This window comes from Bacillus sp. FSL R5-0654, assembly GCF_038008745.1.
Taxonomy (GTDB): Bacteria; Bacillota; Bacilli; order Bacillales; family Bacillaceae; genus Bacillus; species Bacillus safensis.
Genome location: NZ_JBBOZV010000001.1, coordinates 170198 through 227868, shown reverse-complemented (window position 1 = coordinate 227868; position 57671 = coordinate 170198). Strand labels below are relative to the sequence as shown.

The window sequence follows — 57671 nt, the reverse complement described above, 5'->3', positions numbered from 1 at the left end:
CGGCATAGACGCAAAGCGCGGATCTTCTTTTAACGCTTGCATGTACTTGTCCGTTTGCTCAATGGTTCCAGAAACCGTTCCGTTCAAGCCTTCTGCTGATACGAGGATACGGCCTAACAAACCAAGCTCCTTACAGAATGCTAAATGCTCTGCTGTAAACGTCTCTGGGTCCTCAATGGGGACATATTGATAGTAAAGTAAAACGCGATATTGTTTTTCCATCTATATAAACACCTCTTAAATTTAATCAAAACATACCATTCTTTATCATACAGGAAATACATACCTAAAGGCAATGTCGGCGGCTCAATTCCATAAAACGGAAGGGCCTTTCTTCTCATATTTATTTGACAGAACTTTCTGTTAAATGAGATGATTTATGAATGATATGATGTAGTAAAGGAGCAATGATCATGATCCAGCCAGAAGATATTGTCAGAAGCGGTCCTAACCAATTTATTTCTCAAAAGGGAATATATCATGAACTAGATTCCCTTGTATCTGCTTTTCAGTCACCTGCTGTGGTGACAGGATATGATTCATACCAAGCTTTTTCACAATACACAAAGCTGCCGCCCGAGTGGCCTGTCATTCAGCACAAAGGATACAGTTCACCCAATGCGGTCACATGGATCGCAGAAGAGCTTAACGGGTCAGATGTGATTATCGGTATCGGAGGCGGTACGATTTTAGATACCGCAAAATCAGTTGCAGATGCTCTTCAAATCGAAGTTATCATGGTACCAACGATTCCCGGCACATGTGCTGCCTCTACACCACTCAGCGTCATTTATGATGATAAGGGCAATTTCATGAGAGTCGATTATCATAAACGATCAAGCTACCTCACTGTAATTGATCATACTTTTTTGCTTTCCTCTCCTCTTCCCTACCTTCAAAGCGGAATTGGTGATACGCTGGCAAAATGGTATGAAGCGGAAGCGATTATTCGTAACACAAAAAATGCCTTGCCGCTCATGGTGCATGCTGCACTAAAGCAGGCGGTATATGTACGAGACATTCTTCTTTCTCATAGTGAAGAAGCGGTCAACAGCTTAAAAACAGGTCAGCTTTCACAAGCATTTGCAGATGTGACAGATACGATTATTATGTTAGCCGGAACAGTCGGAGGCTATGGGGGGCGTTATGGAAGAATGGCAGGAGCCCATGCCGTTCATAATGGATTGACATTTATTGAAGAAACGCATCATGTGTTACATGGACAAAAAGTGGCTTATGGCATCCTTGTCCAGCTTGCCGCAGAAAACCGAATGTCCGAGGTAGAGGAATTACTTGAACTCTACCAAACACTCGGATTACCTAAAAATATGCGCGATCTTGGTATTACAACTCAGCTGGACGAGGCGGCATTTACAGTGGCAAACCATGCTGCACGTAAAGATGAAACCTTTTGTTTGATTGGAGACTATGCTAAAGAAAAGATTATCGACGCCATTCAAATCATTGAGACCTTTCAATCTCAAAAAATGTCTACACATGAAGGCAAATAAAAAGCACAGGCATCGCACATGTGCTTTTCTTTCGATTAAAAATCAAAGTTATCTGGATCTGGACCTGTTCGCTCATCTTCATTGAGCTGATCAATGACACCCATCTCACGTGCGGACAGCTCGAAATCGAAGACTTGTGTGTTTTCGATGATTCGGCTCTTTGTCACAGATTTTGGAATGGTGATAATGCCATGCTGCAAGTCCCAGCGAAGGATCACTTGCGCTACTGACTTGTCATGTTTTTTCGCGATATCCTGAAGAACAGGATGGTTTAGAAGCTTCCCGCTTCCTAATGGCGACCACGCCTCAACATGAATACCTTTCGATTTGCAGTAGTCTCGTAAAGGCTCCTGCGTCAGCTTCGGATGCAGCTCGATTTGATTCACCATTGGCACAACTTCTGCCTCTTCCAATAAATCCTCTAAATGATGCTGATGGAAATTACACACTCCGATCGCTCGAACGCGTCCATCCTTATATAGTTTCTCTAGCGCTTTCCATGTTTCTTTATATTTGCCTTCAACTGGCCAATGAATTAAATAAAGGTCTAATACATCTAGCCCCAGCTTGTCCATACTTGTTTCAAAGGCTTCGAGTGTTGATTCATAGCCTTGATCATTATTCCAGACCTTTGTCGTAATGAATAGATCATCGCGAGAGATGCCTGATTGCTGAATGGCTTTGCCTACCCCTTCTTCATTTTGATAGGCGGCTGCTGTATCAATGCTGCGGTAGCCCGCTTCAAGAGCGTCTTTGACGGCATTTACAGCCTCATCCCCATCTTTTACCTGCCATACACCAAAGCCTAGCTTCGGCATTTTTACTCCGTTTGCTAATGTGACTGTATCTGTTAATCCACTCATCAAACAAACCTCCGCTTCCTTTTTACTTACCAAGCACTATACCCGAATTTTCGATTGATCATGCATGACATTCTGACTGAGTTATTTGATATATTTTCCCATATCAACTTGATTGGCGTCAACGATTTGATATTCGCTGATCCGATTTTTTGTTTTAGAACCATCATATGTTTCTAAATAAGCTTGATCGTAAAAGATGAATCCGTATGTCGCTTTGCCATCCTCTAACACCCTGATCCAATAAGACTCTTTTGTGTCTTTTTTAGAGTCATTCACCTTCTTTAATTTCATACCTGAAAATTCCTTCAGCAGCTTTTGAATATCCTCTTTCTTTTCAACCATAACACGCTCATTATCATGCTCAATTTGAATCGAAGTCACCTTGTTCTGATCAATTGAGGCCACATCATCAAAAGAGTATGTTTTTGCATTGATTATAAAATAAATACCAATTCCTAATAAAATAATGACGACTAAACCAATCATCCACTTTTTCAACCTAACTCCTCCTTCTATTCACACCACACCTATAAAAACAACGAAGTCCAATCATCATCCTCAGAGAAAACCTGAATTCCGTGCTGTTTAAGCAAGGCGGATGTCACACCATCCCCAGCTTTTGTCCCCCCGTTAAAATCTCCGCGATAAATCATCCGGCTGCCGCAGGAAGGGCTGTACTCTTTTAACACAACCGCCGTCGCTTTCAGAGACTGAACCTGTTCCAGCGCGGCCTTCGCGCCTTTTACATACATCTCCGTGACATCATTTCCATGTACATCAATCACGGAGGCGAGGCCCTGTAATACATCATGTCCGTCTCCGCCAATGATTTCTGCGGGAGGTCTTGGCGTGGAAAGACCGCCAAGCAGCTCAGGACAAACTGTGACCGCCTTTCCCTCCTGAACAAGCTCCTCAATTCGCTGATCTAATCGATGGCTGCCATTATAACGAACCTTCAACCCAGCAAGACAAGCACTGACGACAATCATGTATGTTCCTCACTTTTTTTGCTGACTTTAAAATAAATACATACAGGCAAGAAACATATCGTATTCACCAAAAAGGGCAGAGCACAATACAAAGCAGCAGCCCAAATTGATCCTTCAACTCCTGTGATGCCAAAAAAGTAAACAAATAATAGCACGCTGACAAACAATCCCACGAATGGCATGATGAATGCGTATTTTTTATAATTTTCTATCATTTCTTTCTCCAATGAGGCTCCCTCCCTTTCATCATGGTCATGAATAACGTCAATATATGTTAATTTTACCATAAAAAAAACCGAAATCATCTCCTTTTGTACGATGGTTTCGGTTTTTTATCTATATCTTTTCTTTCCAAGCTTTTAAGAAACGCTCAATCACTTGTAATTCATCTTCATGAAACTGCTGAAGAAATTCTAAATAGGACGTGACTGCATTTTCATGTAACTCATCATGCAGCGCCGCCAATTGCTTGCCTTCCTCTGTCAAAGAATAATAGACAGATTTCTTATCACCTTGCCGGTGGCAATAATCCACCATGCCTTTTTCAATTAGTTTTTTCACAGCCTTTGTAATAGCTGGCTTTGATAGTTTTAGTTGTTGAGATAGAAATGTATTATTTGATTCGTTTGGATTGGCTTGAATCATCGATAAAATGTGAAGCTGTGTGAGTGTCCATTCTTGTTTGAGTGTATCAGTCGTGGTAATCAGTGGATCTGTTGGATCATTCCGTCTCTTTTCCCTATGCATAATCAGATCTTGAATCGCTTTTAATACAATCTGCTCTTTTGTTTCCATCTGAACCTCCACTCTTAACTGGTTAATAAAATGGTACTAATAATGAAGAAAGGAGTCAAAAGAAATGTCGATGTGAGTAAAATAATAGGACATCAGACCTGAAAATTGCATATGCACTTTTATACTAGATTCCCCTCATCCTGTCACATGCTATAATCATGGGGATGTCATCCAATTTATCATAATGAAAAGGTGATCTAAATGAAACCTGAACAACAAATGGCCATTCACCAGTTAGAAGAAAAGATACATCTGTTTTCATCTGCTGTGAACGGAGCCTTCCTTGCATCGGACGATTTCGTTCTATCAAATACTCATATATCGACTGACACGTTCAATTTGCTCTTACCGACATCAGCTCAAATCCAAGATCCAAAAAAAGTGAAAATGGCCATTGAACACATGCGGTCACAGAAACTCATCTTCAGCACATGGATCGATCACCGCTTACTCCATCCTGATTGGACTGATTTATTAAAGGAATATCAGCTTCAAGAGGTCGAACGCAATACCATCATGATGCTTGAGCATACAGGTGACATTGATCCAGTCACATCCTCATCACTTACAATCAAGGAAGTTCTTGATGAGCAGACACTCTTTGATTACAAACATATCTTTATTGAACTATTCAAAGGATCGACTGAGGCCGCCGCCTTAGAAGACTATTTCCAGCGTTTTTCGATTGAAGCATTACACTCAAAAGCTCGCATGTTTGTGGGATACGAACACCGTAAGCCGGTCACAACAGGCTTATTATTCGAGACAAACGACAGCTACGGTATTTATGATGTCATAACAAAGGCAGAACACCGCGGAAAAGGACTTGGCAGTGACATGTTCCATTACCTTCTAACCCAGACAGAGAATAAACAAAAATGTGTCATCTTACAAGCATCAGCGGACGGCAAAAATATTTACCAACGTGCCGGCTTCCAACCAATCGGCGAAATGGTCGTTTTTGACTAGAAAGGTACTTTCCCTTTGAAATGAACATAAAAAAGCTGCCTAAAGATAGGCAGCTATTCAGCATGATGCTGACGATCCATATAAAGCGGCGGTCTCTTCAGCGAAATCACCGCACAGCTAAAGGCAATCAGTACAAACACAGCACCGAATTTAGCCAGATCAACAGATGAACCGGTCATCGTAAACATGACTCCGCCAACCGCTGATCCAATCGAAATGCCGATTTGCAAGGCCGATGTATTTAAGCTCTGCTGAATATCCGATGTGACAGGATCTGTTTGAATCAAATAACTCTGCAAAGCAGGCGTCAGTGCCCAGCTGAGCGCACCCCAAAGGACAACCATGACCATAAAGAGCACGAACACCCCCGCTGTATAAGGAATGGTAAACATAACAACCGCAAACGCGATTGTCACAAGCAAAATGGCTTTCCCTGAACCCAGTTTGTCACTCAGCCAGCCGCCAAATCCATTCCCGCCTATCGACGCAAGTCCGAAGATCAAATAACAAATACTAATCCAAAACGGGGTCATATGCAGAACTTCCATCAGAAATGGAGTGAAATAAGAATAAAGCATATAATGGCCTGCAAGCATAAACAAACTGATCAAGTGTGCACTAAAAATTTTCGGATGCCCTAAAGAACGAATCTGCTCTCTAAGAGGCGTCACTTTTTCAACAGGCATTTTTTCTAATAGAAAATAGATCAGCACCATCGATATGGCAGAAAGAATACTGATTCCTAAAAACATCACTCTCCAGCCAAAGCTTTCTGTAATAAAAATACCGATCGGTACACCGAGAACAAGTGAAGAACTAATTCCTATAAAAATCAGCCCTAAAGCCTTTGCACGATGCGCTGGTTCCACCAATTTGGCAGTGATCGTCAAAGATAATACCACCACAAGCGCTGTACTCATCGCAATCAACACCCTTGATATCATGACAAGGGCAAAGGTCGAACTAAAATAAGTGAACACATTCCCTAATGTAAACACCAATAACGCGATTAAATAAAGGCGCTTTCGTTCGATTTTGGCTGTAGCGGTCAGCAGCACGGGTGCTGAAATGGCATACACAATCGCAAATACCGTAATGAGCTGTCCGGCTGTTGCAAGAGACACATTCAAATCCTCTGCAAGACTTGGCAGAATGCCCCCGACCACAAGCTCAACTAATCCAACTGCAAAAGTAGAAACGGCTAATAAATATACTCTCCAGTTCATGTCTAACATCCCTTCTGTATATCATCGCTTTCACTTTTGATACAGGGTGCAGACAAACAAAAAAACCCTGATTACAAAAAAGGAAAGCGCGCTTTTGTAATCAGGATTTATCGGATCCTGGTAGAAACCCTCAAACCATATTATTGAGGTTATACAAGTCTATTTTTTTCTTCAAATATATTAGCATAGCCTTTCATAACTCGCAAGCTGTAAAAATAGAAAAATACTGCCATTCCGTTACCTAAACAAAAGGCGCCGTAAAAGGAATCAGAACAGCTTGCTTTCTCCTCCATTTACAGGTAAACTGATGAAAAATCAACGAACGAGGATCAACGTAGATCTGGAATAGTAGCTTGAATCGATCTTTAACAGAGAGGGAACGGTGCTGAGAAGTTCCTACTGACATCTTCAAGTGAACCTGCCGATTTAGTTCTGTTTCATACAGCGGTTCATACCGTTATCATGATTGAGTGTAAAGCTGTGCTTTAAATTAGGGTGGTACCACCAGGAATGGTCCCTAACTTAAAGTACAGCTTTTTTGTTTTAAAAAAGGAGGAACCTGCAATGTCAAAGAAACAATTTGTTGAGAAAATTACAAGCATGGAAGACGACTTTGCCCAGTGGTATACAGATGTTGTCACAAAGGCGCGGCTCGTCGATTATTCAAGCGTGAGAGGCAGTATGATCATTCAGCCGTACGGCTTTAAAATCTGGGAGAATATTCGCGACGAACTTGACCGCCAGATTAAAGAAACGGGTCATGAGAATGTCTATATGCCGCTCTTTATCCCAGAGAGCCTGCTTCAGCAGGAAAAAGATCATATCGAAGGATTTGCTCCTGAAGTGGCGTGGGTAACACATGGCGGTGAATCCGAATTACAAGAAAGGCTCTGCGTCAGACCGACCTCTGAAGTGCTGTTCGCTGAGCATTACAAAAACATTATTCATTCCTACCGCGATTTACCGAAGCTATATAACCAATGGGCCAATGTCGTCCGCTGGGAAAAGACAACACGTCCCTTCCTCAGAACCCTTGAATTCCTATGGCAGGAAGGGCACACGTGCCATGAGACTGAGCAAGAAGCGATTGAAGAAACAGAAAGAATGCTTCACATTTACGCTTCTCTTTGCGAAGATCTCCTTGCCATTCCTGTCATTAAAGGGAGAAAAACAGAGAAGGAAAAATTCGCCGGCGCTCGCTTCACCTATACGGTTGAAAGCTTGATGCATGATGGAAAAGCGCTGCAAACTGCCACTTCTCATTTCTTCGGGAACGGATTTGCCAAAGCATTTGGCATCGAATTCTTAAACCGTGAAGGAAAACTAGAGCATGTCCAGCAAACCTCTTGGGGTTTCACAACAAGAATCATTGGCGCGATGATCATGGTTCATGGCGATGACAGAGGGCTCGTCCTCCCGCCAAATATTGCGCCAACCCAAGTGCGTATCGTGCCAATTGCTTCTCATAAAGAAGGGGTGCTGGATCATGCCTACGAATTGAAGGATCGCCTCGCCCGCATCGCACGCGCTGACATCGATGCAAGCGATAAACAGCCAGGCTGGAAATTCAACGAGTGTGAAATGCAGGGTATTCCGCTACGTGTAGAAGTAGGACCAAAGGACATCGAAAAAGGACAGGTGATGCTTGCAAGACGAGACACTGGTGAAAAGCAAGCTGTCACATTAGATGCACTTGAACAAACGATCACAGCAACGCTTGAAGACATCCAGCGGACGATGTACGAAAAAGCGAAAGAACGATTACACGAAAAGACATCACACGCCCACACAATCGAAGACATCGAGCAAATTCTTGCGGAAGAAAACCGATTGATTAAAGCCATGTGGTGTGGTGATGAAGCCTGTGAAAACGACATTAAAGAAGGAACAGGCGCGACCTCACGCTGTATCCCATTTGAACAGGAAACCATTTCCGAAACATGTGTCTGCTGCGGCAAGCCTGCATCTGATATGGTGTTCTGGGCGAAAGCCTATTAAGAATATGAACGATAAAGAAGCATCTCTCACGATGCTTCTTTTTTTGTTAAAAAGACCCAAACACCCATTGACCTCACCTGCATGATCCCCTATAATTCATATTAATATAATCGGTTTTTAAGACTTTAACTGGAGTGGTGATACATGAAACGCTGGCCCTCATTCTTTGCCGAACGCTGTCCTAAATGTAAATCAGCATTAGAAGTCTCAAAGTCCAATGCCCTGCAAGGCAAAGTCGTGAAAACATGTCCCAACCTTCATTATCAAAAAGAGTACCACCCAGCACTAGAAACGTATATCGAGCACGATGACGTCCAATAAAAAGACCAACATGCTTGCTTTGTTGGTCTTTTCTTTATAAAATATCCAGCCAAATTTTGACCGCTGTCGCCGTAATCATCACAGCAAGTGCCCATTGCAAGTAGACGGCGTTGATTTTCTGACCGACCTTCGCACCAATCGGAGCTGCCATCAAACTTGCCGCCATCAGCACAACAGCAGGAAGAAGCATGACCTGACCCGTCAATACCTTTCCAGTCGATGCGCCTATCGCAGAAAGAAACGTAATCGCAAGTGACGACGCAATCGTCATCCGTACAGGAATTTTTAAAATAGACAGCATCACAGGCACTAAAATAAATGCGCCGCCTGCACCTAATACCCCGGAAACACTGCCAATCACAAAGGCAATACCTGATGCCAGCCCTTTATGAAAAGTGACTTCTCCCTCTGCGTCTGGACGCTGTCCTTTTTTCGGAATCAGCATGAGAATAACCGCCACAATGGCGAGTAATCCATAGACGAGATTCATCCCTTTCTCCGGCATAAAATGTGATACATAACTGCCTAATAAGCTGCCCGCCAATATACTGCTTCCCATATATAAAATCAGCGAGCGATGTAAAAATCCGCTTTTCCGATAAGCAAGTACACCACCCAGTGTCGAAAAAAGCACTTGAATGGCACCAATCCCTGATACCTCATGTGCTGATAGTGCCATCACACCGAAAAGAGGCGGGATATAAAGCAGCATGGGATAGTTGATCACCGATCCGCCGATCCCCACCATTCCTGATAAGAAGGAACCAATACATCCGATGATAAAAAGTGTAATCAAAAATGCAAAATCCACGCTGGTCTCCTCCTTTGCAAAAGGAAAAGGGGATCTTCAGCAGATACCCCTACATCCTTTAGGACCCTTTTCTCATCCAGAACTTCAACACGTGACCTTCTTCTGTCTGCGTGATCAATTCATGTCCGCTTGACTTCGCCCATGCGGCTAAGTCAGCTTTAGCCCCTTTATCTGTTGCATGTATTTCTAAAACTTGACCTTCCGCCAAGTCGTTCATTTTTTTCTTCGTTCGAATAATCGGCATTGGGCATGCGAGCCCTGTTACGTCTAAAATTTGATCTGATGTCATTTGATTGTTCCTCGTCTCTTATTTTATTGGACATTACCGAATCGCACAACGGTTTGGACCCATTTCCATTTCACGCTGCTCTTCCACATCTGGGTTCAGCTTCCCCATATTGGTTTTACGAATCTCTTGAAAGGCATGCGGCTGTGCAGGCAATCCCTCCGTCACCATCTGTCTAAACACATGTTGATCTTCAATATGAAGCCCATGATTTTCTTTTAAAAGTGAGCCGAGCTCCTTCCAAACACTGCCGTCTTCATTCATTTCTTCTATGGTCATGAAGTGCGCAGGCAGAACGATGTATTCCTTTGAAAACGCCATATACCGTTCATAAAGCGTCTCTCTCAAATCATCTACCCAGTCCTCCGCCATTCCAGCAAGATCAGGTCTTCCAATTGAATCAATAAACAAAATATCACCTGAAAGAAGATATTGATTGTCTACGATAAAAGATGTTGAGCCGATCGTATGTCCCGGGGAATAAATGGGTTGAATATCAATAGAAGCTGTTCCAATCGTTATCTGCTGTCCTTCTTCAAGACGTTCATATTCAAAGGTTACCTCTTCTGCATCTTTTGGCGGCAGCCAGTAGGTGGCACCCGTTTGTTCAGCCAGTTTTTTCCCACCAGAAATATGATCCGCATGAAGGTGAGTATCCAACACATGCGTCACAGAGACATCATGCTTTTTCGCAAAATCGATATAGACCTCCGTCATTCGAGCTGCATCCACAACCGCGGCTTCTCCATTGGACATGATCATATAGGACAGACACCCCTTGCCCATCCGTACAAATTGATACAGCTCTCCGCCGCCGCTTAAATCACCTATTTTCACTGGCTCTAGATGCTCACTCCATGCTTTCATCCCGCCCTGCAAATAATGAACAGGCACGCCAGCCTCTGACAGCATCTCCGCCACCAGGATAGAGGAACCTTCCTTGGCACAAACCACCAAAACTTCACGGTCACTAGGAATGTGCTGTACAAGGCCCTCTACTCCGTCAAGCAGATCAAAATAAGGCACATTCAAATCAACGATGGCTTCCCCTTCAATCTTCCAGTCCTGCACATCTGCTTGATTTCGCACATCTAGCAAAAAGAGCGGCTCTTTGCCCACGATCTTTTTTGTTAACTGCTCTGCAGTCATGGCTTTTACCGTCATGTTTTATTCAGCTCCTATTTTTCAATGGCACCTGTCCAGCTATTCATGCCTGGCACCACATTGATTAATTGTTGAAATCCTTTCTCTTTTAGCTTTTGCGCAGCTATTTCACTTCTTCTGCCTGAATGACAGATGAGATAAATGTCCGATTCTCTTGTTAACTCCTCAGCACGACCTTCCACCTCACCAAGCGGGATATGAACAGCTCCTGGGATATGCCCCGCTTCGTATTCATCCAGCTCTCGTACATCCAAAATAAACAGAGATTGATCTTCTTTTACCTTCTGTTGAAAGGCATTCAAAGATATTTCCGAAATCATGGGCTCTTCCTCTTGCGCTCCGCCCTTACGAATCAAATGATGAAGCACCTGTCCTTCTACTTTTGTTCCTAAAAACTCATGGCCGGCACTTTTTGACCAAGCCGCTAAATCCGCTGCTGATCCTTTATCGGTAGCTTGCACTTCAAGTACATCTCCTGGCAAAAGCTCATTCATTTGTTTTTTTGTTTTCACAATCGGCATCGGGCATGCCAATCCTTTTGCATCTAAAATGACTGTTGGTTGCTGCATGTGATATCCTCCTTTATATAGGGGTGGGGGTATATTTTTATGCGTGCTTAATGCCAAGCATTCATACCACCCTTGATGTTTGTAATATGAGTAAATCCTTGCTTCTTCAATATTTTCGCTGCCTGCATACTTCTCATTCCGCTTTGGCATATCACGTAGATTTCTTCATTCTTCTCAAGCTGAGAAGCTCGTTCTTTTAACTGAGGTAAAGGAATATTTCGAAATCCTTTAATATGGTTTGTTTGAAATTCTACTGGTGATCGTACGTCAATGAGTTGTTGACCTTTGTTTTTCAGCCTTTTCTTCATATCGGCTGCATTTATTTGGTTCACACCTCGAACCGGCAGGAAACGGCTCACAAGTAAGCCAATCACCAGGATGAACAAAATCGTTTGAATCATTTCATCACCTCACTAAATAAATAAATTCACATTCCCAATTTCAGCCTCTGCTAAATAAGCGGCGACACCAGCATATTGAATATCATCTAATAATTCTTTCTCCTGCAGCCCTAAAAGATCCATCGTCATTGTACATGCTACGAGATTAATCTCCTGTTCCTTCGCCATATCAATGAGCTGCGGCAAGGTCATGGCATTGTGCTTTTTGATCACGTGCTTAATCATTTTTGGACCCATTCCAGCAAAATTCATCTTTGAAATGCCCATTCGATCAGCCCCGCGCGGCATCATCTTGCCAAACATTTTTTCTAAAAAACCTTTTTTCATTGGCACCATTTCATCCTTGCGCAAGGCATTCAGCCCCCAAAAGGTATGAAAAATCGTCACCTCATGATCATAGGCCGCTGCACCATTGGCAATAATGTAAGCCGCCATTGCTTTATCATAATCTCCACTAAATAGCACAATCGTCGTGCATTTTTTCTGTTCTGCCATCCTGCTCCTCCTTCACAATTACCCATGGGGGTATATAAAACCAAAAAATATATACACATACCGGTAAGGGTATATTATAACAAGTAAAAAAATCCGTCAACCTTCAAAGGCTGATGAATTTCTTACCGGCTTTTCACCAATAGCTCAACCGCTTCTTTCACAAGACCTTCCGTATCCTTGCCTTGTTCAAGACTTTCACGGACACATTGTTCAAGATTTGTACTTACAATCACACCCATTGCACGATCAATGGCATTGCGTGATGCAGACAGCTGCGTCACCACCTCGCGGCAATCCTTTCCCTGCTCCATCATCGCAAGAACCCCTTTAATCTGCCCCTCAATCCGGCGAAGACGGTTCTTCATCTGTTGATTATATTCCATGCACAAGTACCCCTTTCTATTGTTTCTATGAACAGATAGTATACCCTAAGAGGTATTTAGTCAAACGACTTGCCCTTCTCTTTTGTAGAGAACTTATATGAAAAGAATTGCACATTCCACCATTTATTGATAAAAAGAAAATAATCAACGAACGTGAAATCATTGAAGAAAAGAGGACAGCCCATGACTTTACATCATTATATTGGATCAAACAAAGAACTGCCGCTTGGTACCATTGGTCAAAATCCTACCTATAAACCATTCTCTGAACTCAATATCAACATGTTTGATAAAAAACAAAAAAAGCCAAAAACCTATCAAAAAGAAGAACTTTTGATAAAAGTATTTGAAATAGAAGAGGATTTCGAAGGCATTCACATTGATTATCTAGATCCCGTCTATGAAGCGGTAAGAAACAAATTCACGCATCCTTTTGTTTATGAATTAGACATCATTCATTCTCTTCGTGCACTTTTTAAATTCATTGAAAAAGAGCTGTCAAAAGGAGAAACCATCGAAATCTATTCTTGTGTAGATGGACTCGAAACGAAAGAAAAGGACGATCAATTGGATGTAGAAATTGACCTAAGCAAAAAACGGTTTGGAAAACATATCGATTTTAAAGAGATCGATGAACTGATTGTTATGTTTGAATTAGAAAACTTACAATATGTGTTGGTGAAGAAATAGACCTCCTGCGGTAAAAGTATAGAGAAGAGGGGACATTATCATGAACTTGACATGTGAATCTAAAAATTTTGATGATTATTTATGTGAACTAGCTGAAGTTGATTATTCTCATCCTCTTATTCGAGCAAAATCAAATGAACTTTTCAATCCATTGCAGACAGAAATAGAAAAAGCAAAAGCAGCCTATGAGTTTGTTAGAGATGAAATTCCCCATACATGGGATATCCAATCAAAACGAGTGACTTGTCATGCATCAGAGGTATTAACTTATAAAGAGGGAATTTGCTACGCAAAATCGAACCTATTAGCTGCTCTATTGCGCTCACAAGGAATACCCACAGGTTTCTGTTACCAGCGATTAATGTTGTTCGATACGCCAGATAAAGGATATTGTATTCACGCATTAAATGCAGTATTTCTGCAATCACTTAATAAATGGATTCGATTAGACTCTCGCGGCAACAAAACAGGAATTGATGCTCAATTCTCACTTGATCATGAAAGATTAGCTTTTCATACCCAACAAGAATTAGATGAAGTCGACTATCCTTTGATATATGTAAGACCCCATCCAAAAACAATGAGTATTTTAAAAGAACATACAGATGCTATTGAGATGTATCAACACCATTTACCAGAAAAGATATAGGCTTGGGGCCTAGAACCTTCGACAAAGCCAAACGTGAAAATAAACCGTTAGCATCGGTTATGCCCCTTGTCGCTGACGGCATAGGATCTATTTTATATTAAATGCACTCAATAACTTCATCCAAACGATAACTAGCCTTCAATCAAACGTTTTAACTTAAGCTCCGTTTCAGTATCCTCAACTGGAGTATAGACGCTGCATCTTAGATCAGTATCCCCATACACTTGTAATGAAGTGAGATTAAACAACATTTTACCTGCCTTAGCATGACGAAATTCAATTAATACTTCAGGCGCATAACTGATCTCATTTTCATTCCAAATTTTACGAAACTCAGGATATGCCTGCTCCATTTCTTCTATAAATTGCTCATACCAGTCATCTGCCACATACTGTCCATAATACGTTCTAAATATGGCGATATATCCTCTAACAAAATGCTCCCAATTCACCGCTAAACTTTTAAATTCCTTTCTTGCGAATAGTAAGCGTATGATATTCCTTTCTGCCGGATTGATTTGTTCAAAGTCCAAAAAGACATTCGCTGCTGCTTGATTCCAGCCAACAATCTGACTTCTTCTATCAGATACAATCGTCGGGCAATAACGAAGTTCCTGCAAAATTTTCACTAAAGCCGGACTGATTTCCTTCTCATTCTCAATGATAAAGGATTGTTTCACTCCTTCCTCTAACGCTAAAGCGTACAAATATCTCCTTTCATCGTTATTTAATTGTAATGCTCGAGAAATCGCATCTAATACCGAAGTTGATACTTTTATATCTCTTCCTTGCTCTAACCATGTATACCAGGTAAGACTCACACCGGCTAGTTGAGCCACTTCTTCTCTTCTTAGTCCTGGTGTTCTTCTGCGGGTTCCTACAGGTAAACCAACCATTTGGGGCGTAATTTTCGAACGTTGGTTTTTTAGAAATTCTGATAATGCTTGAAGTCTAGTTTCAGGTTTCATTTAGATCTCCCTTTAAAAGAGTATTAATTATACTAGGATAAACAACAACTTGTAATAGGATAACACAATGGCTAAAGTTAATAAAAACAAGGAGGGAATGATCATGAAAAGAGTTGTCATTACTGGAATGGGAATTATTTCTCCACTTGGAAATGATGTAAATAGCTTTTGGAATCAACTAATCGAAGGACAATCGGGAATATCTCTCATTGATTCTTTTGATACAACTGATTATAAAACAAAAATAGCTGGAATCGTTCGTGATTTCGATGCAGATGAAATATTGGGAAGAAAAGAAGCAAAACGACTAGATCGTTTTAGTCAGTTTGCCTTAGCAGCAGCCGAACAAGCATTAGAAAATTCACAATTACAGTTAGATCAAGTTGATCTTGAACGTTTAGGCGTATATGTTGGTTCAGGAATCGGGGGCATCCAATCGCTTGTTGATCATGTCAATGTATTAGATAAACGAGGTCCCTCAAGAGTAAGCCCCAGCCTTGTACCCATGATGATTTCAAATGCAGCAGCGGCCCAAATCAGCATAAAATTAGGGGCACAAGGGCCATCATTGTCACCAGTCACAGCTTGTTCTATTGGGAACACCTCTATTGGCGAAGCTTTCAATGCGATCCGAAATGATGATGCAGATATTATATTTGCCGGTGGAGCAGAAGCTGCTGTTTCACAGATATCTTTGGCCAGTTTTGGAAACGCACACGCACTATCTACTAGAAACCAAGACCCAAGCCGGGCCAGCCGTCCATTCGATACAGATAGAGATGGCTTTGTGATGAGTGAAGGCGCAGGTATCTTAGTATTAGAATCATTAGAAAACGCGATTCTTAGAGATGCGCCGATACTATGTGAAGTAGTGGGGTACGGAGCTAGTTCAGACGCTCATCATATGGTAGCATCCCACCCAGAAGGTAAAGGTGCCTACTTAGCCATGAAAAAAGCATTGAGAAGTGCAAACATATCAACAGATGACATCGATGTTATTAGTGCTCATGCAACAAGTACACAAGTAGGTGATCGTTCAGAAGTTCTAGCTATTAAGAAATTATTTGGTGATCGTTCAGGTGAAATTCCAACAACGGCAAACAAATCAATGACAGGGCATATGTTTGGTGCTGCCGGCGGAGTAGAAGCAATTGCTTTAGTAGAAAGTTTGAGACGAGGAATGATTCCGCCAACTATTAATGTAGAGAAGCAAGATCCAGATTGCAGCTTAGATGTTGTATTAGAAGCGAGACAGCTTCCTTTGAAATACGGGCTATCCAATTCTTTTGGTTTTGGAGGACATAATTCAGCCATCTTGTTAAAGCATTACGATTGATGTAGCTATCAAGGGTTTATAGCCCTTGATTTTTTTCATTTTGGGAACACCTCACAGACAAATGATGACGAGCCTCAGCAATCTGATATATTAAATGGAGAAAAGAGAATACTAAAAACATTTAGAAAGCAGGTGACCCATGTCAAACAACGAAACACCCAACCCACTCATCAATGAAAAATCACCATACCTCCTTCAGCACGCCCACAACCCAGTTCACTGGTACCCGTGGGGGCAAGAAGCATTTGACAAAGCCAAGCGTGAAAATAAACCAGTGCTTGTCAGCATCGGTTACGCCACTTGCCACTGGTGCCACGTCATGGCTCACGAAAGCTTCGAAGATCAACAAGTCGCTGACATCTTAAATGAGCATTTCATTTCAATCAAAGTCGATCGTGAAGAGCGTCCAGACATCGACTCGATGTATATGTCTGTTTGTCAGATGATGACGGGGCAAGGCGGCTGGCCGCTCAACGTGTTTGTCACGCCGGATCAAAAGCCTTTTTATGCGGGGACATATTTCCCAAAGAGAAGTGCATACGGGCGTCCTGGCTTCATCGAGGCACTGACACAACTGCTGGATGCGTACCATAATGACCGGGATCATATTGAATCATTGGCTGAGAAAGCGACAAATAACTTGCGGATTAAAGCAGCTGGGCAGACAGAAAACACACTGTCTCAAGAGGCAGTTCACAAAGCCTATTATCAGCTCATGAGCAGCTTTGATACGCTGTATGGCGGATTCGGCTCCGCACCAAAATTTCCTGCACCTCATATGCTCTCATTTCTGATGCGCTATTACGAATGGACTGAACAGGAGAATGCGCTGTATGCAGTCACGAAAACGTTAGATGGAATGGCAAATGGCGGTATATATGACCATATTGGTTCCGGCTTTTCTCGTTATTCGACGGATGAAAAATGGCTTGTGCCGCATTTTGAAAAAATGCTGTATGATAACGCCTTGCTGATGGAAGCTTACACAGAAGCGTATCAGCTCACCTCAAAACCTGAGTATGAAAAACTTGTCCAACGCCTGATCCAATTTATTAAACAAGATATGATGAATCTAGGCGGCTCCTTTTATTCAGCGATAGATGCAGATTCTGAAGGGAAAGAAGGACAATATTACGTCTGGTCAAAAGATGAGATCATCACCCATTTAGGGGAGGAGCTTGGCGCTTTATTTTGCGAAGTCTATCACATCACAGAAGAGGGGAACTTTGAAGGGGAGAACATCCCTCATACCATTTCTACCTCTTTTGAGGACATCAAAGCCTCTTTTTCGATCGATGATAAAACCCTTCAGTCTAAGCTGCAAGAAGCCCGGTATATTTTACAATCAGTCAGACAGCAGCGACCCGCGCCGCTTGTCGATGACAAGGTGCTTACATCTTGGAATGCACTGATGATCGCAGCTCTCGCCAAAGCAGGAAGGGTCTTTGATGCAGAGGAAGCAATCCATATGGCGAAGCAGGCGATGTCTTTTCTAGAAACACATCTTGTTCAACATGATCGTCTCATGGTCCGATATAGAGAAGGTGACGTGAAGCATCTCGGCTTTATCGAGGATTATGCGCATATGTTAAAAGCCTATATGTCTTTATACGAAGCGACCTTTGAATTAGATTGGCTGGAAAAAGCCACAGCCATTGCTGAGAACATGTTTGAGCTATTTTGGGACAAGGAAAAAGGGGGCTTTTTCTTCTCGGGATCAGATGCGGAATCGCTCCTCGTTCGAGAAAAAGAAGTGTACGACGGCGCTATGCCTTCTGGCAACAGCACTGCACTCAAGCACCTTCTCATGCTTAGCAGACTGACCGGACGTCAGGATTGGCTAGACACATTACAGCAGATGTTCCAAGCCTTTTATGTCGATGTCTCGTCCTATCCAAGCGGTCATACAGCGTTTCTGCAAGGGCTCTTAAGTCAATATGCAACGAAAAGAGAAATCATCATTCTCGGAAAAAACGGCGACCCTCAAAAAGAACAGCTTTTACAGGCGCTTCAAAAACGCTTCGTGCCATTTGATATCATATTGACTGCCGAAACAGGGGAAGAATTAGCGAAGCTCGCGCCCTTTACAAAAGATTACAAAACAATCGATGGAAAAACCACCGTGTATATTTGTGAAAACTACAGCTGCCGCCAGCCAATCACCGATATCGACGAAGCGATGGAACAATTATTCCACAATTGAGTTTGTCATGAGATGACTATGAGAAGACAAAATGAGGACAAACAGATAAAAAACATGTCAATCCACTAACAAATTGTCTGTACGGTTTTATTTTTCCTAAAAAACGGTTAGAATGCGCACTAGACGTTCTCATACCGAAGGGAGAGAAAATGATGAAAAAGGTTTCATACACACTCATCGCTTGTTTGTTATCTGTTGGACTTGCAGCCTGCTCGTCAAACGATGCCAAACAAGATAAGCAAAACGATTCAGCCAAAAACAAGGAAACAACACAGGCTGATCAAAAAGAGCAGCAAAAGCAAATGGAAGAAATGCAAAAGAAATTAGACGCACAAAAAATCGATGATCAAAAGGTCGTTGCGACCGTCAACAAAGACAAAATCACAGGCAGTGAATACAATAGCGCCTTATCTACCATTCAAGGCCAGCTTCAGCAGTCCGGGCAAGACCCTACTTCTAAAGAAGGCGAAAAAGCAGTCAAGAAACAAACCATTGATGCGCTCGTAGGCCAAGAGCTCATCCTGCAAGATGCTGAGAAGAAGGGCTTCAAAGCCTCTGACAAAGAAGTAGATAAGCAGCTAAAGGAAGAAAAGAAACAGTTTAAAGACAACGCTCAATTCGAAGAAGCACTGAAAAAGAGCGGACTTACATTGGATCAGCTGAAAAGTGACATTGCCGACAGCATCAAATACAGCCAATATGTCGACAAAGAAATCAAATCAGCCTCCGTTTCTGAGAAAGACGTCAAAGCGTACTATGACCAATACGCAGACCAAATGAAAAAACAAAAGCAAAAAGCACCAGAATACAAAGAGGTTAATTCACAAATTAAAAAACAGCTAGAATCTCAAGAAAAGCAAAAAGAAGTACAAAAAGAAATTGAAAAACTAAAGAAATCTGCGAAAATTAATGTGTCTCTATAACCGCTAAGAAAAAATCCGCCATTGTGCGGATTTTTTTGTTATTTCATGATCCGTTTTTCCAAATTTATGACAAAAGCCTCATCATAAACGTCTCTTCCATCCGATATGATGGGAGTACAAAAGAAAGCGCTAACAATTCTTTTGTCTCTGAAAGGGTACAGGATCAAAAGCCATTCTCGTACTTTTGCTTCAGTCAATCGGACATCTACAAAAGGAGGATCTTTATGTTCAAATGGTTTAAACCTGCTCCACATATCGACAGGCTTGATGATGCCAAAACAGATGAGACGTATAAGCGGCTGCGGCTGCAAGTCTTTTTAGGCATCTTTATCGGGTATGCGGGCTACTATTTGCTGCGCAAAAATTTCGCTTTTGCCATTCCATATCTACAGGAAGAGGGGTTCACGAAAAGTGAATTAGGCTTTGTACTCGCAGCCGTATCCATTGCTTATGGCTTTAGTAAATTCATCATGGGGATGATCTCAGACCGCTGTAACCCCAGATACTTTTTAGCCGCCGGACTCTTTTTATCAGCTCTTATCAATATCCTATTTGTCTCATTTCCATGGGTCACATCCAGTGTATGGATCATGTTTTTATTCATGTTCTTAAACGGCTGGTTTCAAGGCATGGGGTGGCCGCCATGCGGGCGTACGATGGCGCACTGGTTTTCGGTTAGTGAACGTGGTACGAAAATGTCCATTTGGAACGTCGCTCACAATATCGGCGGCGGAATTCTTGCACCGCTTATCACATTAGGGATTGTGCTGTTTGCGACGTGGAAAAGTATCTTTTTCTTCCCTGCCATCATTGCCATTATCGTCTCCTTCGTGATCATTCTTCTCGTACGGGATACCCCGCAATCCACTGGTCTTCCGCCAATCGAGGAATATCGAAATGACTATCCGGCCCAAAAGTATGAGGATCAAGAAAAAGAATTAACAGTGAAAGAGATTTTATTTAAATATGTACTCAACAATAAATTCCTATGGTATATCGCCATTGCCAACGTGTTTGTGTACTTTGTCCGTTACGGTGTCGTTGACTGGGCGCCGACCTACTTAACAGAAGCAAAAGGCTTTTCACCAGAGCATTCACGCTGGTCTTATTTTCTTTATGAATATGCAGGCATTCCCGGTACATTATTGTGCGGCTGGATCAGTGACCGCTTCTTTAGAAGCCGCCGCGCACCAGCTGGCGTCATCTTTATGGCCGGGGTGTTAATTGCCGTTCTTGTTTACTGGCTAAACCCTGCAGGCAATCCAATGGTCGATAACATTGCCCTCATCAGCATCGGCTTTTTGATTTACGGCCCGGTCATGCTCATTGGACTTCAAGCCATTGATCTCGCTCCGAAAAAAGCGGCTGGCACTGCTGCCGGACTGACAGGCTTCTTCGGCTACATTGGCGGCTCTGCCTTTGCCAATGCCATGATGGGTGTTGTCGTGGATCACTATGACTGGACAGGAGGCTTCATTTTACTGGTTGGTTCTTGTGTGCTTGCGATTGTTTTCCTCGCTATGACATGGAATACAGGAAAACGCGTTGAGCAAGCTTAATGAAAATCACATAAAAGATTCATATCCGCCCAACATGCTCTTTACATCTATTTCTTATGATGGAGGCAGTTACCGTAAAAGGAGGATAAAATATGAAGAAAAGTAGATTACTTGCTTTCGTGTTGCTCTCTTTTGCTTTACTGTCTTTTGCGTGGGTGCCGGCCACCGTATCGGCACATGAAAACCTTTTATCTCCAGATCGCATCTTAACCGTTGCACACCGCGGAGCATCAGGGTATGCACCAGAGCATACCCTGGCTTCCTACAAGCTCGCCACAAAGATGAATGCAGATTACCTCGAACTCGACCTTCAAATGACAAAGGATGGACATCTCATCGTGATGCATGATGAAACCGTTGACCGAACCACAAACGGAACAGGCTGGGTCAAAGACCTCACACTTGCTGAAATCAAACAGCTTGATGCTGGTACATGGTTTAACGAAGCCAATCCCGACAGACAAAATGCCAACTATATCGGACAGAGAGTCCTTACATTAGATGAGGTGCTGCGCTATTTCGGCAAACGAGAGAATTATTATATTGAAACAAAAAAACCAGACCTTTATCCGCAAATGGAAGAAAAACTATTGGCCGCCTTAAAGAAACATCATCTTCTTGGGAAACACACAAGAAAAGGGCAGGTTATCATACAATCCTTTAGTGAAGACAGCCTGCTAAAGCTGCAGAAATTAGCCCCACGCCTGCCAAAAGTACAGCTATTAGACAGAAACCAAATGACATCCATCACAGACGATCAGCTCGATTTTATCAAAACGTACGCTGTAGGGGTTGGACCGAATTTTAGAGCATTAACACCTGAAAACGTCCAGCAGGTCAGAAGCCATGGACTCCTCCTTCATCCATATACGGTAAACAGCGAAGCAGATATGACCCGTCTACTGCAATACGGCGTCACCGGTCTTTTCACCAACTTTCCAGATGTCTTTAACCGTGTAAAAGCTTCACTCTAAATAAAAAAAGCCTTGCGGTCCATCCCGCAAGGCCTTTGATTATTTTACCGTTTGATCAGAAGAAGTTGTTTCAATCGGTTTTCGTTTTCCAATCCCAAATACAAAAAAGCTAAGTGCCACTACAATCAAGAACACAATTCCCACAATGAGAGAAATTCGAGTATCCTGATTAATGAGCATAAACACAAGAACCATTAATAAAAATCCGATTGTAAGATAGTTAGAAAACGGTGCTAGCGGCATCTTGAACGGGTGCTGATCAAGCGCTGCCCCCTTTGCCTTTCTGAAGCCAATATGACTAATCAAAATGACAAACCAAGGCACCATCCCAGGAAGGACACTCGCACTATACACATAGACGAAAATGTTTGGCGGAGAAACATAATTCAGGACCACTCCTATCGCTAAACCAATCAGCACAGCGAATGTCCCAAAATACGGTACACCGTTCTTCGAAATTTTCGTAAAGAAAGCAGGCGCCTGACCATTCACACCTAATGTATAAAGCATACGGCCCGCACTGAAAATACCACTATTACAGCCGGACATCGCTGCTGTAATGACAACAAAGTTAATAATACCAGCTGCTGCTGTAATCCCAATCTTCGCAAACGTCGCTACAAATGGACTGCCAAGGGTATTCAGCTGATCCCAAGGATACACAGTCACAATGACAAAGATCGCACCGATATAGAAAATCAAAATACGCCAGATGATACTTTTGATGGCATTTGTCAGCGTCTTTTGTGGATTTTGCGCCTCACCCGCTGTAATCCCAATGAGCTCGACACCTTGATAAGCAGCAATGACTAGAGACAATGCAAACAGGAATCCGCTAAACCCACCTGTAAAGAACCCGCCATGCGCCCAAAGATTAGACAGCCCAATAGGCGTTCCGCCATTTCCAAAACCGAAGAAAATAATGCCTAAACCTGCAACAATCATCAAGATAATCGTCACAATTTTGATCATCGCAAACCAAAATTCAAATTCACCGAACGACTTAACCGAAATCAAATTGGCTGCTCCTAAAATGATCATCGCAATTAACCCTGGAATCCACGCAGGCAGCTCTGGGAACCAATATTTCATATAAGCCCCAACCGCAATGATTTCAGACATTCCGACAATGACCCACTGGAACCAGTTACTCCAAGCCGTCATATACCCTGCAAGCGGATGAATATATTGATGCCCGAATGTAGCAAATGACCCTGTACTCGGCTCAAGATATAACATTTCTCCCATCGCACGCATAATAAAAAAGATAAAAATACCACACACCGCGTAAGCTAGAAGAACGGATGGACCTGTCCACTGAATGGCCTTCGCTGACCCCATAAATAAGCCAACACCGATTGTGCCGCCAAGAGCGATCATTTGAATATGGCGGGCACTTAACCCTCTCTTTAATTCCTTTTGAGCCACTTTTCTTCCCCCTCATCAACAAACAACATAAAAAATAAAAATCAGAATTTTCATTCTGATTGAGAAACATCAATCTTTCGATGTATATTATCATAATAAATCTACCCTTAAAAAACAATTGTTTTTTTGAGGAAAACACTATTAACAAAATATTCTGACATAAAAGTAAGTTCAAATTATTTTATATTGATATAATCAATAACCAGAAAAATCTTCAAAAAAAGACCGCTCACACGGTCTTCTAAGCTCAAACTGTAAATTTATAGGAACTTCGGCAATTGCTTTCCTAAAACACTTTCCTCTGGTAAATCACAGTAGAAAGTCCCCAAGACAACAAGTAGAAGAGCATAATCAGCACAGCTGACCCCGTATATAAAACAGGGATCGATACATTCATGATAAAATTAGTGAGCCCACTAAATTGCTCTGCTAAATAGAGGACAACAGGCGGTCCCATAGCTGATAATACGATAAAGCCAATGATCACTGCCGTTGTGATATAACCAGGCTTTAAGATATAAAATAATGGAAACGTACACGCCGCGAACAATAAAAACAACCCGCTGCCAATCGCAATATCTGACAGCGAAAACAGCTTCCCAAACACAAGTAATGTAGCACTTGTCAGCCCGATCGCAATGACCATATAAAAAACGGCACCAAGATAACGGGAGGCAATAATTTCATTCCGGGTATAAGGCAAAGAATTTAATAGGATATTCGTTTCTGCCTTTTCATCATACGCATATGTGTTAAAGGGAATGAAGACACTAGCGACTATAAACGTCAATACTGGATGGACATCCATGAAAATAAAAAATAAGATAAACGGAATAAAAATAAGTAACTGCTTCTTTTGCAAAATCACATCACGCTTAATTAAATGAAACATGCGCAGCCCCGCCTTTCAAATAAAACATGATATCCTCAAGCGACGCCGGTTCAATCACAACAGCATCCCCAAAAATAAGTTTCACCTCATCAATTCGATCTGATAATGCTTCAAAACCTGCTGATGTACGCTGAATATGGATAAACGCCTTTTCTGTGTCTCGATCCAATAACTCCAGGCTTCCTTTCACAAGCGCATAACTTTCTGCCACTTCATGAATCGACTGTTGAAAGACCAATCTTCCATTTTGTATAAACGCAATATAATCCGCAATCCGGTCTAAATCAGTCGTCACATGCGTCGAGAAAAAGATCGTCCGATTTCCATCAATCATCAATTCTTGTAACGTGCTGAGCAGCTCTCTTCTAAAAACCGGATCTAAACCAGCAGTTGGTTCATCCATGATGATCAGCTCTGCATGATGCGACAGCGCAATCGCAAGTGACGCCTTCATCTGCATCCCTTTTGAAAATGTTTTGATCGCTTTATTCAGCGGCAGACCAAACTGTTCAATATATTGATTAAAAAGCTGGTCATCCCAACGTTTATAAGCAGGAGCCACAATCCGTTTGATGTCCTTTAAATTCAACCCTGGGAAAAAAACATTGGCATCGTAAACAAATCCGATTCGTTCCTTAATCTCTTTTTCATGAGTATGATAATCCAATCCAAAAACCTTGATGTCACCTGAATCGGGCTTTAACAAATTCATGATCATTTTAATGGTAGTCGACTTACCCGCTCCATTCTCTCCAATAAACCCTGTGACAAAGCCTTTCTTGACCTGTAAATCAAGATCCTGAACGGAAAAATCCTTGAATCGTTTCGATACTCCTCTGAATTCAATCACATGCTCCACTCATCTCACTCCTCATATAAGAATTTTAATAACTGCTGCAATTCATCAAAAGATAAGCCTAATTCTTTCCCGTTTGTAACAACCGCTCCAAGCTGTTCCTCGATCACCTTCAATTTCTTCTCTTTCATCACTTCTAGGTTTTGTTCGGCAACAAAAGATCCCTTGCCTACAATCGAATAAATAAATCCCGCCTTCTCTAACTCTTCATACGCTCGCTTTGTTGTAATCACGCTAATTTGTAAATCCTTCGCCAGCTTTCGAATAGACGGCAGCGCTGCACCTTCTTCAAGCTCACCCGTTAAAATCATCGATTTGATTTGATTCGTAATTTGCTCATAGATAGGCTCCTTAGAATGGTTTGAAATCGTAATTTGCATATAAAAACCTCTTTTTTCAGAAAAATATTGTATATACACTATATATACATTATATACACACTAAAAGAATATTCAACCATTTTAAAAATGTTCTCCTCATTTTTTTTAAAATACAATACAACGAAAAAACCGCACAGCCCTTAAGCCATGCGGTTCTTTAACAAAATGCTTTATTTCCAATATACCCATTTTCCCATAAGCCACTCCACAGGACCTCTTCTCCATTTTTTCAAATAGAGATAGCTGATGAACAGCTGTGCTGTGTACAGTCCGACAGCAAGCAGCAGCCCAAACATTGATCCCAATTGTCCAAATAGACCAAGTCCATAAGAATAGAAAATCGTTGTACAAATAATCGACTGCGCCAAATAGTTTGAGAGAGACAAACGGCCAAGCCCTGCAAGCAGGCGTTTGAAACCTTGGGCTGCCTTCGAATAGTAGAAAACAATAAAGGCTTGAATATACCCAATCGTCAGCACATAGGCACCCAGCGTAATCACCAATTCACTCCAAGGAGCATCAATGAACGTCGCACATTTTAGCGCAATCCCGATGATAATCATCCAAACCCAGCCTTTACGATAAGCCATGCCTCGATCTTCTTCTGTCAAATGACCTTTTTTTCCGATCGCCATGCCAAGCAGTGCAAACGGGCCAACCATGATCGTACCAAAAAGAAAACCTAATATTGGCATAAGCGCAATGGTCACGATCGCTAGGATCATGGTCACAATCATCATATCGTCTTCAACCGTAATCCGGCTGAGCAAAATATCCCCATAATCACCTTTCGCATACACATCGGTTAATAAATCATCAGTTCCATAAACAAATTTCATCATGTATGGCAAAACGACTAATGACAACGCACCTAACACACCCGACCAAATAAGCATTGTTTTAATCCGGCTGCTCAAAAACATCATCAAGAAAAACGTACAAGCTCCATAATAAAGAAGAATGTCACCGTTCCAAATAAAGATGTAATGCAGCATCCCAAGCACTATCAAACCAAAACCACGGCGAACGACAATGGCATTCGTATTCAGCCCCTTGGCCTTCGTCGATTCAATCAGCTTGATAAAAGAATACCCAAACAAAAAGGAAAAGATCGGATAAAAAGACCCTTGGAACAAAATCTCCGTCAGATATACACCGAATTCCTGTCCCCAAAAACTCGAATCAAACATTTTCTCAAAATCATAATCATATTGGAAATTAAGCATATTCACAATCAAAATACCTAATAAACTAAAACCACGTAAACTATCAATCAACTCAACCCTAGATCCCTTCAACTCGACAGCTCCTTCGGACAATATAAAGATAAAGCATATTTATCCTACCACACTTTTAAAAAAATGGTTTCCACACCCATGTGAAAAAGTGCGTTTTAAGGTAAATTTAATAAAAAAACCTAGAATATACATTCTAGGTATCATACTAAATACTTATGACTTATGACTTTCTTCTTCCCGCAGCACACGCTTCAAATAAAACAAAATTCCCAAACCGAATAAAATCAACGCCATTTCAGCATCATTAAAATCAGCAAAACCGCTCCAACACCTGCGAAAAAAATGACGTTTCTTTTTAATTCTTTGTTTGATTGAAACAACAATCTCTTCTCCACTGTTTATCCAATTGAATGTTTTTCTAACTTTTTCAATATTCTTTCCCAGCCGGTATCTCCCATTTTCCGATCTATTAACTGTCCCTCTTGATCAAAGAGGCAAAAGCTAGGTAATCCTTGAATCTTATACTTTGCAACAATCTCATAATTCTGATCCAATACAATAGGAGCGGTCATATTCTTTTCCTCTGCATACTCTGAAACAACATCTGCCGATTTTTCCTCTTCTGTATATGGAACATGGACACAGGTTAAATGAATACCCAGCTCATTCACACGTTGTAGAATATGATTGGTTAATTCTTCACAATGAGGACAGTTGACGGACCAAAAATAAAGAAGCTGATGCTGTCCCTTAGGTACACTCCTTTGATCTGAAGGATAAATCCAAGGAAGATTCTCAGGCCAGTTGAGTTTCTGCGTTTCCACTATTCATCCCCCTTTTCCTTTAGCTGAAAAGCAATAATCTTCCCTAATGCTTCCTCTGCAGCAAAAGGCGCTACGTTGCCTGATGGATTTTCTTGTTCTTGTTTTAAGCACTCGTACATGTTTTTTTCGATTTTTGATGGATCAATCCAAGAAATACACCATGATGCCCAAAAACAAGTAGGCCCCTCATAACGTTTCGCTAATGGCAGAAGGAATGGCAGACTAGGCTGCCCAATCCTCATGAGTGAGATGGCAGCAGCCATTCTTGTCTCCTCTTCGTCACTCTCTAAGAGGTTGGCTAAGGACTCAGCTGCGTCCTCTGCATCCGCTCCAAATTCACCCAGTACAGCTGCTGCAATATTTCGCAGAGACCCCTTTTCTTTTAAAGCTTCAACAAGCACGGGCACTGCATCTTTTCCTGATTTTCTCAATTCCCCCATTGCTTGAACGATCGTTACTTCATTTGTATTGGCCAATTGTTGAACGGATTGAGACAGCTTATTTTCTGGCTTCATTTACAATCAACTCCTCTTTTTAATGAACCGCGCGGTATCGATAACAAAGCACATAAAATCCAGCTCCAGCCACTAGGGATACAATTGTAGTTAACAAGCCATTAGTGATTAGATGAATGCTAATCATGACCATAGCACTGATCACAAACGCAAATAGCAATGATCGATAATAGGCGGCCAAAGCAAAACTCCTTTCTCTTCTCAGAGGCTGCATAAAGGCAAAGAACCGTATGGCTAAAAACCATATATAAATTCCTCCACCAAATAAGGTCCAATACAAAACATCCTGAATACCAGCCAATAAAAGAGAAACCAAGTAGAACGCATACAACCAAAAGGTTTGAAACACTTCTAACAAAATGATTTTTTGATATAAAGCCCCAGGAAAAAGATAGAGCACTCCTGTTTGTGCGTGTCTTACAATCCCCGCATAATATGAACTAAAAAGAACAGATGCAGCAATGACAATCAAGAATAGATTCAGCCAATCTGAAAAATAAGTAAAGAGGACATAGTAAGTACCGATTAACAGCATGGTAGATAGCACATGGAAGGTGATATATTTTTTTATCAGCAATAATTCAATCCAAAGAAAAGCCCAGCTGCCCGTTAATGCCGGAAGTCCCCACCATGTCTTGCCCTTTTTTTGAACGATTGGACTTGAATGAATATGTTTCCCCTCAAATTCCTCCCAAAATACTGCTTCCTTGACTAAAGACTCCTTCATCTCTAAACGATGACTAGCCTTGTACATCATCATGAAAGATAGAAACATCACTCCAATAAAAATGAAGACAGAAAGAATGGAGAACTCTTCGATCATACGCCCAGCTTGAAACATCAAAGAATCAGCAATGTTCATTAATGAAGGCTGTTTCATCATCAACTGATTCAAAGCGAGCACTGCAAAGCAGCAAAACATCAATAAAAAGCTGATTAAGAGCAAACGCTTGTATACTCGAATGGTTCTAGCACAAGACATCGCAATCATCCAAGTTTCAACCAAACATAACAGCCCTGTCAGGATGAGTGATTTTCCAAGCAGAAACGGGTACTGATGCGTCATAAAAAACAGAAGTAGATCCGCAGCCACAGCAGAGACAATAAGAAGTGCCCCTCGCCAAAAAATGTGATACATCCACACACTGATAACAACCGTCCATAAAGAAGCGCCATTTCCATATAACCAAATGATATCGTTCATTTGACTAGGCAGCCGATTTGTAAACAAGCCAAACCCCGTATAGAGAACAAACAAACAGACAATGATCCATCCTGCTGCACTTGTATCCCAATCACCCATACTTGAAACTGCGCTTAGCTGAAAACCAATTGCCGCTATGAAAAGAAGTAAGATCAGAAAAGGCATTTTCTTTTCTTGATTTTTACTGATCAAGCGCCTTTGAGATTTCATCCATAAAAGGGAGAGTGTGTTATTCACTTGACCACTCCCCCAAAAGTTGAATAACTTCTGCCCTCCACTCAACCTGTTCTTCCTTTATTTGAGGAACATCCAAACTCTTCATGATGGCACCGTCTCGAATCAATACAACCCTGCTAGCCGTATCAAGGACAAACTCCAGACTATGAGTCGACACAAAGACCGACCCACCTTGACTGCTTTTTTGCCTCAGCCAATCCGACAGCCACTGTTTTGATGGAATATCTAACCCGACAGTCGGTTCATCTAATATAAAAAGGGAGGCATCTTGAACAATGGCTCCTGCTAAGACGACACGCTGCTTTTGGCCTCTTGAAAGCCTTCCACACAGTTCATTCATCTTCTTTTCCATATGTACTTCTTTCAACGCTTCATATACCTTTTCCTTGATCTGTTTTAAGCCTTTATGATATCCACGAGCACGGAATTGAACATGTTCAGCAGCCGTTAAATCTGGATACAAATACGGCTGATCAGGAATAAGAGCTACTTGTTTTTGGACATGGGCATGACCAGGCGGGAAACCCTCTATGAGAATTTCCCCTCCATCTGGTTTATATAGACCTGTTACACACCGAATCGTTGTCGTCTTCCCGGCGCCATTAGGCCCTAGCAGCGCCACAATCTCTCCTGCTTCGATGGAAAATGACAGACCCTCTATCCCATCACCATTGCTATATCGTTTACTTACATTCTGAACCTCCATGAACGGCATCAAATCTCTCCCTTTGATTAGAGTGATGTATGCTGAGGCTTCTTGGTATGTAGATATCTTTGAAGTTTAAATTGCCATAAGGGCATACAAACAAGCACTAAATTGTGAATAAAATGTGCCACCAGTACACAAATAAAGCCATAATTCACAAAAAGAAAACCAAGGAAGCACCCAAAAACAAAAAGATGCGTCCAGCGAATCCATCTTGGATCATATCCTGTCACCTGATGCATAATTGCCCACAGTAAAGATGATATTAAAATGGACAATATCATACTCCCACTTAACCAAAATATTAAAGAAATCATTAAGAGTCGGTAAATGACTTCTTCTCCAATAGAACTTTGCAGGCTCATATTAAGCCCTTGTCTTAAGGTAAAGCCGGATAAGAACATACTCCTATTTGATAATTCTGGTGATATACGTAATCGATTCATTCTCTCTAACAAATAAAAAACAAGTGATGTGATACCTAAACTAATTATTCCGGCGCTAAGACCGATATATATCTGGGCAATGCTTTGATCTAGAAATTTTAGTCCTAATTCATTCACAAGAGCACCTCCTGCCAATGAACATATAAATACTACAAATCCTGTCAATAATCCTGCAAACAAAGTAGATAGAATGCCAAGTAATTGAACAGTATGAACACTCATCCTAGCATCGTAAGCATTTACTATCGTTAGTTGTATATCTTCCTTTATTGTGAGAGATTGCACTAGTACAATAATCAAACCCAGTATAAGACTTAATGCGATTTGAATTTGGACATTCATTAAGACTAAAACTAATATTGCAATGATCATCGCAGCAGCTGACCCTAACATACCTGAGATGCCAAAAGTAGACTCAACTTGTTCATCTCTTATTACTTTGTTCATTTGATCTGTTAGAATCTCTGTATCTGTGCCGATATAAGTGATCACACCAGATTGCATTTCAACTGTTACCTTAAGTCGAATATCTTCTTTTTCAGCAAGATACCAATACGTTTTGATTTCACGAAAATCCTCTTCTTTTGAACCTGAACCAGTTGGTTTGGTCTTAACCCATAATCCCTTTGAAGAATAAGTTAATTGTTCTCTTAATCCTTCTAATGATATTTGAGCATCTTTTTTAGGCAATGAAGTTTGCCTTACATCGGCGTAAAAAAAAGTAACTTCGCGTTTTGCATTTACTCCTATGACGAATGATTGATTTTGATGAACAAAGCGAACACGCCAAGACTCAACCAATCCCATTTCGTGAAGAATATGTCGATTTTTTTTCAACAAACCTAAATGATGTAGCTTATTCACTGTTTCATGATCATACCAATAGACTGAATATACATCCCATTCCTCTACATCTATACCCACGAATTCTCTAATAAAGTCAATACTGACTTTTCTTGCCTCACTTCTATCTAAAAGATTCGATTCTATGGTTGATACTCTATACTTTGTAAACAGAAAAAGCCCTATCAATCCAAGACCTGCCCACAAAATAAAAGTTATACTATCCATGAGTAATTCCTGCTCTCATATCATTTTCAAAAGGAAGGTCTGGCTCGGAGAGTTCAACTTTTCCTATACATTTACAATTTTTCGCTTCACATTTCAATTTCAACAGCCTTGCTGGCGATCCAATTTCAGAAAAAGAATCTGTTAGAATATGACCTAAAGAGATATCCTCTAACTGACAAGGTGTGACATAACCATCCGCCCTTATATACCAAGCCAAATAACCAGGTGTACAGAAATCGGTTGTAAAAGAATTTTCTTCATTTTCCCAATCAATTATATTCAAATGGTGCTCCCACTTATGACGTGCCTGTTGCAACTGGCTTTGAACAAGCTCTTCAAACGACGTTTCTAACGCTTTAAAATTTCTAGTAGCACGTCCCACGGATAAAGTTTTACCAGCACGGAAAATAGATGCATTTGCTTTTGCACAATGATCTACTACCTCTGCTACTTGATCAGCGTTCATTTCATTAATCGTCATTGCAACAATCACAGGAACGTTTGCTTCTGATAATCGTTGGATCGTTGCCATACTCTCTTGAAAAGCACCTTTCCTTCCTCTTAATGCATCGTGAGTATCACTCGTACCATCAATGCTAATTTGTACAGATACATTTCCTAAATGACTAAGCAATTCTACTTCTTCTTGCCTCCAGTTTAAACCATTGCTAAACACATTTACGTTAGTGAATAATGAACTGGCAGCCATTACAATTTCTTTAAAACCTTTAATCAGCTTGGCTTCACCTCCAGTTAAAGTGACATCAGCGACGCCTTGTGCTGCTAACTTCTGCATTACATCAATCCACTGTGAACATGTTAACTCTTCAGGGTAAGGCTTACCGGAACTGGCATAACAAAAGGAACATCCCAAGTTACAAGCATTTGTTAATTGGAGAGTACAACTAATAGGCAAATAGGAATGTAAAGATCCAGAGAATTGAATAGGTTGATCCAGTAATCCTTGCATCCAAGCTTCAGTAAAAGGATGAGCACTCAATTCTTCTCGAAGTTGATCAGCTGTTAGCTCTTCTTTTTTAACGATTTCCCAGATACGAGCTGTTTTACTTAAGTCTTTATTCTTAGATAATAAAAATGCGAGCTGTGCCCCTCTTCCACTCAATCTAAAATAATACATTGATTTTCTATCTATCATGACAGCTCCATGAGGCTGTAAATGGATCGCTAATTCAGGTAAATCATACTCTACTAGTTGATTATTTGACATAAATAGACACCCCTTTTGTAGAATAAGGAGTTAGCAATATATGCTTAACTCCCTATGTTTTCCCTTAAATAGCCCGCATTGCAGGATGCGGTAGTGCACACACACGTGTCATTGCAATACTTTTTGAGGCCCAACAACCCATACATCCAGCAGCCTTTACAATCGAAGTACCCCCTGGACGCTTAAGGTTTTTTTTACTCACAGATTCCCATTCTTTTTGGTTTCGTGTCATAAGTAAAACCTCCTCTTAAATTTTGCATAGTGTCAATAGACCCATCCACTATGCACCCTGATATTACCATATGAAAAATGTCGAAGTAAGGGGAATTGTGTAAAATATTCTAAAATTATACTTAAAAGTAATTTTAATATAGATGGTAATACAAAAAAGATTGGACTTGGTCATCCAATCTTCTTTGTATTTTCTATTTATTGTGATTTCTGAACTAGTCCATACAATCAACAAGCCACATCAAACTGCCCCATCACCCAAAACCATCTCCTGACACGCCCAAGCATCCACCTCTACCTTTAAAGCAGGTGAAGCCAAAGCCACTACATAAATCATCGTCATACAAGGCAGATGATCGCCTAAAAACTGCCCCATAATTTGTTTCCTGCTCTCAGCATCGAACTCCCCTACGAGATAAAATACTAATTTCGTTATATCTTCCACGGCCATATCTGCTGCTTCTACGTTTCGTTTCACATTCTCTAACGCTAGCTCTAGCTGCTCCAACGGGCTCTCGGGAATTGTTCCATCCGCCTCCATCCCCACCTGACCTGATAAGGTTAACCACCGCTGTGGTCCTGTTGTTTCTATTTGATGGGTATATGGTGCGACTGGCGGGTGAATGGTCTCAGGATTACGTGATGTTCTCATGAATAAAAACCCCTTTTCTGAAAATACAGGAAATTTTTCTCATCATATCAAATTTTCAAACGTATTCAGATTTTTATGCTCATAGTAAACTTTCAGAAACAATCGCAACAGCCTGCTATAATTCTTGTTTTCTAAAAAGAAACCATCCGATAAGAAAAAAGAAAACAATCAATACCGATACACCTAGAAAACTTGTAAGTGCCTGATCCGAATAAGTCCCTTTATGAATCATCTCTTCGGCTGCACTTGTCACGCCTTTAGGCGCAAACTTCCCTAATGTCTCTTCATAAAATGAAGGTACGGTAAACAGAATAAGGTTGATTAAAAGCGACACACCGCCAGCTGTGACAGAACGTTGAAAGAACGCCGAAGCACAAATGGTCGATACCACAATCAGCAATAAATTTGGATAATAAAGAAGTGTTCCTTTTAACACATTGACCCAATCCACATGCCCAAATTGAATGTCCACATAATAAACAGAGACAAGCACCGTCACCACCAAACTAAACAAAGTCAAACAGGCATAGGCGCATATTTTCGAGACATAGTAACTCGTTCGACTGATCGGTTTCACCATAATCATCGCAGTCACTCCAGAGGCACGCTCTCCAGCGATCGTCCCCATCACGATCATAATCAGGATAAACACACCTAGCGAATCAAATTTACTCAATGCACTCGCCAAAGCCTCTCCTGCACTAGGCTCTGGTATGTAAAATGTAGCTCCTTCAGGTAAATTAGCTGATTTCGATAGAAGATCCGGCAGCATTTTGAGCGTAATAGGCTGTGTGATCATTAAAATCGTAAAAATAATAGGAACAAATAAGATTTTATAGCTAGTAAATAACTCCCTAAATTCCTTTTTCAACATCATCATGCATTCACAACCTTCATGAAAATATCTTCAAGCGTCAGCTTAGATAGTCGATAATGGAGGAGAACACCGCCAGATTCAGTGATGAGACGAGGCAGCTCCTTCAATGCTATTTGTTGATTGTTCACTCGCACCTGATAAGCATCTCCTGTCTCAAAGCATTCCTCCACCCAATTCCGCTCTTTTAACAAAGCCACTAGTTTCGTATTCTGTTGTTCTAATTGAAATTCAATCACTGGCTGGATATAGTCTTCTTTGATCTGTTTCATGGAAGAAGACATCTCAATTTTGCCACTGTTGATCATGATAATATGATCTGCCACACGTTCAATGTCATCTAAAATATGGGTCGACATAAAGATCAACATCTCTTGTTTCAGACGCTCAATCAATGTCAGAACGTCTTTTCTTCCCATGGGATCAAGTGCAGACACAGGTTCATCCAAGATGAGAACCTTCGGGCTGTTGATAAGCGCCTGCGCAATGGCAAGCCTCTGCTTCATGCCTCCGCTATAGCTGCCAATGGCACGATCCTTCGCCTCATATATTCGGCATAGCTTCAACAGCTCCTCTGTTTTGGAGCGAATGATTTTTTTCTCTAAGTGAAATAACCCGCCAACCCAATGCATCCACTCCTGCCCCGTCATATCCTGATAAAATGCAGGATGCTGCGGACAATACCCTATCACATGACTGATTTGGTCCATCTCCTTTGCGACATCCAAACCAGCCACCTTCACGACCCCAGAAGTAGGATGAGCAAGCCCCGTCAAAATCCGGATCGTCGTTGTCTTCCCCGCTCCATTGGCTCCTAAAAAGCCAACACATCCAACCTCCCCAACAGAAAACGAAACATCTTTTAACACTTCATTCGGGCCATACGATTTCGTCAGCCCGTGACACTCCAGCATATTCAAGTGAATCACCCCTACTAAGATTGTTTACGACCAAAAATGAAATACGCAATAGGACCGGCACTCGCCACAAACACAATTACCAAAGCCCAAACCCATTTCACCTCTCCTCTGATTCTCGATGGGTCTCTTTTCAACAAATCAAACAAACCAATCACCATCAAAATCGCTTGCAGCAAAATAAGAGGTAATATCATCTTCATATCCATCCACGCCACTCCCTTTTCAAACGCCAATTTGTTTTAATATCACTTCTTTTGACGACATGAAGAAAGGATTCGTTCAAACGGATTTTATTTTTATCGATCGATTGATCTATAAGATAGAAAAAAGCCCAGTGAAGGTTAGTTCACTGGGCTTGCTTGTTATTCTCATGATGAACCTCGTAAAATCTTTTCCATCTTCTTTCCTTTCGCTAACTCATCAATCAGCTTATCTAGATACCGAATGTTTTTCATGGTTTCTTCCTCAATGTCCTCTACTCGAACACCACAAATGACGCCTTTGATTAAACTGCGGGAAGGATGAAGCTCAGGAGCCTCAGCAAAAAAGGTTTCAATGTCTATCTGTTTATCTATCTGTTCCTGCAGCTCTTCTGGACTGTACCCTGTTAACCAACAAATAATCGTATCGACTTCAGCCTTTGTTCGTCCTTTTCTCTCTGCCTTTGCGATATAGAGAGGATAGACTTTTGCAAAACTCATTGTGTAAACTTTGTGTTTGGTCATGTGCTCTTCTCTCTTCCTTTTTTATATATTAGCTATTAGCTTGTATTGCTTGCGCAAGGTTTGTTTAGCAATGTACTTACACATGATAACCAGGCTATTAATACAACTTAAAAACGTTCTGAAAACTGTAGCCTTCTAATATTGTACCCTGAATCAAAGAACATCGTACGATCAAATCTATCATTTTCTAGTTCTTTTGACACAAAAACACCCCTTTAGAAACGATATCTAAAGGGGTATCAAAAATCCGATTTTATTTAATTCCTACTCCACCGTCACACTCTTCGCAAGGTTACGTGGTTTATCCACATCACACCCGCGGTGAAGGGCTGCGTAGTAAGCGATCAGCTGTAATGGGACAACAGATGCAAGTGGTGCAAGTGCTGGATGTACAGCTGGAAGGACGAAACGGTCGCCTTCGTCTTCTAGGCCTTTTAGTGAGATGACACATGGGTTTGCTCCGCGTGCAACGACTTCTTTGACGTTACCGCGAATGCTGAGGTTCACGTGCTCTTGTGTTGCAAGGGCAATGACCGGTGTGCCTTCTTCAATTAAAGCAATTGTGCCGTGTTTGAGTTCTCCTCCAGCAAAGCCTTCTGCTTGGATGTAAGAGATCTCTTTTAGCTTCAGTGAACCTTCAAGGCACACATAATAGTCAAGTCCTCTTCCGATAAAGAATGCGTTACGTGTCACTGTGAAGAAGTCACGAGCGATTTGTTCCATTTCATCCTTTTGATCGACAAGGGCTTCCATTGCGTTTGCTACAATACCAAGCTCTTTCACAAGATCAAAGTCAAGAGATTGACCATTTAATTCAGCTGCAACAGATGCAAGGATTGCAAGTACAGCGATTTGTGCTGTGTAGGCTTTTGTTGAAGCCACTGCGATTTCTGGTCCTGCATGAAGAAGCAATGTGAAGTCTGCTTCACGAGAAAGCGTAGATCCTGGTACGTTTGTGATCGTTAATGCTTTATGACCAAGCTCTTTGACTTGAACAAGTACAGCACGGCTGTCCGCAGTCTCCCCAGATTGAGAAAGGAAGATGAACAACGGTTTTTTCGATAGAAGCGGCATGTTGTAAGAGAATTCACTTGCTACATGGACTTCTACAGGTACTTTCGCCCAGTCTTCAATGTATTGTTTACCGACAAGTCCAGCATGGTAGCTCGTTCCGCAAGCCACAATGTATATGCGGTCTGCTTCTGCTACTGCGCTTGCGATATCGCCAGCGACTGACAGTTTGCCGTTTTCGTCTTGATATTCTTGGATGATTTTGCGCATAACAAGCGGCTGTTCATCCGTTTCTTTTAACATGTAGTGAGGATATGTGCCTTTCTCAATGTCGCTTGCATCAAGCTCAGCGATATAAGAAGGACGTGTCATGATATCACCGTCAAGGTTTTTAATGATGACCTCGTCTTTTGTGACAATGACCATTTCTTTATCCATTAATTCCGCATATTCGTTTGTTACTTGAAGCATCGCCATTGCGTCAGAAGCCACAACGTTGAATCCTTCGCCGAAACCAACCAATAATGGGCTTTTGTTTTTCGCCACATAGATTGTTTCTTTGTTTTCGTTATCGAAAAGGGCAATCGCGTAAGAGCCTTTTAGTTGAAGAAGCGTTTGACGGAAAGCTTCCTCTGTATCAAGACCTCTGTTTACAAATTGTTCGATGACTTGAACAACAACCTCTGTATCTGTGTCGCTTTTTAGTGTGACGTCTTGTAAATATTCGCGTGTCAATTGTACATAGTTCTCAATGACACCGTTATGAACAAGCGTAAAACGGCCAGAAGCACTTTGATGCGGATGCGCATTTAGATGGCTTGGTACACCGTGTGTTGCCCAGCGTGTATGTCCGATTCCTGCTGAAGATGCTACGTTTGCATCCACGACTTCACGAAGCTCAGCGATACGTCCTTTTTCTTTGAACACATGCACACCATCTTCGTTTGCCACAGCGATTCCTGCTGAATCATACCCGCGGTACTCAAGCTTCTCTAAACCTTTTAGTAAGATTTCCTTCGCATCATTCTGACCAATATAACCTACGATTCCACACATAAATATTCTTCCTCCCGATCATGTGAAAGGGACAAAGAAAGCCTACTAAAATAGAAGGGACATTTCTTCGTCCCTCTCTACATGTTTATTTTGGGAGATCATGTGTATTCCCTTTGTACAAAGAGTCACCTCTTTGGTTTAAAGAAACACTTACGGCTGTGATCTCTTTTTTTGATCAGCCGGGAGGCATCCGCCGAAAATTCGATAACCTCCATCCTCGTCAACTAAGCATCTTTCGTCCGATCGCTTAGTTCGGGCGCTATAATTATAAGAGAGTTTCTGAACATCTACCCTGCCTTTCCTGATAGAATAAAAATCCAGTAACACAAGGATGATTGTACTATAAGGTCTGACCTCCGTCAATCACAATTTAGCGGGTGATCCCCTTCATTTGAGAAAGTGAGACCTCCATACACTATATGCGATGAGGCTTGTCACGTTCTACCTTCGATGTGCTCTCCTATGTATGAAGGCAGCTTCAAATTGCCCTCGCTTATATCATTCGTATAGATCCATCCAATTATGTCGTTTATTCAAAAAAAAGCAAACCGCTGGCAGCGGTTTGCTTTCATCTATTACTCAATACCCATTTCTTCTTTCACAACAGCTGTAATTCGAGCCACATATTCATTACACAGCTCTTTTGTTTTCGCCTCTGCCATGACACGTACAAGCGGCTCTGTCCCCGATGGACGAACCAGGATACGGCCGTCACCATTCATCTCTTTTTCGACCTCTTGGATCACCGCTTTTACTTTTTCATTTTCTTCTACTTTATATTTATCAGACACTTTCACATTCACTAAAAGCTGCGGGAACTTTTCCATTTCCGCTGCAAGCTCTGATAATGTTTTTCCTGTCGCTTTGAGCGTATTCACAAGCATGATCGCAGAAAGCATGCCATCACCTGTCGTATTATAATCAAGGAAAATCAAATGACCTGACTGCTCGCCGCCGACATTATAGCCGTCTTTTTTCATCGCTTCGACCACATAGCGGTCACCAACAGCAGTTTGAATGCTCTTAATGCCTTGCTTCTCAAGCGCTTTATAGAAACCAAGGTTACTCATAACCGTTGACACGACGGTGTCATCCTTTAATCGGCCTTCATCCTTCAAATAACGTGCACATATGTACATAATTTGATCGCCGTCTACGATATCACCTTTTTCATCGACTGCAATTAAACGGTCACCGTCTCCATCAAACGCAAGACCAATATCTGCACCCTTCTCCTTCACAAAAGCAGAAAGTGCTTCTGGATGAGTGGAGCCTACACCATCATTGATATTCAATCCGTTTGGAGATGTTCCCATTGTAGACACATCAGCATCTAAATCTGCAAATAAATGTGTCGCTAGAGAAGAGGTTGCACCGTGTGCACAGTCAAGCGCCACGTGAATACCTGTAAAATCCTCGTCCGCTGTCTGCTTTAAGAATTGCAAGTATTTCTGACCGCCTTCAAAGTAGTCGTTCACCGTTCCAAGATCAGCTCCAACTGGGCGTGGTAATTGATCGACTGGCTGATCCATCAGCTGCTCAATTTCGTTTTCCTGTTCATCTGACAGCTTAAAGCCGTCACCGCCGAAGAATTTAATACCGTTGTCTTGAACTGGATTGTGTGAAGCAGAAATCATGACACCCGCTTCAGCATCCATTGCCTTCGTTAAATATGACACACCAGGTGTTGAGATCACACCTAGACGCATCACTTCAGCTCCAATTGAAAGCAAGCCTGCAACAAGCGCTCCTTCTAACATATGACCAGATACACGTGTGTCTCGACCAACGAGTACCTTTGGACGTTCTTTATCCTTCGTGAGCACATAGCCGCCAAATCTCCCAACTTTAAATGCGAGCTCTGGCGTTAATTCGCTATTCGCTACACCCCTTACACCATCAGTTCCAAAGTACTTGCCCATGTTTCAATCGCTCCTTTTTTACCATTCAAGAGGACGCTTCGTCCTCTTTTTTATCTTCTTTGACCCGCTGTCTTTGACTCGATTCTTTCTTTGCTTTATCTTGCGTGGATTCTTCTTTACTCTTCTCACCCTGATCATCGTCATCAGTTGATGCATCTTGTTGATCTTTTTGATCCTTCCGATCATTCGTCGAAGCCGGCTGATCCTCTGTATCAGTAGAAGTGAGTTTCACTTTGACCTTTGATCTCGATAATGTCCAAGTCACATTTTGAGGACCATTTACTTGAACTTTGACCTCATGGGTTCCTTCGTTCAAGTCCCCTGCATTGATATAGGCTTCAACATCTGAAGCCTTTAGTTTATCAATCGCACTCTTTGATCCCTTTGCTGTTAACGTGAGCCGTCCAGAAGAGGGGCTCACAAAATCAGAAGTGAGATCCTTGCTCAAACCCACGACAGAAATCGGTACATTATCGATCTTTTTTTCTTCAGCTGTTGCAACCTTCACTTTGATCTTAACGGTTTCGGGTGATACCTTTTTCACACCATCTGGCAGGGGAATATCGGCATCAATCTCCGTATCATCTTTGATCTTGCTTAGGTCCAGCTTGACGCCATCAATAAAATCAAGGGCATCCAGCACCTTTTGAGAGCCGTACACTGTGACCTCACTCGGGCTTGTCTCAATGCTTGAGATGCTGATCCCTTCTGGCAAGCTGCCCGTCCGCTCAATTTTAAAAGGGACCTTTTTGCTTGGACTAGAGATTGGGACCGTAATATCCACCACGGACGGACTTACTTCAACTGGCAGCTCATTCCCGCTGCTATCATACACAGTGAGCTTCGCTTCTTTTTCAATTTGCTGATCGACATCTTCTAAGTTCACAAAAGCTTTAATGACAGAAATTTTGTCGATGACATCCTTTGATCCAGTAACTGTGACCTTTTTCGGATTCACAATGGGCTGTTCAGGTGAATAGCCGTCTTTGATTTTATTTTGATTATAAAACTCGGTTTCAACAGGAAATTCAGCTGTCGTTTTTTCTTGTATCGTCACAGTCGTCACAGATGGATTAATCGATAGTGTGAGTCCCTTCGATACATCTCTTGCCTTCAGCTCCACTTTATGTGTACCTGTCGATAAGTTCTGCATGTCTGCGTAAATTTCAAAATTCTTTGTTTGTCTTGCTGTTTTCACAGCACTAGTTGATCCTTTAATCGTGACATTGACTGTCTGCGGCACACCAGTGACGACGTACTTCTCGTCATCATAATACGCTTTAACAGGAATGTCGGTTAAAGTTGCTTCATCTGTCGTCGATGTTGGGAAAAAGGATTCACCGATTTTTTTCGGCGTGGGCGCTTGCGCTGAATTGACTGCACCATACAGCAATAAAGCGAAGACCAATGCAAGAAGCTTAACGGCCCAGCGATTATTCAAAACCTTATCCATTTTTCTTGCCCCTCCAATACCATTTGGTCGAGGAAGCATCTTTGCTGTTCTTACTAAATTCAGCAATCAGCATTTCTTCAAGCGCTTCTTCTGTCAATTCTCGGTGGAGATCACCATTCCTTGCAACAGAAATACCGCCAGTTTCCTCAGAAACGATGACAGTTAAGCTGTCTGTCACTTCACTAATTCCGACTGCCGCCCTATGACGCGTCCCCAGCTCCTTAGAGATAAAAGGGCTTTCTGACAGCGGTAAATAGCAAGCTGCAGCTGCAATCTCATCCCGCTTCATAATGACAGCACCGTCATGAAGCGGTGTATTCGGAATGAAAATATTAATGAGCAGCTCTGAACTCACCTTTGCATTCAAAGGAATTCCTGTCTCTATGTAATCATTCATTCCGGTATCGCGCTCAATTGTCAGCAGCGCGCCGATTCTGCGTTTCGCCATATAGTTAATTGCTTTTGTAATTGCCTCGATCGTTTTCTGCTGCTGTTCCTCTACAGGTGTCCCGCTTCTTGAGAAGAAACGGCCGCGCCCAAGCTGCTCAAGCGCTCTCCTTAGCTCTGGCTGAAAAATAATAATGATCGCAAGGAATCCCCACGTAATCGCTTGATCCATCAGCCATTGAAGTGTGTTAAGACCGAGATACGCACTTCCCATCCTGACGAGAACAATGACCACAATTCCCTTTAAAAGCTGAACCGCTTTTGTTCCGCGGATGACCATCATTAATTTATATATCACATACCAAACAACGAGAATATCAACAGCATTACCGAGGTACTGCAAAAAAGGAATATCCCCTAAAGCCATTTCCTCGTCCTCCAGAATTTTCAGTTATTCTTCGTTTGATGCATTTTTTAATATAAAAATAGCCTATGTATCAATACATAGCGTGGCTATTATACCACATTTTGTTTCAGCAAGGAAAATAGTTGCCATATCTGGCTGAGTTGCTAGTATGCGTGAATCCCGCCAATGTATAGAAAAAGAGCAGCCCCCTTAGAGACTGCTCTTTAAGCCGATTGAGTTACTTTTGCTCCTCTGGCCCAATGACCCGCATTACGTTTTGTGCTGTTGATTTCATTTTGTACCAGATCCAATCAAATACTTCATTAATTTCATTAATTTGACCAGTGACTTGTCCGGCAGAAGCAGTCAACTGTTCCCCATTGACGACGGTGACATTTCCATCAACCTTGCCTTCTACAATCAGCTTGCCATTTTTGACAGTGACATCACCCTTTACGGTTTCCCCTTTAGGTACGGTCACTGTATCATTTTCAACGACGAGATTCGGCTGCTTTGACACACTGAAATTATGATCGGTATTCCAGCTCGTAAACAGACTGCCTCCCATTAAAATGAGAAAGAGGGCAGCTGCTACCATCAGCGGGTGAGCTTTGATCCATCTTTGAACCGACACACGCTTTTTCTCCTTTGGAAGACCTGCCATCACCTTTGCAGTGAAATCAGATGGTGCTTCTATATGAGATGTACTCTGCACTAGCGCGATGGATTTCTCAATTTGTTGAAAATGAGTACGGCACTCCTCACACGATTGCAGATGGCTTTTTAATTCTTTTTCGTCTTGGGGCTCAATGTCCCCGTCTAAATACTGATGCATAAGCTGGACGATTCTATCCTGACAGCTCATCAAAATCACCTCACTCAAAGGTCTCTCAACTGTTTCCGGAGAGCCTCTCTACCCCTGTGTATTCTCGTTTTCACCGTACCAACTGGTATATTCAGAATCTCACTAATTTCTTTTAACGAGAGTTCATCAATATACTTTAATACGATGACCGAACGATATTTGTCGGGTAATCTTAAAATTTTTTGCTGAATGGTACTCGATAATTCAAGAGACACCACCTCATCCTCTGGCAAAATGCCATCAGCAGCAATTTGAGAATACATATTTAATCCTTCTGTTCCTGCCACCTCTGCATCTAAATAATAATCCGGCTTTTTTTTGCGAATACGGTCGATGGTCAGGTTGGTTGCAATGCGGTACAGCCACGTGGAAAACTTGCGATTCACATCAAAGCTTTCGATATTCACATAAGCACGAATAAACGCCTCCTGCGCAATATCCTCCGCTTCATGTGCATTCCCAAGCATACGGTAGCACAGCTGATAAATTTTGTCTTTATACAGGTCTACGATGTCTGCAAATGCGTTCTGGTCGCCTTTTTTCACTTGCTTAATTCTCTTTTTAATCATTGTGTCCATAGTATATTCAACCTCTGCCTTCACCGGTCTTTATGTATACGAACCTCTTTCCAAAAGGTTTCATTCTCCTCTAAAAAATAGTGTAACAAATTTTTGACAGTGTGTTACGCTTATCAACCGGTAAAAACCTTAACATATCCTTAAATTTTCCCAAAACAAAAAAAAGAACGGGAACAAGTCCCGCTCTACAATAGCTTTTCACCCATTAATGAACCAATTAACGCAACTGCCGCTTCAGCGGTTTTGTTTTTCTCATCTAAAACCGGATTTACTTCAACAAATTCAGCAGACGTTAGAATACCCGCCTCCTCTAAAAGCTCCATTGCGAGATGACTCTCCCGGTAACTAATGCCGCCTGCTACCGGAGTACCTACACCAGGGCATTCCGCTGGATCTAATCCATCTAAATCAAGCGACAGATGGACACCATCGGTTCTCTCCTTTAGATACGCAATCGCTTCCTCCATCACCCTTGTCATCCCTAAACGATCAATTTCATGCATCGTATACACTTTAATGCCTTTCTCTCGAATCAATGCCCGCTCTCCTTCATCTAAAGATCGAGCACCAATTATAACGACATTTTCAGGCTTCAATTTAGGCGAATAACCGCCAATGTTCGTTAAATCAGCATGCCCAAAACCGAGACTGACAGCAAGCGGCATGCCATGAATATTTCCAGAAGGAGAGGTTTCCTCCGTATTCAAATCCCCGTGTGCATCATACCAAATGACACCTAAGTTTTCATAATGCTTGGCTACCCCAGCAAGTGTGCCAATCGCAATGCTGTGATCACCGCCTAAAATGAGCGGAAACGAACCAGATTGCACAATACTGTCAACCTTCTCAGCAAGCAGCTGATTTGCACCAGCATTCTCCGTCAAATTTTTTAGCTTTTCACTTGTATATAAACCTTTCTCATCATCTCTTTGTTCAACTGGAATATCTCCAAGATCCTCTACATCAAATGAGAGCGTTTCCAATTTTTCTTTTACGCCTGCACAACGAATCGCACTCGGGCCCATATCGACGCCCCTTCTCGTTTGACCCAAGTCCATTGGAACTCCAATAATCGTGACCTTCTTTTGCTCTCCCATATGTACATCCCCTTTCCGTTCATGCTTATATTTTACTTTCTTGATGCCTTCTGACTCAACTCGACAACATTTTGAATAGTTATACAGTCCCTCTGCCAACATAAAAAAAGACACCTTTTTCAAAAAGGTGTCTTAACTGGGCTAGCTGGATTCGAACCAACGCATGACGGAGTCAAAGTCCGTTGCCTTACCGCTTGGCTATAGCCCAAAAATGGTGGAGGGGGACGGATTCGAACCGCCGAACCCGGAGGGAGCGGATTTACAGTCCGCCGCGTTTAGCCACTTCGCTACCCCTCCACATATGGAATTGATAAAGAAAAAACAGTGCCGGCAAGAGGACTTGAACCCCCAACCTACTGATTACAAGTCAGTTGCTCTACCAGTTGAGCTACACCGGCATATGGTGGAGGATGACGGGCTCGAACCGCCGACCCTCTGCTTGTAAGGCAGATGCTCTCCCAGCTGAGCTAATCCTCCACATCATGGTGACCCGTACGGGATTCGAACCCGTGTTACCGCCGTGAAAGGGCGGTGTCTTAACCGCTTGACCAACGGGCCAGTTTGTCAAGTTTGTTGTTTCCGTGAAGCTGACAAAAGTTATTATATACAGGTTGTCCCCCTTTTGTAAAGGGGATTTTTATTTTTTTTATTTTCTAACTATTTACTCCCTATTCGTTCAACAATTTGACTGAAATATAATTTCAATATTCAAATATAATATTGAAATTTCATATCATACTCAATATACTGAAAATGAAGAAATAAGGAGGTATGTCACATGCAGCCATCTCAACTGCGTTCTTTGACAACAGAATCAAGAAACCCAAACACAATGGGAATTTCTCAAGCAGATCCGCTTGAAATACTCCAGATGATCAATGAAGAAGATATGAAGGTCGCTCAAGCAGTCAACCTTGTACTTCCACATGTCAAAACAGCAAGTGACTTTGCTTATGAGTCCATCTCAAATGGAGGCCGACTCGTTTATTTAGGCGCCGGAACAAGCGGCAGAATTGGCGTAATGGATGCTGTCGAATGTCCGCCAACCTATAGCGTCTCACCTGATGTCATTGTTGGCATCATGGCAGGCGGAGACTCAGCTTTTTCTCAAGCTGCCGAAGATGTGGAAGACAGTGAAGATGCCGGCAAACAGGATTTAGTACACATCCACCTGACATCAAAAGATACAGTCGTCGGTATTGCCGCAAGCGGCAGGACACCTTATATCATCGGCGCTTTAAACTACGCAAAGTCAATTGGAGCTAAAACAGTAGCACTCAGCTGCAATGAACAAGCAGAAATTAGCGAGCTTGCAGATTGCGCCATTGAGGTTATTGTAGGACCAGAAGCCATCACTGGGTCAACAAGAATGAAAGCAGCATCCGCTCATAAAATGATTTTAAATATGCTTTCCACCTCAGTCATGATCAGACAAGGCAAAGTATATGAAAACCTGATGGTTGATGTAAAAGTCAGCAATCATAAATTAAAAGAACGCGCCATCACCATCATTCAACATGTGACAAATGCTTCCTACGAACAAGCCGTGAAGACTCTTGAAGCAGCAGACTTAGAAGTCAAAACTGCCATCGTCATGCTTCAAACAAACACAGATAAGAAAACAGCCAAAGATTTACTTAACAAAACGAATGGCCATATTGACAAAGCGATCTCACGTTATCAATCCTAAAGGAGGCAGAGCTCATGTCAGCAGGTGGACTTACCCTACTACACACAATCAAATCAAAGCTTCCCCAATCTGAAAAAATCATTGCAGACTATATCCTTGCCCATCCAGACAAAGTCATTAAAAGTACAGTACACGAAATCAGTCAGGAAGCCGGCGCAAGCAGCTCTGCTGTCATCCGTCTTTGTAAATCTCTCGGGCTGGAGGGCTATCAAGATTTAAAAATGCGGATCGCTGGAGACTTGATGCATGACGATAAACAAGGCTACAGAGATATCGAACAAGATGAACCGCTTCAATCCATTATTCAAAAAACAGCAGGAAACTCGATTCAATCGATTAAGGACACCGCTTCTATTTTAAATGCAGATGCTTTAGAAAAGGCTGTTCAATTACTGCTGCATGCAAACCAAATTCATTTTATCGGTGTTGGTGCATCTGGCATCGTCGCAGCTGATGCCCAGCAGAAATTTCTCAGAATTAACTATGCAGCAACAGCCTTCACTGACATGCACATTGCATCTACGGTCATTGCAAATGCAGGAGAGAATGACATTGTGTTTGGTATCTCCTTTTCAGGAGAAACGTTAGACATCATTCAAGCCCTTCAGCTCGCAAAAGACAATCAAGTGAAAACCATTGCTTTAACACATCCAGGTCATACAAGCGTTTCTGCCTTATGTGATGTTCACCTATCGACGTCCGGTTCCAATGAAGCACCTTTTCGCAGTGCTGCCACTTCCTCTAGAATGGCACAGCTCTACTTAATTGATGTCTTGTTCCTCAGTTTAGCTTCTCGTCAATATGAAGAGACAGCCCAATATATTGACAAAACAAGGCATGCCATCCGCTCCATGAAACGAAAATCAAAGGGGGATTCAACATGAGTCATCAAAAGAAATATCAGCAGTTGGCGAAAGACATTCTTTCACTCTGTGGTGGTTCTGAAAATATCTCTTCCCATACACATTGTATGACAAGGCTCCGAATTACACCGATGGACAATGAAAAAGTTCACGTCACAGCAATCAAAGAACTCGATGGCGTCATTGGCGTCGTCGAAGCAGAAACGCTTCAAATCATTTTAGGCACTGGCGTTGTCAACCAAGTATCAAGTGCGTTTGAAGAGCTGCTAAATGCCTCTGGCTCTTATGATTTAAACAACGAAGCACAAAAAAACAAGCAAGCCATTTCACAAAAGAACCGCACCCCGTTCAAGCTGTTCTTACGTCGGATTGCCAGCATTTTCATCCCAATCATTCCGGCACTAGTTGCCTCAGGTCTGATTACCGGGATAACAAAAGCAATCGTGCAAGCAGGCTGGCTTGACGAAAAATCTCAAGCTGCGATTATTTTAACGGTTATCGGTTCTGGCCTTTTCGCTTATCTCGGGATATTAGTCGGGACAAATGCCGCAAAGGAATTTGGAGGCTCTCCTGCATTAGGCGCATTAGCTGGTATCCTTATTATTAACCCAGCCTCCGCAGACATTATGTTATTTGGCACAAACATTCTACCAGGCAGAGGCGGACTCATCGGTGTTCTTCTAGCCGCCATCTTTATGGCACTTGTGGAAACCCGAATTAGACGCTTCGTCCCGCAATCACTTGATATCATCGTCACACCAACCATCACACTACTCATTACAGGTATTTTCACGTACGTTGTCTTCATGCCAGTCGGCGGATTTATATCTGATGCCATCACCTCAGGACTGACTTATCTATTGAATATGGGCGGAATTTTCGCAGGATTTGTTCTTGGTGCTACCTTCCTCCCACTTGTTGTAACAGGACTTCACCAAGGGCTGACACCGATTCATATGGAACTCATCAATTCAATTGGAGATGACCCGCTTCTGCCAATTCTCGCTATGGGCGGTGCAGGACAGGTAGGCGCTGCATTCGCCATTTATATGAAAACAAAAAAGAAAAAGCTCAAAAGAGCCATTGCTGGTGGACTTCCTTCAGGGATGCTGGGCATTGGCGAACCACTCATTTTTGGTGTCACACTCCCGCTGGGACGACCATTTCTCACCGCTTGTCTTGGTGCAGGAATCGGCGGCGCATTTCAAGCCTACTTCCAAATTGCGACGAAAGCCATCGGAGTATCCGGTCTTCCATTAACCTTTATTGTTCACACACATCAAATGCTTCTTTACTTAATTGGACTATTCATCGCATATGTTGCTGGATTTTTCTTCACATACTTATTTGGGTTTCATGATGATATGGCTGTTGAATTCGAGGATCACAATCAATAAGGAGGTCTAGACCTTGAAGAAATGTTTTCTTTTGATCACATGTCTGCTCATGCTCCTTGGGTTACCAGTACAAACATTTGCAACTAGCTCCCATCCTGTATCGTCTTTGTCTAAAACAGCTCATGAAGAATATCCCGTCTTAAAAAAAGCAAAACGACCGGAACAAGTAGGTGTTTCTTCCAGGCAGCTGAGGAAGGTTGATCAAATGATTCAAAATGACATCAAAGCAGGATTTCCAGGAGCCGCTCTCATCATTATCAAGGACGGAAAGATCGTTCATCAAAAAGCCTATGGCTACCGGCAAAAATATGATGGCACAACAGAACTCAAATCGTATAAAAAAATGAAAAAAGATACACTATTCGATTTGGCATCCAATACAAAAATGTATGCGACCAACTATGCCCTGCAAAAGCTTGTCTACGAGAAAAAACTTGATGTCAACGAAAAAATACAGACCATCCTTCCAGATTTTCAGGATGAACCTGATGCAAAGGTAACCGGTAAAGACCAGCTTCGGGTAAAAGATCTTCTCACCCATTCTGCGGGTCTCCCTTCCAGTGTCTTATTTTATAGCAAAGAATCAGCTGGCTCTTTTTTCTCTCAAGACAGAAAAACAACGATGAAATGGCTGCCAAAGGTACCGCTGCAATACAAGCCAGGTACCCAGCACATTTATAGTGACATTGATTACATGCTGCTAGGCATGATCATCGAGAAAAAAACAGGCATGCCTCTTGATCAATATGTCGAGTCAACGATTTATCGGCCGCTAGGTCTCAAACATACAATGTTCAATCCGCTGCAAAAAGGGTTCAAGCCGAAACATTTTGCAGCAACTGAACGTTTAGGCAATTCACGAGACGGTGTCATCGATTTTGAAAACATCCGACGGTACACCCTGCTAGGTGAAGTACACGACGAGAAAGCATATTACTCAATGGCGGGTATCTCCGGCCACGCTGGACTTTTCTCGAATACCTCAGATATGGCCGTGCTGCTTCAGCTGATGCTTAATAAAGGAGGCTATGGAAAAACAACCATTTTTGATCAGGCTTCTATCGATCTCTTTACAGCCTCATCTGATACGAACCCAACTTACGGGCTAGGCTGGCGAAAAAACGGTCATACTGACATGGAATGGATGTTTGGAAAATATGCAAGTAACGAAGCCTATGGGCATACTGGCTGGACCGGCACAATGACGTTGATTGATCCTAAACACAATTTAGGTGTCGTGTTGCTGACGAATAAGAAACATTCACCCGTTGTTTCACCAGAAACAAATCCTAATCAATTTGAAGGCGACCTGTTCCCAACTGGTACTTATGGAAGCATCATGACCGCAATCTACGAATCTTTTCAGTAAAAGGAGGAATTCGATGTTGAAAGCTCTCTTCCCCGCTGCACTGGTTTTAGCCCTGCTAACCTCTTCCATTCCAACGGAAAAGGTTAGCTCTGCCTCTCTGCCAACCGCTAAACAAATGGTTCAAGACATGTCACTGGATGAAAAGATAGGTCAAATGCTCATGCCGGACTTTCGCAATTGGCAAACAAAAGATGAATCCGCACCTACAGGCTTCACAAAGATGAATAACGAAGTATCTCATCTTGTAGAAAAATATCATCTAGGCGGTGTCATCTTATTTGCCGAGAATGTGGTTGATACAAAACAAACCGTGAAACTCACCCATGAATTTCAAAAAGCATCACCAAACATTCCTTTACTCATTTCCATTGATCAAGAAGGCGGAATCGTCACAAGGTTACAAAAGGGAACACATTTCCCAGGAAATATGTCGATTGGTGCCTCTAGAAGCAAAAAAAATGCATATGACACAGGAAAAATCATCGGAAAAGAATTAAACGCCTTAGGCATCAATACAAACTTCTCTCCTGTGCTTGATGTGAATAATAACCCAAACAACCCCGTCATTGGTGTCCGTTCCTTTAGCTCTGATCCTGCTCTTGTCTCTAGACTTGGCCTTCAAACCATGAAAGGACTTCAAAAGGAAAAGACCATTTCCACACTAAAACATTTCCCGGGACATGGTGATACAGCCGTCGATAGTCACTACGGCTTGCCGCTCGTAGAGCATGACCTAGATCGTTTAAAAAAGGTTGAGCTGTATCCGTTCCAACAAGCGATCAATGCTGGTGCAGATATGGTCATGACCGCTCATGTGCAATTTCCTGCCATTGATGACACAACGTATCGAAGCAAAAAAGATGGCGAGGACATCATGGTTCCAGCAACCTTATCAAAAAAAGTTATCACAAACTTATTAAAAGAAGAGATGGGCTTTCAAGGTGTTGTTGTGACAGACGCTCTAAATATGAAAGCGATTGCAGATAATTTCGGACAGGAAGAAGCCGTAGTGATGGCCATTAAAGCAGGCGTCGACATCGCTCTCATGCCAGCACCAGTCACCTCATTAAAAACAGAGAAAAACCTAGAGAATGTATTCAATGCTGTCAAACAAGCGATTTTAAAGAAAGAGATTCCGATGTCGCAGATTAACGAATCTGTCGAAAAAATTCTTCAATTGAAAATCAAACGCGGCATTATTTCCTCCAAAAAACCAATCAGTCTTGAGAAAAAAATCAAAAAAGCCACTCAAGTCGTCGGGAAAAAGTCGCACCTTAAAGCAGAACAAAAAATGGCACGTGAAGGAATCACCCTGCTTAAAAACAACAAAAAGACCTTACCTTTCAAGCCTAAAAAGAATGACAAAATCGTGGTCATGGCACCTTACGAAGATCAGACTAAAGCAATGTCTGTCACAGTCGAATCTCTCATGAAACAAAAAAAGATCAAGCCTGTACGCATCCAGTCATATGCTTTTGCGGATAAAACGTTCACCAAAGATACAGCCAAACTGATTCAAGAAGCTGACTATGTCATCACTGGCTCTTACGTTGTCCAAAATGATCCAGCTGTGAATGATGGCGTAATTGATGACAATGTCCAGGATCCGAAAAAATGGGCAACTGCCTTCCCTCGTGCTGTCATGAAAGAAGCAGCAGCACAAAACAAAAAAATGGTCATCATGAGCCTTAGAAATCCTTATGATGCGGCAAATTTTGAAGAAGCCGATGCCTTACTAGCTGTGTACGGTTTTAAAGGCTACTCAAACGGACAATTCAATCAGCCAAATATTCCTGCTGGACTAGAAGTGATATTTGGAGCTGCATCACCTAAAGGGAAACTGCCAGTTGATATCCCATCTGTCACTCATCCAAATCAAACCCTTTACCCATTCGGCTATGGACTCAACTTGAAAGGGAAACAGATCAAATAGGAGGGATTCTCTTGAAAAAAGCAGCAAGCTTCATACTCGCAAGTATTCTCATGATTAGCACCTTGACCGCCGCCTCTCCCGCAGATCAAGAACGAACAGACACAAAAGGAAAAAAAGCAGCAGTCAAAACAGGGATCGAAACACTACTCTCAAGCAATCTTTCATGGCTAAAAGGGAAAAGAGTTGGTCTCATTACCAATCCGACTGGTATTGATGCAAATATGAAAAGCAGTGTCGATCTCCTATTTGAACATCCAAATATCAAGCTAACTGCTTTATATGGACCTGAACACGGCGTACGCGGCGATGCACAAGCAGGAGAAGGTGTCGAATCCTATACCGATGAAAAAACAGGTCTTCCTGTTTACTCTCTTTATGGAAAAACAAGAAAACCAACTCCTGAAATGCTGAAAAATGTAGATATTCTGCTGTTTGATATTCAAGACGTTGGTGCTCGTTATTACACCTATATTTACACAATGGCCTATGCGATGGAAGCTGCTAAGGAAAACAACATTCCCTTTGTTGTCCTAGACCGCCCAAATCCCATTGGCGGACTAAAAGTAGAAGGACCTGTTTTAGAGCCTGAACACGCCTCATTTGTAGGGCTCTATCCAATCCCATTAAGACATGGAATGACCACTGGTGAGCTTGCAAACCTGTTTAACAAAGAGTTTCATATCAATGCTGATGTAACAGTCGTCAAAATGAAAAATTGGAAGCGGTCCATGACATTCGATGATACAAAGCTGCCGTTCGTCCTTCCTTCTCCTAACATGCCAACAGTGGATAGTACTTTTGTATATCCTGCCACAGGATTAATTGAAGGCACAAATGTCTCTGAAGGCAGAGGAACGACAAAACCATTCGAGCTCATTGGTGCACCATATATCAATAGCAGCGAGCTGGCAGATCACTTAAATCAGCTAAAACTAAAAGGCGTTCAATTTAGACCTGTGTCATTCACCCCCACATTTTCTAAACATGCCGGTACACTATCTCATGGTGTGCAATTATACGTCACAGACCGCTCATCCTTCGAAGCGGTGAAAACGGGGTTATCCATTATCAAAGCAATACATGATTTATACCCTAATGACTTTCAGTTCCTTCAAACAGGCAGCTTTGACAAACTCATTGGGAATGGCTGGATGAAAGAAGAGATCAATAAAGGAACTTCCGTCAAACACATTATGAAACGCTATCATCACGACCTCAAAACATTCGAAAAGAAGCGAAAAAAATATCTCATCTATTAAATCACAGAAAAAACCTCCATCTATCAAAGGATGGAGGTTTTTTCATGAGAAAGATTTGGTCACAGCAGGTGCTTTCAGCTCAAAACGATTGAGTAAGAAACCAAACAAGGCAGCAAGCACTTGCTGAAACAGCATGCCGATCACCACAGGAACAGCGACAGCTGGCGGGAAAAAGCTAATGGCAAGCACAGCCCCCGCACTAATGTTTCTCATACCGCCCGTATACACGATGGCCACAATCTCTCCTTGAGTACATTTCATCGTCTTTCCAATCAACCATGCAAACGCATATCCGCTCATCGCAATGAGAAACACAGTCGCTGCCTTGCTAAAAAATGCGGCATCCAGTTCACGCAAGTATGGCGCAACAACAGAACTGTTAATCGACACCACTACAAACAAGCCTATTTTTGAAAAAGGTGACAGTGTCTGACTGATCATTTTCGTCACAGCAGGCTTTGCATAGTGACGAACGAGCATCCCTAAAATAGATGGAAGCACCACCATCCCAAACAGCCCTTTCATGATCGCGACCATGTCCATATGAACCTGTGTACCGGCTAAAAGTGACAAACTGGCTGGCACAATCAATGGCGAAAGCAATGTATCAATTAAAATAATGGATAACGTTAACCCAACATTCCCCTTATACATTGCCGCCCATATTAAACTAGAAACTCCTGTGGGAATCACCATTGCAAGTGTCAAACCGGTGATCGTCATGGCATCACCCGCAAATATGAGATGTCCCGCTGACCAAGCATAAAGAGGCATCAACACGTGTAAAATCATAAACGATAAAATCAAAGGCAATGGGTGCATCACCGTATGCTTTAAAGCCGAAAAAGTAGAAGACAAACTCCCTGCAAAGGTCATCACAGCAAATACCCATGGCACCAAAAACGTAAAATCCTTTAAATAGGCCGCCAACAAAACACCGAGTAACACACTAAAAGGTGTAATGAGCGGCATCATCCGGCCGAGCACTTGATTCAAACGCACAAGCATGCCGGCCACCTCCATCCCTTCACTTTCTTACCTTTTCTATTGTAACAGACAGAAAGGCCTTTTTAAGAACCATTCACTTGTTTCACAAGCTTTTGACTTGATGTATCCATTCCAACTACGTCCACCTGGACGCCATTTGCTTGATACCTTTCCTTTATACGTTCTATCGCTGCTACGCCTGATTCATCCCATATACGTGCTTCAGACAAATCAATCACAACAGATTGGAGTTCTTTCTCCTGATGGAAAGCTTGGATCAAATCAGTGACAGAAGCAAAGAAAATTTGTCCTTTAACTCGATATTCCCAAGTACCTGCCTGGCTTTCTTTAGACGTAATATGAAGCTTCGATATCTTTGCGACAAAGAATATCGCACTAAGCAGTACACCTGCAAAAACGCCTTTTGATAAATCATGAGTCAACACCACCGTCACGACCGTGACAACCATCACAATAGAATCTGTTTTCGGGTTCTTTTTTAGCTGCTGAAAGGAACTCCAATCAAATGTGCCAATGGAAACCATGAACATCACAGCCACTAGAGCAGCCATCGGAATTTGAACCACGACATCACCTAGTACAAAAATCAGCACCATTAAAAAAGCACCCGCTACAAAGGTAGAAAGCCGGCCTCGTCCTCCTGCCTTCGTATTAATCACAGATTGGCCAATCATCGCACAGCCAGCCATACCACCAAAGAATCCCGCAACCACATTGGCAATCCCTTGACCTCTCGCTTCCTTGTTCTTATTACTAGACGTCTCTGTCATATCATCGACAATCTGTGCGGTTAAAAGAGACTCAAGTAAACCAACCATCGCAAGTGCTAAAGAATAAGGAAAAATGATAGCAAGTGTTTCCCAGTTAAATGGAACTTGAGGTATCAGAAAAACAGGCAAAGAACTAGGAAGCTCTCCCATATCTCCAACTGTTCTAACATCAATATGTCCAAATACAGCCAATATCGTCATTACAATAATGGCAATGAGTGGGGAAGGTATCACCTTTATCACCATAGGCAATAAATAAATGATCAGCAAGGCGCCCCCTGTCATCATATACATAGCCATTGATTCCCCAACGAAATGTGGAAGCTGAGCCATGAAGATCATAATAGCCAACGCATTGACAAAGCCAACCATGACGGACCTCGGAATAAATTTCATCAAACGAGACACTCGGCACAATCCAAACACAATTTGAATCAAACCCGTCAAAATCGTAGCTGCAAACAAATATTGCAACCCATGATCAGCGACCAAGTTAACCATGACGAGTGCCATAGCCCCTGTTGCAGCCGAAATCATGCCTGGGCGTCCACCAACAAACGAAATCACAATCGCGATACAAAATGATGCATACAAGCCGACCTTCGGATCAACGCCCGCAATAATCGAAAATGCAATTGCCTCAGGAATTAAAGCCAGTGCGACTAATATACCCGCAAGCACGTCCTGACGTACATGTCCAAACCATTCTTGCTTTACAAATAAATCTTTCAAACCATCTACTCCTTTTTATATACATACCGTACATGGAAAAAGAAGATCAACTATACTGGAGATAAAGAAAGGAAAAAAACGATACTTCACTTTCGGGGGAAAAGAGGAACGTACAGAGTCTTTTAATATAGAGGATATCACTTTAGTAAGAATAAAAGAAAGAGAATGAAGAATCAAGAACAAAAAGAAGGAGATAAGTAAAAAATCGTTGCAGCACTTCTGTGCAAGCCGTTTTATTCTCTTTCCTAATGTCATCAGTCTACTGATCATCGAGCAGTTCAATATGTATATAAACAAACAAAAAAAGCCTTCTCATCATCGAGAAACCTTGTCATATCAACATATAGAGGAAAGCTTCCAAGCGGGCTCGAACCGCTGACCTCTTCCTTACCATGGAAGTGCTCTACCTACTGAGCTATGGAAGCATGGCTCCGCAGGTAGGACTCGAACCTACGACCGATCGGTTAACAGCCGATAGCTCTACCACTGAGCTACTGCGGAATGATAAAGTAACTTCTTCCATTGGAAGGATATAAACAAAAAGCTTGGCGGCGTCCTACTCTCACAGGGGGAAACCCCCAACTACCATCGGCGCTGAAGAGCTTAACTTCCGTGTTCGGTATGGGAACGGGTGTGACCTCTTCGCTATCGCCACCAAACCTGATGGAGAGAATGTTCTCTCAAAACTAGATAACAATGTTCATGCTTCACAATAGAATATAGGTTAAGTCCTCGATCTATTAGTATCTGTCAGCTCCACGTGTCACCACGCTTCCACCTCAGACCTATCAACCTGATCATCTTTCAGGGATCTTACTTCCTTGCGGAATGGGAAATCTCATCTTGAGGGGGGCTTCATGCTTAGATGCTTTCAGCACTTATCCCGTCCGCACATAGCTACCCAGCGATGCCCTTGGCAGAACAACTGGTACACCAGCGGTGCGTCCATCCCGGTCCTCTCGTACTAAGGACAGCTCCTCTCAAATTTCCTGCGCCCGCGACGGATAGGGACCGAACTGTCTCACGACGTTCTGAACCCAGCTCGCGTACCGCTTTAATGGGCGAACAGCCCAACCCTTGGGACCGACTACAGCCCCAGGATGCGATGAGCCGACATCGAGGTGCCAAACCTCCCCGTCGATGTGGACTCTTGGGGGAGATAAGCCTGTTATCCCCGGGGTAGCTTTTATCCGTTGAGCGATGGCCCTTCCATGCGGAACCACCGGATCACTAAGCCCGACTTTCGTCCCTGCTCGACTTGTAGGTCTCGCAGTCAAGCTCCCTTGTGCCTTTACACTCTGCGAATGATTTCCAACCATTCTGAGGGAACCTTTGGGCGCCTCCGTTACATTTTAGGAGGCGACC

At 42.2% G+C, this 57671-nt stretch carries 58 protein-coding genes, 7 tRNA genes, 2 rRNA genes, 1 pseudogene, 1 riboswitch and 1 other annotated feature (2 of these 70 running past the window's edge); of the genes and pseudogenes, 18 read left to right on the top strand and 50 right to left on the bottom strand.

Translation table 11 applies throughout. The annotated features are described in order from the left end of the window. A protein-coding gene (gene trhO / locus NSS76_RS01310) for an oxygen-dependent tRNA uridine(34) hydroxylase TrhO (protein WP_024424412.1) crosses the window boundary here: on the bottom strand, positions 1-222 show its beginning. The gene continues 747 nt to the left of window position 1, outside the view; only the first 222 of its 969 coding nucleotides appear in the window; its start codon is at positions 220-222; its stop codon lies off the left edge, out of view. Between the two features lie 191 nt (positions 223-413). On the opposite strand from trhO, the gene NSS76_RS01305 reads away from it, so the two are divergent. Further along, positions 414-1511, top strand: a complete 1098-nt coding sequence (locus NSS76_RS01305; RefSeq protein WP_080708034.1) for an iron-containing alcohol dehydrogenase family protein — start codon at positions 414-416, stop codon at positions 1509-1511. Positions 1512-1546: 35 nt separating this feature from the next. Here NSS76_RS01305 and NSS76_RS01300 read toward each other — a convergent pair whose 3' ends face one another. From NSS76_RS01300 to NSS76_RS01280, 5 genes are all read right to left on the bottom strand, one after another. After that, entirely contained in the window at positions 1547-2374 is an 828-nt protein-coding gene (locus NSS76_RS01300; protein ID WP_024424414.1) for an aldo/keto reductase, read from the bottom strand. A gap of 81 nt (positions 2375-2455) precedes the next feature. Then, positions 2456-2872, bottom strand: a complete 417-nt coding sequence (locus NSS76_RS01295) for a DUF5301 domain-containing protein (protein ID WP_103132638.1) — start codon at positions 2870-2872, stop codon at positions 2456-2458. Between the two features lie 29 nt (positions 2873-2901). After that, positions 2902-3363 carry a DUF523 domain-containing protein gene (locus NSS76_RS01290; protein WP_213404964.1) on the bottom strand — a complete coding sequence of 154 codons (462 nt, stop codon included), beginning with the start codon at positions 3361-3363 and terminating at the stop codon, positions 2902-2904. After that, positions 3360-3590, bottom strand: coding sequence for a hypothetical protein (locus NSS76_RS01285; protein ID WP_213404963.1), 231 nt, complete (start codon positions 3588-3590; stop codon positions 3360-3362). The genes NSS76_RS01290 and NSS76_RS01285 overlap by 4 nt, the downstream gene beginning before the upstream one ends. 109 nt (positions 3591-3699) lie before the next feature. Further along, positions 3700-4158 carry a MarR family transcriptional regulator gene (locus NSS76_RS01280; protein ID WP_041106150.1) on the bottom strand — a complete coding sequence of 153 codons (459 nt, stop codon included), beginning with the start codon at positions 4156-4158 and terminating at the stop codon, positions 3700-3702. Between the two features lie 201 nt (positions 4159-4359). Here NSS76_RS01280 and NSS76_RS01275 point away from each other — a divergent pair, with 201 nt between their 5' ends. Further along, complete coding sequence (locus NSS76_RS01275) at positions 4360-5127, top strand: GNAT family N-acetyltransferase (RefSeq protein ID WP_341080135.1); 768 nt, start codon at positions 4360-4362, stop codon at positions 5125-5127. 53 nt (positions 5128-5180) lie between these two features. Here the strand turns inward: NSS76_RS01275 and NSS76_RS01270 are convergent, their stop codons facing one another. After that, positions 5181-6353, bottom strand: coding sequence for an MFS transporter (locus NSS76_RS01270; RefSeq protein ID WP_151040764.1), 1173 nt, complete (start codon positions 6351-6353; stop codon positions 5181-5183). A gap of 77 nt (positions 6354-6430) precedes the next feature. Next, positions 6431-6530, bottom strand: a riboswitch (purine riboswitch). Positions 6531-6679: 149 nt separating this feature from the next. After that, positions 6680-6875: a binding site (T-box leader), on the top strand. A 42-nt stretch (positions 6876-6917) separates the two neighbouring features. Between NSS76_RS01270 and proS the strand changes: the two genes are divergently transcribed. Continuing rightward, positions 6918-8351, top strand: a complete 1434-nt coding sequence (gene proS / locus NSS76_RS01265) for a proline--tRNA ligase (protein ID WP_341080132.1) — start codon at positions 6918-6920, stop codon at positions 8349-8351. Positions 8352-8495: 144 nt separating this feature from the next. Beyond that, positions 8496-8672 (top strand): hypothetical protein, encoded by a 177-nt coding sequence (locus NSS76_RS01260; protein ID WP_162860209.1) that lies wholly within the window; start codon positions 8496-8498, stop codon positions 8670-8672. A 34-nt stretch (positions 8673-8706) separates the two neighbouring features. Here the strand turns inward: NSS76_RS01260 and NSS76_RS01255 are convergent, their stop codons facing one another. The 7 genes from NSS76_RS01255 to NSS76_RS01225 form a co-directional block, all read right to left on the bottom strand. Then, a complete protein-coding gene (locus NSS76_RS01255) occupies positions 8707-9483 on the bottom strand; it encodes a sulfite exporter TauE/SafE family protein (protein ID WP_133744691.1) in 777 nt (258 codons plus the stop codon). A 58-nt stretch (positions 9484-9541) separates the two neighbouring features. Continuing rightward, positions 9542-9772 carry a sulfurtransferase TusA family protein gene (locus NSS76_RS01250; RefSeq protein ID WP_041106141.1) on the bottom strand — a complete coding sequence of 77 codons (231 nt, stop codon included), beginning with the start codon at positions 9770-9772 and terminating at the stop codon, positions 9542-9544. A 33-nt stretch (positions 9773-9805) separates the two neighbouring features. Beyond that, complete coding sequence (locus NSS76_RS01245) at positions 9806-10933, bottom strand: MBL fold metallo-hydrolase (RefSeq protein WP_341080122.1); 1128 nt, start codon at positions 10931-10933, stop codon at positions 9806-9808. A gap of 14 nt (positions 10934-10947) precedes the next feature. Next, a complete protein-coding gene (locus NSS76_RS01240) occupies positions 10948-11502 on the bottom strand; it encodes a sulfurtransferase TusA family protein (protein WP_044333434.1) in 555 nt (184 codons plus the stop codon). 47 nt (positions 11503-11549) lie between these two features. Next, positions 11550-11903 carry a rhodanese-like domain-containing protein gene (locus NSS76_RS01235; protein WP_044333432.1) on the bottom strand — a complete coding sequence of 118 codons (354 nt, stop codon included), beginning with the start codon at positions 11901-11903 and terminating at the stop codon, positions 11550-11552. A gap of 12 nt (positions 11904-11915) precedes the next feature. Next, the gene (locus NSS76_RS01230; RefSeq protein ID WP_172880070.1) at positions 11916-12398 is read right to left on the bottom strand and encodes a DsrE/DsrF/DrsH-like family protein; all 483 of its coding nucleotides are present in this window, start codon (positions 12396-12398) and stop codon (positions 11916-11918) included. Between the two features lie 122 nt (positions 12399-12520). Beyond that, complete coding sequence (locus NSS76_RS01225) at positions 12521-12781, bottom strand: metal-sensitive transcriptional regulator (protein WP_003217059.1); 261 nt, start codon at positions 12779-12781, stop codon at positions 12521-12523. A gap of 183 nt (positions 12782-12964) precedes the next feature. Between NSS76_RS01225 and NSS76_RS01220 the strand changes: the two genes are divergently transcribed. Then, positions 12965-13471: a hypothetical protein gene (locus NSS76_RS01220; RefSeq protein WP_171463898.1), complete on the top strand. Its 507-nt coding sequence runs from the start codon at positions 12965-12967 to the stop codon at positions 13469-13471. A 40-nt stretch (positions 13472-13511) separates the two neighbouring features. After that, positions 13512-14120: a transglutaminase-like domain-containing protein gene (locus NSS76_RS01215; protein WP_025092498.1), complete on the top strand. Its 609-nt coding sequence runs from the start codon at positions 13512-13514 to the stop codon at positions 14118-14120. 131 nt (positions 14121-14251) lie between these two features. On the opposite strand, the gene NSS76_RS01210 is transcribed toward NSS76_RS01215, so the two are convergent. After that, the gene (locus NSS76_RS01210) at positions 14252-15088 is read right to left on the bottom strand and encodes a helix-turn-helix transcriptional regulator (RefSeq protein ID WP_151863103.1); all 837 of its coding nucleotides are present in this window, start codon (positions 15086-15088) and stop codon (positions 14252-14254) included. 103 nt (positions 15089-15191) lie between these two features. Here NSS76_RS01210 and fabF point away from each other — a divergent pair, with 103 nt between their 5' ends. The 6 genes and pseudogenes from fabF to NSS76_RS01180 all read left to right on the top strand — a co-directional run bounded on the left by fabF (position 15192) and on the right by NSS76_RS01180 (position 22083). Then, on the top strand, positions 15192-16424 hold the full coding sequence (fabF, locus tag NSS76_RS01205; RefSeq protein WP_151863190.1) for a beta-ketoacyl-ACP synthase II: 1233 nt from the start codon (positions 15192-15194) through the stop codon (positions 16422-16424). 139 nt (positions 16425-16563) lie between these two features. Beyond that, positions 16564-17055 (top strand): annotated as a pseudogene (locus NSS76_RS01200) (thioredoxin domain-containing protein); the annotation flags it as partial. Between the two features lie 84 nt (positions 17056-17139). Beyond that, a complete protein-coding gene (locus tag NSS76_RS01195; RefSeq protein WP_341082655.1) occupies positions 17140-18627 on the top strand; it encodes a thioredoxin domain-containing protein in 1488 nt (495 codons plus the stop codon). Positions 18628-18779: 152 nt separating this feature from the next. Next, positions 18780-19550, top strand: coding sequence for a SurA N-terminal domain-containing protein (locus tag NSS76_RS01190; RefSeq protein WP_341080110.1), 771 nt, complete (start codon positions 18780-18782; stop codon positions 19548-19550). 224 nt (positions 19551-19774) lie between these two features. Then, complete coding sequence (gene glpT / locus NSS76_RS01185; protein ID WP_061110460.1) at positions 19775-21109, top strand: glycerol-3-phosphate transporter; 1335 nt, start codon at positions 19775-19777, stop codon at positions 21107-21109. Positions 21110-21201: 92 nt separating this feature from the next. Beyond that, a complete protein-coding gene (locus tag NSS76_RS01180; protein WP_257803037.1) occupies positions 21202-22083 on the top strand; it encodes a glycerophosphodiester phosphodiesterase in 882 nt (293 codons plus the stop codon). A 39-nt stretch (positions 22084-22122) separates the two neighbouring features. Here the strand turns inward: NSS76_RS01180 and NSS76_RS01175 are convergent, their stop codons facing one another. From NSS76_RS01175 to NSS76_RS01035, 29 genes are all read right to left on the bottom strand, one after another. Continuing rightward, complete coding sequence (locus tag NSS76_RS01175; protein WP_087976314.1) at positions 22123-23511, bottom strand: amino acid permease; 1389 nt, start codon at positions 23509-23511, stop codon at positions 22123-22125. 286 nt (positions 23512-23797) lie between these two features. After that, positions 23798-24403 carry an ABC-2 transporter permease gene (locus tag NSS76_RS01170; RefSeq protein WP_341080100.1) on the bottom strand — a complete coding sequence of 202 codons (606 nt, stop codon included), beginning with the start codon at positions 24401-24403 and terminating at the stop codon, positions 23798-23800. Next, entirely contained in the window at positions 24387-25262 is an 876-nt protein-coding gene (locus NSS76_RS01165; RefSeq protein WP_133744686.1) for an ABC transporter ATP-binding protein, read from the bottom strand. Before NSS76_RS01165 ends, NSS76_RS01170 begins: the two co-directional genes overlap by 17 nt. A 5-nt stretch (positions 25263-25267) precedes the next feature. Beyond that, a complete protein-coding gene (locus NSS76_RS01160; protein ID WP_133744685.1) occupies positions 25268-25639 on the bottom strand; it encodes a GntR family transcriptional regulator in 372 nt (123 codons plus the stop codon). Between the two features lie 170 nt (positions 25640-25809). After that, the gene (locus tag NSS76_RS01155) at positions 25810-26937 is read right to left on the bottom strand and encodes a DUF418 domain-containing protein (RefSeq protein ID WP_044333408.1); all 1128 of its coding nucleotides are present in this window, start codon (positions 26935-26937) and stop codon (positions 25810-25812) included. 338 nt (positions 26938-27275) lie between these two features. Then, a complete protein-coding gene (locus NSS76_RS01150) occupies positions 27276-27701 on the bottom strand; it encodes a TlpA family protein disulfide reductase (protein ID WP_044333406.1) in 426 nt (141 codons plus the stop codon). Continuing rightward, positions 27701-28216 carry a HEAT repeat domain-containing protein gene (locus NSS76_RS01145; protein ID WP_044333404.1) on the bottom strand — a complete coding sequence of 172 codons (516 nt, stop codon included), beginning with the start codon at positions 28214-28216 and terminating at the stop codon, positions 27701-27703. The genes NSS76_RS01150 and NSS76_RS01145 overlap by 1 nt, the downstream gene beginning before the upstream one ends. A 19-nt stretch (positions 28217-28235) precedes the next feature. Further along, on the bottom strand, positions 28236-29657 hold the full coding sequence (gene skfF, locus NSS76_RS01140) for a sporulation killing factor system integral membrane protein (RefSeq protein WP_044333402.1): 1422 nt from the start codon (positions 29655-29657) through the stop codon (positions 28236-28238). Beyond that, positions 29650-30372 carry an ABC transporter ATP-binding protein gene (locus tag NSS76_RS01135; RefSeq protein ID WP_044333400.1) on the bottom strand — a complete coding sequence of 241 codons (723 nt, stop codon included), beginning with the start codon at positions 30370-30372 and terminating at the stop codon, positions 29650-29652. The genes skfF and NSS76_RS01135 overlap by 8 nt, the downstream gene beginning before the upstream one ends. Positions 30373-30389: 17 nt before the next feature. Then, entirely contained in the window at positions 30390-31880 is a 1491-nt protein-coding gene (locus NSS76_RS01130; protein ID WP_044333397.1) for a CPBP family intramembrane glutamic endopeptidase, read from the bottom strand. Then, the gene (gene skfB, locus NSS76_RS01125; protein WP_044333396.1) at positions 31873-33108 is read right to left on the bottom strand and encodes a sporulation killing factor system radical SAM maturase; all 1236 of its coding nucleotides are present in this window, start codon (positions 33106-33108) and stop codon (positions 31873-31875) included. Before skfB ends, NSS76_RS01130 begins: the two co-directional genes overlap by 8 nt. Positions 33109-33172: 64 nt before the next feature. Continuing rightward, complete coding sequence (skfA, locus tag NSS76_RS01120) at positions 33173-33340, bottom strand: sporulation killing factor (protein ID WP_041088764.1); 168 nt, start codon at positions 33338-33340, stop codon at positions 33173-33175. Positions 33341-33580: 240 nt separating this feature from the next. Beyond that, positions 33581-33991, bottom strand: coding sequence for a RidA family protein (locus NSS76_RS01115; RefSeq protein WP_073203533.1), 411 nt, complete (start codon positions 33989-33991; stop codon positions 33581-33583). 115 nt (positions 33992-34106) lie between these two features. Further along, positions 34107-34871, bottom strand: a complete 765-nt coding sequence (locus NSS76_RS01110) for an ABC transporter permease (RefSeq protein ID WP_341080081.1) — start codon at positions 34869-34871, stop codon at positions 34107-34109. Continuing rightward, positions 34868-35785 carry an ABC transporter ATP-binding protein gene (locus tag NSS76_RS01105; protein WP_073203528.1) on the bottom strand — a complete coding sequence of 306 codons (918 nt, stop codon included), beginning with the start codon at positions 35783-35785 and terminating at the stop codon, positions 34868-34870. The genes NSS76_RS01110 and NSS76_RS01105 overlap by 4 nt, the downstream gene beginning before the upstream one ends. Positions 35786-35799: 14 nt before the next feature. After that, positions 35800-35991, bottom strand: a complete 192-nt coding sequence (locus NSS76_RS01100; protein WP_003217265.1) for a PLD nuclease N-terminal domain-containing protein — start codon at positions 35989-35991, stop codon at positions 35800-35802. A gap of 162 nt (positions 35992-36153) precedes the next feature. Further along, positions 36154-36510 carry a DUF2200 domain-containing protein gene (locus tag NSS76_RS01095; protein WP_073203525.1) on the bottom strand — a complete coding sequence of 119 codons (357 nt, stop codon included), beginning with the start codon at positions 36508-36510 and terminating at the stop codon, positions 36154-36156. A 264-nt stretch (positions 36511-36774) separates the two neighbouring features. Further along, positions 36775-38577: a glutamine--fructose-6-phosphate transaminase (isomerizing) gene (gene glmS / locus NSS76_RS01090; protein ID WP_073203523.1), complete on the bottom strand. Its 1803-nt coding sequence runs from the start codon at positions 38575-38577 to the stop codon at positions 36775-36777. Positions 38578-39152: 575 nt separating this feature from the next. Then, complete coding sequence (glmM, locus tag NSS76_RS01085; RefSeq protein WP_034284242.1) at positions 39153-40499, bottom strand: phosphoglucosamine mutase; 1347 nt, start codon at positions 40497-40499, stop codon at positions 39153-39155. Positions 40500-40524: 25 nt separating this feature from the next. Beyond that, complete coding sequence (locus tag NSS76_RS01080; RefSeq protein WP_073203520.1) at positions 40525-41952, bottom strand: CdaR family protein; 1428 nt, start codon at positions 41950-41952, stop codon at positions 40525-40527. Further along, a complete protein-coding gene (gene cdaA, locus NSS76_RS01075; RefSeq protein WP_008344027.1) occupies positions 41945-42766 on the bottom strand; it encodes a diadenylate cyclase CdaA in 822 nt (273 codons plus the stop codon). Before cdaA ends, NSS76_RS01080 begins: the two co-directional genes overlap by 8 nt. 217 nt (positions 42767-42983) lie before the next feature. Continuing rightward, positions 42984-43610: an anti-sigma-W factor RsiW gene (gene rsiW / locus NSS76_RS01070; protein WP_024424448.1), complete on the bottom strand. Its 627-nt coding sequence runs from the start codon at positions 43608-43610 to the stop codon at positions 42984-42986. 14 nt (positions 43611-43624) lie between these two features. After that, positions 43625-44188: an RNA polymerase sigma factor SigW gene (sigW, locus tag NSS76_RS01065; protein WP_024424449.1), complete on the bottom strand. Its 564-nt coding sequence runs from the start codon at positions 44186-44188 to the stop codon at positions 43625-43627. Between the two features lie 185 nt (positions 44189-44373). Further along, positions 44374-45285 (bottom strand): arginase, encoded by a 912-nt coding sequence (gene rocF / locus NSS76_RS01060; protein WP_024424450.1) that lies wholly within the window; start codon positions 45283-45285, stop codon positions 44374-44376. A gap of 136 nt (positions 45286-45421) precedes the next feature. Beyond that, positions 45422-45493 (bottom strand) — tRNA-Gln (locus tag NSS76_RS01055). A 4-nt stretch (positions 45494-45497) separates the two neighbouring features. Next, positions 45498-45582, bottom strand: a tRNA-Tyr gene (locus NSS76_RS01050). Between the two features lie 28 nt (positions 45583-45610). Further along, a tRNA-Thr gene (locus tag NSS76_RS01045) sits at positions 45611-45683 on the bottom strand. 3 nt (positions 45684-45686) lie between these two features. Then, positions 45687-45762 (bottom strand) — tRNA-Val (locus NSS76_RS01040). A 6-nt stretch (positions 45763-45768) separates the two neighbouring features. Then, positions 45769-45843 (bottom strand) — tRNA-Glu (locus NSS76_RS01035). A gap of 220 nt (positions 45844-46063) precedes the next feature. Between NSS76_RS01035 and murQ the strand changes: the two genes are divergently transcribed. From murQ to NSS76_RS01005, 6 genes are read left to right on the top strand one after another with little or no spacing between them, the layout of a single operon-like run. Next, entirely contained in the window at positions 46064-46975 is a 912-nt protein-coding gene (murQ, locus tag NSS76_RS01030; RefSeq protein ID WP_024424451.1) for an N-acetylmuramic acid 6-phosphate etherase, read from the top strand. Positions 46976-46989: 14 nt separating this feature from the next. Beyond that, entirely contained in the window at positions 46990-47859 is an 870-nt protein-coding gene (locus NSS76_RS01025) for a MurR/RpiR family transcriptional regulator (protein WP_024424452.1), read from the top strand. Continuing rightward, positions 47856-49235, top strand: coding sequence for a PTS transporter subunit EIIC (locus tag NSS76_RS01020; protein ID WP_024424453.1), 1380 nt, complete (start codon positions 47856-47858; stop codon positions 49233-49235). The genes NSS76_RS01025 and NSS76_RS01020 overlap by 4 nt, the downstream gene beginning before the upstream one ends. A gap of 13 nt (positions 49236-49248) precedes the next feature. Next, positions 49249-50604 carry a penicillin binding protein PBP4B gene (gene pbp4b / locus NSS76_RS01015; RefSeq protein ID WP_073203515.1) on the top strand — a complete coding sequence of 452 codons (1356 nt, stop codon included), beginning with the start codon at positions 49249-49251 and terminating at the stop codon, positions 50602-50604. 13 nt (positions 50605-50617) lie between these two features. Further along, complete coding sequence (locus NSS76_RS01010) at positions 50618-52537, top strand: glycoside hydrolase family 3 protein (RefSeq protein ID WP_133744672.1); 1920 nt, start codon at positions 50618-50620, stop codon at positions 52535-52537. A 50-nt stretch (positions 52538-52587) separates the two neighbouring features. Further along, positions 52588-53796, top strand: coding sequence for an exo-beta-N-acetylmuramidase NamZ family protein (locus NSS76_RS01005; RefSeq protein ID WP_411908535.1), 1209 nt, complete (start codon positions 52588-52590; stop codon positions 53794-53796). 42 nt (positions 53797-53838) lie between these two features. Here the strand turns inward: NSS76_RS01005 and NSS76_RS01000 are convergent, their stop codons facing one another. The 6 genes from NSS76_RS01000 to NSS76_RS00975 all read right to left on the bottom strand — a co-directional run. Beyond that, entirely contained in the window at positions 53839-54804 is a 966-nt protein-coding gene (locus NSS76_RS01000; protein ID WP_024424456.1) for a bile acid:sodium symporter family protein, read from the bottom strand. 62 nt (positions 54805-54866) lie between these two features. Then, a complete protein-coding gene (locus NSS76_RS00995; protein WP_341080060.1) occupies positions 54867-56306 on the bottom strand; it encodes a SulP family inorganic anion transporter in 1440 nt (479 codons plus the stop codon). Between the two features lie 352 nt (positions 56307-56658). After that, positions 56659-56731, bottom strand: a tRNA-Thr gene (locus NSS76_RS00990). Position 56732: 1 nt separating this feature from the next. After that, positions 56733-56807, bottom strand: a tRNA-Asn gene (locus NSS76_RS00985). A gap of 42 nt (positions 56808-56849) precedes the next feature. Beyond that, positions 56850-56965 (bottom strand): 5S ribosomal RNA (gene rrf, locus NSS76_RS00980). Positions 56966-57026: 61 nt separating this feature from the next. Then, positions 57027-57671 (bottom strand): 23S ribosomal RNA (locus NSS76_RS00975); it runs 2286 nt beyond the window's last position.

Excerpts from the sequence above, each read along its gene's own strand:
- NSS76_RS01305 (WP_080708034.1), top strand. The coding sequence starts at position 414 with ATGATCCAGCCAGAAGATATTGTCAGAAGCGGTCCTAACCAATTTATT.
- NSS76_RS01300 (WP_024424414.1), bottom strand. The coding sequence starts at position 2,374 with ATGAGTGGATTAACAGATACAGTCACATTAGCAAACGGAGTAAAAATG.
- NSS76_RS01290 (WP_213404964.1), bottom strand. The coding sequence starts at position 3,363 with ATGATTGTCGTCAGTGCTTGTCTTGCTGGGTTGAAGGTTCGTTATAAT.
- NSS76_RS01280 (WP_041106150.1), bottom strand. The coding sequence starts at position 4,158 with ATGGAAACAAAAGAGCAGATTGTATTAAAAGCGATTCAAGATCTGATT.
- NSS76_RS01275 (WP_341080135.1), top strand. The coding sequence starts at position 4,360 with ATGAAACCTGAACAACAAATGGCCATTCACCAGTTAGAAGAAAAGATA.
- NSS76_RS01270 (WP_151040764.1), bottom strand. The coding sequence starts at position 6,353 with ATGAACTGGAGAGTATATTTATTAGCCGTTTCTACTTTTGCAGTTGGA.
- proS (WP_341080132.1), top strand. The coding sequence starts at position 6,918 with ATGTCAAAGAAACAATTTGTTGAGAAAATTACAAGCATGGAAGACGAC.
- NSS76_RS01260 (WP_162860209.1), top strand. The coding sequence starts at position 8,496 with ATGAAACGCTGGCCCTCATTCTTTGCCGAACGCTGTCCTAAATGTAAA.
- NSS76_RS01250 (WP_041106141.1), bottom strand. The coding sequence starts at position 9,772 with ATGACATCAGATCAAATTTTAGACGTAACAGGGCTCGCATGCCCAATG.
- NSS76_RS01245 (WP_341080122.1), bottom strand. The coding sequence starts at position 10,933 with ATGACGGTAAAAGCCATGACTGCAGAGCAGTTAACAAAAAAGATCGTG.
- NSS76_RS01240 (WP_044333434.1), bottom strand. The coding sequence starts at position 11,502 with ATGCAGCAACCAACAGTCATTTTAGATGCAAAAGGATTGGCATGCCCG.
- NSS76_RS01235 (WP_044333432.1), bottom strand. The coding sequence starts at position 11,903 with ATGATTCAAACGATTTTGTTCATCCTGGTGATTGGCTTACTTGTGAGC.
- NSS76_RS01230 (WP_172880070.1), bottom strand. The coding sequence starts at position 12,398 with ATGGCAGAACAGAAAAAATGCACGACGATTGTGCTATTTAGTGGAGAT.
- NSS76_RS01225 (WP_003217059.1), bottom strand. The coding sequence starts at position 12,781 with ATGGAATATAATCAACAGATGAAGAACCGTCTTCGCCGGATTGAGGGG.
- NSS76_RS01220 (WP_171463898.1), top strand. The coding sequence starts at position 12,965 with ATGACTTTACATCATTATATTGGATCAAACAAAGAACTGCCGCTTGGT.
- NSS76_RS01215 (WP_025092498.1), top strand. The coding sequence starts at position 13,512 with ATGAACTTGACATGTGAATCTAAAAATTTTGATGATTATTTATGTGAA.
- NSS76_RS01210 (WP_151863103.1), bottom strand. The coding sequence starts at position 15,088 with ATGAAACCTGAAACTAGACTTCAAGCATTATCAGAATTTCTAAAAAAC.
- fabF (WP_151863190.1), top strand. The coding sequence starts at position 15,192 with ATGAAAAGAGTTGTCATTACTGGAATGGGAATTATTTCTCCACTTGGA.
- NSS76_RS01195 (WP_341082655.1), top strand. The coding sequence starts at position 17,140 with ATGAGCAGCTTTGATACGCTGTATGGCGGATTCGGCTCCGCACCAAAA.
- NSS76_RS01190 (WP_341080110.1), top strand. The coding sequence starts at position 18,780 with ATGAAAAAGGTTTCATACACACTCATCGCTTGTTTGTTATCTGTTGGA.
- glpT (WP_061110460.1), top strand. The coding sequence starts at position 19,775 with ATGTTCAAATGGTTTAAACCTGCTCCACATATCGACAGGCTTGATGAT.
- NSS76_RS01180 (WP_257803037.1), top strand. The coding sequence starts at position 21,202 with ATGAAGAAAAGTAGATTACTTGCTTTCGTGTTGCTCTCTTTTGCTTTA.
- NSS76_RS01170 (WP_341080100.1), bottom strand. The coding sequence starts at position 24,403 with ATGTTTCATTTAATTAAGCGTGATGTGATTTTGCAAAAGAAGCAGTTA.
- NSS76_RS01160 (WP_133744685.1), bottom strand. The coding sequence starts at position 25,639 with ATGCAAATTACGATTTCAAACCATTCTAAGGAGCCTATCTATGAGCAA.
- NSS76_RS01145 (WP_044333404.1), bottom strand. The coding sequence starts at position 28,216 with ATGAAGCCAGAAAATAAGCTGTCTCAATCCGTTCAACAATTGGCCAAT.
- NSS76_RS01135 (WP_044333400.1), bottom strand. The coding sequence starts at position 30,372 with ATGCCGTTCATGGAGGTTCAGAATGTAAGTAAACGATATAGCAATGGT.
- NSS76_RS01130 (WP_044333397.1), bottom strand. The coding sequence starts at position 31,880 with ATGGATAGTATAACTTTTATTTTGTGGGCAGGTCTTGGATTGATAGGG.
- skfB (WP_044333396.1), bottom strand. The coding sequence starts at position 33,108 with ATGTCAAATAATCAACTAGTAGAGTATGATTTACCTGAATTAGCGATC.
- skfA (WP_041088764.1), bottom strand. The coding sequence starts at position 33,340 with ATGACACGAAACCAAAAAGAATGGGAATCTGTGAGTAAAAAAAACCTT.
- NSS76_RS01115 (WP_073203533.1), bottom strand. The coding sequence starts at position 33,991 with ATGAGAACATCACGTAATCCTGAGACCATTCACCCGCCAGTCGCACCA.
- NSS76_RS01110 (WP_341080081.1), bottom strand. The coding sequence starts at position 34,871 with ATGATGATGTTGAAAAAGGAATTTAGGGAGTTATTTACTAGCTATAAA.
- NSS76_RS01100 (WP_003217265.1), bottom strand. The coding sequence starts at position 35,991 with ATGGATATGAAGATGATATTACCTCTTATTTTGCTGCAAGCGATTTTG.
- NSS76_RS01095 (WP_073203525.1), bottom strand. The coding sequence starts at position 36,510 with ATGACCAAACACAAAGTTTACACAATGAGTTTTGCAAAAGTCTATCCT.
- glmS (WP_073203523.1), bottom strand. The coding sequence starts at position 38,577 with ATGTGTGGAATCGTAGGTTATATTGGTCAGAATGATGCGAAGGAAATC.
- glmM (WP_034284242.1), bottom strand. The coding sequence starts at position 40,499 with ATGGGCAAGTACTTTGGAACTGATGGTGTAAGGGGTGTAGCGAATAGC.
- NSS76_RS01080 (WP_073203520.1), bottom strand. The coding sequence starts at position 41,952 with ATGGATAAGGTTTTGAATAATCGCTGGGCCGTTAAGCTTCTTGCATTG.
- cdaA (WP_008344027.1), bottom strand. The coding sequence starts at position 42,766 with ATGGCTTTAGGGGATATTCCTTTTTTGCAGTACCTCGGTAATGCTGTT.
- rsiW (WP_024424448.1), bottom strand. The coding sequence starts at position 43,610 with ATGAGCTGTCAGGATAGAATCGTCCAGCTTATGCATCAGTATTTAGAC.
- sigW (WP_024424449.1), bottom strand. The coding sequence starts at position 44,188 with ATGGACACAATGATTAAAAAGAGAATTAAGCAAGTGAAAAAAGGCGAC.
- rocF (WP_024424450.1), bottom strand. The coding sequence starts at position 45,285 with ATGGGAGAGCAAAAGAAGGTCACGATTATTGGAGTTCCAATGGACTTG.
- murQ (WP_024424451.1), top strand. The coding sequence starts at position 46,064 with ATGCAGCCATCTCAACTGCGTTCTTTGACAACAGAATCAAGAAACCCA.
- NSS76_RS01025 (WP_024424452.1), top strand. The coding sequence starts at position 46,990 with ATGTCAGCAGGTGGACTTACCCTACTACACACAATCAAATCAAAGCTT.
- NSS76_RS01020 (WP_024424453.1), top strand. The coding sequence starts at position 47,856 with ATGAGTCATCAAAAGAAATATCAGCAGTTGGCGAAAGACATTCTTTCA.
- NSS76_RS01010 (WP_133744672.1), top strand. The coding sequence starts at position 50,618 with ATGTTGAAAGCTCTCTTCCCCGCTGCACTGGTTTTAGCCCTGCTAACC.
- NSS76_RS01005 (WP_411908535.1), top strand. The coding sequence starts at position 52,588 with ATGATTAGCACCTTGACCGCCGCCTCTCCCGCAGATCAAGAACGAACA.
- NSS76_RS01000 (WP_024424456.1), bottom strand. The coding sequence starts at position 54,804 with ATGCTTGTGCGTTTGAATCAAGTGCTCGGCCGGATGATGCCGCTCATT.